The 57671-nt window shown below is 66.6% G+C and carries 44 protein-coding genes (1 of these 44 running past the window's edge); 23 read left to right on the top strand and 21 right to left on the bottom strand.

Annotation, left to right across the window (positions count from 1 at the left end; translation table 11 throughout):
- The first annotated feature begins 360 nt into the window (after window positions 1-360).
- The 9 genes from ilvC to gdhA all read left to right on the top strand — a co-directional run bounded on the left by ilvC (window position 361) and on the right by gdhA (window position 10653).
- The gene (gene ilvC / locus ORK51_RS08355; RefSeq protein ID WP_019183812.1) at window positions 361-1335 is read left to right on the top strand and encodes a ketol-acid reductoisomerase; all 975 of its coding nucleotides are present in this window, start codon (window positions 361-363) and stop codon (window positions 1333-1335) included.
- A gap of 39 nt (window positions 1336-1374) precedes the next feature.
- The gene (gene ilvG / locus ORK51_RS08350) at window positions 1375-3108 is read left to right on the top strand and encodes an acetolactate synthase 2 catalytic subunit (protein WP_266084714.1); all 1734 of its coding nucleotides are present in this window, start codon (window positions 1375-1377) and stop codon (window positions 3106-3108) included.
- Window positions 3092-3346 carry an ACT domain-containing protein gene (locus tag ORK51_RS08345; protein WP_019183810.1) on the top strand — a complete coding sequence of 85 codons (255 nt, stop codon included), beginning with the start codon at window positions 3092-3094 and terminating at the stop codon, window positions 3344-3346. Before ilvG ends, ORK51_RS08345 begins: the two co-directional genes overlap by 17 nt.
- 114 nt (window positions 3347-3460) lie before the next feature.
- The gene (locus tag ORK51_RS08340) at window positions 3461-4558 is read left to right on the top strand and encodes a threonine dehydratase (protein ID WP_070427460.1); all 1098 of its coding nucleotides are present in this window, start codon (window positions 3461-3463) and stop codon (window positions 4556-4558) included.
- A gap of 2 nt (window positions 4559-4560) precedes the next feature.
- Window positions 4561-6108 carry a 2-isopropylmalate synthase gene (locus ORK51_RS08335; protein WP_037553334.1) on the top strand — a complete coding sequence of 516 codons (1548 nt, stop codon included), beginning with the start codon at window positions 4561-4563 and terminating at the stop codon, window positions 6106-6108.
- A gap of 40 nt (window positions 6109-6148) precedes the next feature.
- Window positions 6149-7570 carry a 3-isopropylmalate dehydratase large subunit gene (gene leuC / locus ORK51_RS08330; protein ID WP_026069872.1) on the top strand — a complete coding sequence of 474 codons (1422 nt, stop codon included), beginning with the start codon at window positions 6149-6151 and terminating at the stop codon, window positions 7568-7570.
- Window positions 7570-8148, top strand: a complete 579-nt coding sequence (leuD, locus tag ORK51_RS08325) for a 3-isopropylmalate dehydratase small subunit (RefSeq protein WP_019183806.1) — start codon at window positions 7570-7572, stop codon at window positions 8146-8148. Before leuC ends, leuD begins: the two co-directional genes overlap by 1 nt.
- Window positions 8138-9199 (top strand): 3-isopropylmalate dehydrogenase, encoded by a 1062-nt coding sequence (gene leuB / locus ORK51_RS08320; protein ID WP_070425867.1) that lies wholly within the window; start codon window positions 8138-8140, stop codon window positions 9197-9199. Before leuD ends, leuB begins: the two co-directional genes overlap by 11 nt.
- Window positions 9200-9309: 110 nt before the next feature.
- On the top strand, window positions 9310-10653 hold the full coding sequence (gene gdhA, locus ORK51_RS08315) for an NADP-specific glutamate dehydrogenase (protein ID WP_070425868.1): 1344 nt from the start codon (window positions 9310-9312) through the stop codon (window positions 10651-10653).
- A gap of 65 nt (window positions 10654-10718) precedes the next feature.
- Here gdhA and ORK51_RS08310 read toward each other — a convergent pair whose 3' ends face one another.
- Both ORK51_RS08310 and ORK51_RS08305 read right to left on the bottom strand, forming a co-directional pair.
- Window positions 10719-13892 (bottom strand): efflux RND transporter permease subunit, encoded by a 3174-nt coding sequence (locus ORK51_RS08310; RefSeq protein ID WP_266084713.1) that lies wholly within the window; start codon window positions 13890-13892, stop codon window positions 10719-10721.
- A gap of 4 nt (window positions 13893-13896) precedes the next feature.
- Window positions 13897-15042, bottom strand: coding sequence for an efflux RND transporter periplasmic adaptor subunit (locus ORK51_RS08305; protein ID WP_070425871.1), 1146 nt, complete (start codon window positions 15040-15042; stop codon window positions 13897-13899).
- Window positions 15043-15163: 121 nt separating this feature from the next.
- On the opposite strand from ORK51_RS08305, the gene ORK51_RS08300 reads away from it, so the two are divergent.
- The 5 genes from ORK51_RS08300 to mgtE all read left to right on the top strand — a co-directional run bounded on the left by ORK51_RS08300 (window position 15164) and on the right by mgtE (window position 20671).
- Window positions 15164-15829 carry a TetR/AcrR family transcriptional regulator gene (locus ORK51_RS08300; protein WP_261997266.1) on the top strand — a complete coding sequence of 222 codons (666 nt, stop codon included), beginning with the start codon at window positions 15164-15166 and terminating at the stop codon, window positions 15827-15829.
- 131 nt (window positions 15830-15960) lie between these two features.
- Complete coding sequence (locus tag ORK51_RS08295) at window positions 15961-16608, top strand: protein-L-isoaspartate O-methyltransferase family protein (RefSeq protein WP_019183799.1); 648 nt, start codon at window positions 15961-15963, stop codon at window positions 16606-16608.
- Between the two features lie 16 nt (window positions 16609-16624).
- A complete protein-coding gene (locus ORK51_RS08290; protein WP_070425874.1) occupies window positions 16625-17986 on the top strand; it encodes a TolC family outer membrane protein in 1362 nt (453 codons plus the stop codon).
- A 458-nt stretch (window positions 17987-18444) separates the two neighbouring features.
- A complete protein-coding gene (locus ORK51_RS08285) occupies window positions 18445-19113 on the top strand; it encodes a PA4824 family protein (RefSeq protein WP_070425875.1) in 669 nt (222 codons plus the stop codon).
- A gap of 175 nt (window positions 19114-19288) precedes the next feature.
- On the top strand, window positions 19289-20671 hold the full coding sequence (gene mgtE, locus ORK51_RS08280; RefSeq protein WP_070425876.1) for a magnesium transporter: 1383 nt from the start codon (window positions 19289-19291) through the stop codon (window positions 20669-20671).
- 45 nt (window positions 20672-20716) lie between these two features.
- Here the strand turns inward: mgtE and waaA are convergent, their stop codons facing one another.
- On the bottom strand, window positions 20717-22015 hold the full coding sequence (gene waaA, locus ORK51_RS08275) for a lipid IV(A) 3-deoxy-D-manno-octulosonic acid transferase (RefSeq protein WP_070425877.1): 1299 nt from the start codon (window positions 22013-22015) through the stop codon (window positions 20717-20719).
- A gap of 95 nt (window positions 22016-22110) precedes the next feature.
- Between waaA and ORK51_RS08270 the strand changes: the two genes are divergently transcribed.
- Entirely contained in the window at window positions 22111-23034 is a 924-nt protein-coding gene (locus ORK51_RS08270) for an LpxL/LpxP family Kdo(2)-lipid IV(A) lauroyl/palmitoleoyl acyltransferase (protein ID WP_070425878.1), read from the top strand.
- Window positions 23035-23090: 56 nt separating this feature from the next.
- Here ORK51_RS08270 and ORK51_RS08265 read toward each other — a convergent pair whose 3' ends face one another.
- The 3 genes from ORK51_RS08265 to ORK51_RS08255 are packed head-to-tail and all read right to left on the bottom strand — an operon-like array spanning window position 23091 to window position 25719.
- Window positions 23091-24413, bottom strand: coding sequence for an O-antigen ligase family protein (locus tag ORK51_RS08265; RefSeq protein WP_266084712.1), 1323 nt, complete (start codon window positions 24411-24413; stop codon window positions 23091-23093).
- Window positions 24394-25506: a glycosyltransferase gene (locus ORK51_RS08260; RefSeq protein WP_070425880.1), complete on the bottom strand. Its 1113-nt coding sequence runs from the start codon at window positions 25504-25506 to the stop codon at window positions 24394-24396. The genes ORK51_RS08265 and ORK51_RS08260 overlap by 20 nt, the downstream gene beginning before the upstream one ends.
- Window positions 25507-25521: 15 nt before the next feature.
- Window positions 25522-25719 (bottom strand): zinc-finger domain-containing protein, encoded by a 198-nt coding sequence (locus ORK51_RS08255; protein WP_019183790.1) that lies wholly within the window; start codon window positions 25717-25719, stop codon window positions 25522-25524.
- A 387-nt stretch (window positions 25720-26106) separates the two neighbouring features.
- Between ORK51_RS08255 and ORK51_RS08250 the strand changes: the two genes are divergently transcribed.
- Both ORK51_RS08250 and ORK51_RS08245 read left to right on the top strand, forming a co-directional pair.
- Window positions 26107-29463 (top strand): GH92 family glycosyl hydrolase, encoded by a 3357-nt coding sequence (locus ORK51_RS08250; RefSeq protein ID WP_266084711.1) that lies wholly within the window; start codon window positions 26107-26109, stop codon window positions 29461-29463.
- 8 nt (window positions 29464-29471) lie between these two features.
- On the top strand, window positions 29472-30158 hold the full coding sequence (locus ORK51_RS08245; protein ID WP_266084710.1) for a basic secretory protein-like protein: 687 nt from the start codon (window positions 29472-29474) through the stop codon (window positions 30156-30158).
- A 373-nt stretch (window positions 30159-30531) separates the two neighbouring features.
- Here the strand turns inward: ORK51_RS08245 and ORK51_RS08240 are convergent, their stop codons facing one another.
- Both ORK51_RS08240 and ORK51_RS08235 read right to left on the bottom strand, forming a co-directional pair.
- Window positions 30532-32826, bottom strand: coding sequence for an NADP-dependent malic enzyme (locus ORK51_RS08240; protein WP_019183787.1), 2295 nt, complete (start codon window positions 32824-32826; stop codon window positions 30532-30534).
- 199 nt (window positions 32827-33025) lie between these two features.
- Entirely contained in the window at window positions 33026-34375 is a 1350-nt protein-coding gene (locus ORK51_RS08235) for a dicarboxylate/amino acid:cation symporter (protein ID WP_070425883.1), read from the bottom strand.
- Between the two features lie 264 nt (window positions 34376-34639).
- Between ORK51_RS08235 and ORK51_RS08230 the strand changes: the two genes are divergently transcribed.
- Together ORK51_RS08230 and ORK51_RS08225 are read left to right on the top strand one after the other, a co-directional pair.
- Window positions 34640-35806, top strand: coding sequence for an OprO/OprP family phosphate-selective porin (locus ORK51_RS08230; protein WP_266084709.1), 1167 nt, complete (start codon window positions 34640-34642; stop codon window positions 35804-35806).
- A 56-nt stretch (window positions 35807-35862) separates the two neighbouring features.
- Window positions 35863-38526 (top strand): hybrid sensor histidine kinase/response regulator, encoded by a 2664-nt coding sequence (locus ORK51_RS08225; protein WP_266084708.1) that lies wholly within the window; start codon window positions 35863-35865, stop codon window positions 38524-38526.
- Here the strand turns inward: ORK51_RS08225 and ORK51_RS08220 are convergent.
- Window positions 38523-39173 carry a LuxR C-terminal-related transcriptional regulator gene (locus tag ORK51_RS08220; RefSeq protein WP_070425885.1) on the bottom strand — a complete coding sequence of 217 codons (651 nt, stop codon included), beginning with the start codon at window positions 39171-39173 and terminating at the stop codon, window positions 38523-38525. The genes ORK51_RS08225 and ORK51_RS08220 overlap by 4 nt on opposite strands.
- A 111-nt stretch (window positions 39174-39284) precedes the next feature.
- Between ORK51_RS08220 and ORK51_RS08215 the strand changes: the two genes are divergently transcribed.
- Window positions 39285-40586, top strand: a complete 1302-nt coding sequence (locus ORK51_RS08215; RefSeq protein ID WP_070425886.1) for a CitMHS family transporter — start codon at window positions 39285-39287, stop codon at window positions 40584-40586.
- Here ORK51_RS08215 and ORK51_RS08210 read toward each other — a convergent pair.
- From ORK51_RS08210 to ORK51_RS08200, 3 genes are read right to left on the bottom strand one after another with little or no spacing between them, the layout of a single operon-like run.
- Window positions 40514-41653, bottom strand: coding sequence for an ABC transporter substrate-binding protein (locus ORK51_RS08210; protein ID WP_019183781.1), 1140 nt, complete (start codon window positions 41651-41653; stop codon window positions 40514-40516). The genes ORK51_RS08215 and ORK51_RS08210 overlap by 73 nt on opposite strands.
- Window positions 41650-43032: a sensor histidine kinase gene (locus ORK51_RS08205; RefSeq protein ID WP_156785803.1), complete on the bottom strand. Its 1383-nt coding sequence runs from the start codon at window positions 43030-43032 to the stop codon at window positions 41650-41652. Before ORK51_RS08205 ends, ORK51_RS08210 begins: the two co-directional genes overlap by 4 nt.
- Window positions 43022-43723, bottom strand: coding sequence for a response regulator transcription factor (locus tag ORK51_RS08200; RefSeq protein ID WP_261997271.1), 702 nt, complete (start codon window positions 43721-43723; stop codon window positions 43022-43024). Before ORK51_RS08200 ends, ORK51_RS08205 begins: the two co-directional genes overlap by 11 nt.
- A 156-nt stretch (window positions 43724-43879) precedes the next feature.
- Here ORK51_RS08200 and ORK51_RS08195 point away from each other — a divergent pair, with 156 nt between their 5' ends.
- From ORK51_RS08195 to phbB, 3 genes are read left to right on the top strand one after another with little or no spacing between them, the layout of a single operon-like run.
- Complete coding sequence (locus tag ORK51_RS08195) at window positions 43880-45061, top strand: OprO/OprP family phosphate-selective porin (RefSeq protein WP_070425889.1); 1182 nt, start codon at window positions 43880-43882, stop codon at window positions 45059-45061.
- Window positions 45062-45101: 40 nt separating this feature from the next.
- Window positions 45102-46430, top strand: a complete 1329-nt coding sequence (locus tag ORK51_RS08190) for a CitMHS family transporter (protein ID WP_046273531.1) — start codon at window positions 45102-45104, stop codon at window positions 46428-46430.
- A gap of 25 nt (window positions 46431-46455) precedes the next feature.
- Window positions 46456-47196 (top strand): acetoacetyl-CoA reductase, encoded by a 741-nt coding sequence (phbB, locus tag ORK51_RS08185; RefSeq protein WP_019183776.1) that lies wholly within the window; start codon window positions 46456-46458, stop codon window positions 47194-47196.
- Between the two features lie 221 nt (window positions 47197-47417).
- Here phbB and ORK51_RS08180 read toward each other — a convergent pair whose 3' ends face one another.
- The 9 genes from ORK51_RS08180 to ORK51_RS08140 all read right to left on the bottom strand — a co-directional run.
- Window positions 47418-49709, bottom strand: a complete 2292-nt coding sequence (locus tag ORK51_RS08180; protein WP_261997273.1) for a TonB-dependent receptor — start codon at window positions 49707-49709, stop codon at window positions 47418-47420.
- Window positions 49710-50029: 320 nt separating this feature from the next.
- Complete coding sequence (locus ORK51_RS08175) at window positions 50030-51115, bottom strand: sterol desaturase family protein (RefSeq protein ID WP_266084707.1); 1086 nt, start codon at window positions 51113-51115, stop codon at window positions 50030-50032.
- On the bottom strand, window positions 51112-51741 hold the full coding sequence (locus ORK51_RS08170) for a phosphatase PAP2 family protein (RefSeq protein ID WP_266084706.1): 630 nt from the start codon (window positions 51739-51741) through the stop codon (window positions 51112-51114). The genes ORK51_RS08175 and ORK51_RS08170 overlap by 4 nt, the downstream gene beginning before the upstream one ends.
- A complete protein-coding gene (locus ORK51_RS08165) occupies window positions 51731-52558 on the bottom strand; it encodes an MBL fold metallo-hydrolase (RefSeq protein ID WP_266084705.1) in 828 nt (275 codons plus the stop codon). The genes ORK51_RS08170 and ORK51_RS08165 overlap by 11 nt, the downstream gene beginning before the upstream one ends.
- Window positions 52536-53546: an NAD-dependent epimerase/dehydratase family protein gene (locus tag ORK51_RS08160; protein ID WP_266084704.1), complete on the bottom strand. Its 1011-nt coding sequence runs from the start codon at window positions 53544-53546 to the stop codon at window positions 52536-52538. The genes ORK51_RS08165 and ORK51_RS08160 overlap by 23 nt, the downstream gene beginning before the upstream one ends.
- On the bottom strand, window positions 53543-54352 hold the full coding sequence (locus tag ORK51_RS08155; RefSeq protein ID WP_216636709.1) for a 3-oxoacyl-ACP synthase III family protein: 810 nt from the start codon (window positions 54350-54352) through the stop codon (window positions 53543-53545). The genes ORK51_RS08160 and ORK51_RS08155 overlap by 4 nt, the downstream gene beginning before the upstream one ends.
- A gap of 140 nt (window positions 54353-54492) precedes the next feature.
- Window positions 54493-54627 (bottom strand): hypothetical protein, encoded by a 135-nt coding sequence (locus tag ORK51_RS08150; protein ID WP_257785239.1) that lies wholly within the window; start codon window positions 54625-54627, stop codon window positions 54493-54495.
- Between the two features lie 342 nt (window positions 54628-54969).
- Complete coding sequence (locus tag ORK51_RS08145; protein WP_266084703.1) at window positions 54970-56484, bottom strand: type VI lipase adapter Tla3 domain-containing protein; 1515 nt, start codon at window positions 56482-56484, stop codon at window positions 54970-54972.
- A gap of 23 nt (window positions 56485-56507) precedes the next feature.
- Window positions 56508-57671: the 3' portion of a T6SS effector phospholipase Tle3 domain-containing protein gene (locus ORK51_RS08140; protein ID WP_429000645.1), read on the bottom strand. Its footprint extends 459 nt past the window's final position; 1164 of the gene's 1623 nt are visible here — the last part of the coding sequence; its start codon lies beyond the right edge, outside the window; the stop codon is at window positions 56508-56510.

Here is a 57671-nt window from a genome sequence, read left to right as displayed (position 1 = left end):
TCCAGCACGCCGACCCCGGCGCGGCCGCGATCCATTCGCTTCTCGTCCTCGTACTTATTACCCAACCAACAGGTGCGGGACGGACCGGCGTGTAAGCAAGACTGCCAGGTATCCATCAAAACCCGCACCCGACCAGGTGCGGGTTTTTTCGTTTCAGAACCCTTTGTTTTCCATCCTCCCCTCCGAGTTGCCTTCCACCATGACCCGCCAGCCCGCCCCGAGCCAGCCGACGCCCACCGCCCCCACGGCGGGTGCGTTCGCGTGTGGTCGCGGCCAGGCCGGTGCCACCCCTTCCCCTGATGGGCCGACGCGTCGCTGACCGTCGGCCCTCTTTTTTCTTGCCTCCAAAGGACCTCCCCCATGAGCACCAACGACCTGCCCCAGATCAAGATCGCTGTTGTCGGCTACGGCAGCCAGGGCCGCGCGCACGCGCTGAATCTGCGTGAATCCGGTTTCGATGTCGTCGTCGGGCTGCGCCCGGGCGGTCCGACCGAGGTCAAGGCACAGGCCGACGGCTTCACCGTCAAAGCCCCGTCCGAAGCGGTGAAGGATGCCGATCTGGTCGCGGTGCTGACCCCGGACATGGTGCAGAAGAAGCTCTACGAAGACGTGCTCGCACCAAACATGAAACAGGGCGCGGTGCTGCTGTTCGCGCATGGCCTGAACGTGCACTTCGACATGATCACTCCGCGCGAGGATCTGGACGTGGTGCTGGTCGCACCGAAGGGCCCGGGTGCGCTGGTCCGTCGCGAGTATGAAATCGGCCGCGGCGTGCCGTGCATCTGGGCGGTCTACCAGGACAAGAGCGGCAAGGCCGCCGAGTTCGCGCTGGCTTACGCCGGTGGTCTGGGCGGCGCGCGCGCCAACCTGATCCAGACCACCTTCAAGGAAGAGACCGAGACCGATCTGTTCGGCGAACAGGCCGTGCTGTGCGGCGGTGCTTCGGCACTGGTCCAGGCCGGGTTCGAAACCCTGGTCGAAGCCGGCTATCAGCCGGAAATCGCCTACTACGAAGTACTGCACGAATTGAAACTGATCGTGGATCTGTTCTACGAAGGCGGCATCACCCGCATGCTGGAATTCATCTCCGAGACCGCGCAGTACGGCGACTACGTCAGCGGCCCGCGCGTCATCGATGCCGGTACCAAGGCGCGCATGAAGGACGTGCTGACCGACATCCAGAACGGCACCTTCACCAAGAACTGGGTGGCCGAGTACGAAGCGGGCCTGCCGAACTACAACAAGTTCAAGCAGGCCGACCTGGAGCACCCGATCGAGAAGGTAGGCAAGGAACTGCGCGCCAAGATGGTCTGGTTGCAAAGTCAAGCCGCGTAAACGCGCGGCTCCCCTACCCGCTTTCGTAAAGGTCACCGCATGAACACCTCCGCACACAGCACCGCGCCCCGCAACGGCGCACGCTGGTTGACGCAGGCCCTGGAAGCCGAGGGCGTGCATACGCTGTTCGGCTATCCGGGCGGCACCATCATGCCGTTCTACGACGCCCTGGTGGATTCCGGGCTGAAGCACATCTTGGTCCGCCACGAGCAGGGCGCCGCCCTGGCTGCCAACGGCTTCGCCCGCGCCAGTGGCCGGGTCGGCGTCTGCGTCGCCACCTCCGGCCCGGGCGCCTCCAACCTGGTCACCGGCATCGCCGATGCGATGCTGGATTCGGTGCCGATGGTCTGCATCACCGGCCAGGTCGCCACCCCGCTGCTGGGCACCGACGCGTTCCAGGAACTGGACGTGTTCGGGCTGACCCTGCCGATCGTCAAGCACAGCTGGCTGGTGCGCTCGGTCGATGACCTGCCGCAGGTGGTCGCCGATGCGTTCCGGATCGCCCGCGAGGGTCGCCCGGGTCCGGTGCTGATCGATCTGCCCAAGGACGTGCAGGTCGCCGATGCGTCGCATCTGCCCGACCACGTCCCCTCCACCGTGGTGGCACCGCCTGCGCCGCAGGACGAGGCCATCGCGCACGCCATCGCCGCCATCGCCGAGGCCGAGAAGCCGGTGATCTATGCCGGTGGTGGCGTGGCGCTGGGCGATGCGGTGGAGGACTTCCGTGCCTTCGTCGAGGCCACGGCGATCCCGACCGTGCTGACCCTGCGCGGGCTGGGTGCGCTGCCGCCGCAGCATCCTCACTACCTGGGCATGCTGGGCATGCACGGTACCCGCGCGGCGAACATGGCGGTGCAGGAAAGCGATCTGCTGGTGGTGGTCGGCGCCCGTTTCGATGACCGCGCCACCGGCAAGTTGAACGAGTTCGCTCCGTTTGCGCGCGTCGTGCATATCGATGCCGACGCGTACGAGATCTCCAAGCTGCGCAGCGCCGACATCGCGGTGCCGGGCAACGTGGGTACGGCGCTGCGCGCGCTGACCGCCGCGGCCACCGCCCCGGCCACGCAGGAGGCCTGGGCGAAGCGCTGCCAGGGCCATCGTGAACGCTTCGCGCCGCGCTACGACGCACCGGGCAAGCACATCTATGCACCGGCGCTGCTGAAGCGCCTGAGCGAACTGGCCCCGAGCGACGCGATCATCGCCTGCGATGTCGGCCAGCATCAGATGTGGGTCGCCCAGCACTGCCGCTTCAACCACCCACGCAACCACCTGACCAGCGGCGCGCTGGGCACCATGGGCTTCGGCCTGCCGGCAGCGATGGGCGCGCAGTTCGCCTGCCCCGACCGCACCGTGGTGCTGGTCTCCGGCGATGGCAGTTTCATGATGAACGTGCAGGAGCTGGTCACCATCGCCCGCTGCCGCCTACCGGTGAAGATCGTGCTGCTGGACAACAGCTCGCTGGGCATGGTCCGCCAGTGGCAGGAGCTGTTCTTCGCCGAGCGCTACAGCGAGATCGATCTGTCCGACAACCCGGACTTCGCTGCGCTGGCGCAGGTGTTCGGCATTCCGGCCACGCGCATCGAAGCGCGTGACGATGTCGAGGGTGGCCTGGCCGCGATGCTGGCCCAGCCCGGCCCGGCGCTGCTGCATGTGGCCATCGATGCCCGTGCCAACGTGTGGCCGCTGGTGCCGCCCAACAACGCCAACAGCACGATGCTGGAAAGCAACCCCGCCCATCAGTCCCAGGAGTTCCCCAATGCAATACCGGCTTGACCTGGTGCTGACCCCGGCCGAAGGCGCGCTGCTGCGCGTGATCGGCATGGCCGAACGCCGCGGCTTCGCACCGCGCGCGATCGCCGGCGCGCCCAATGCCGCCGACGATGGCCGCTGGCACCTGCAGCTGGTGGTGGACAGCACCCGTCCACCGGAAACGCTGCGCCGCCAGATCGAGAAGATCTACGACTGTGTTTCGGTGCGCATCAGCGCACTGGAACCCGGAGTATCTGCATGAACGCCCGCACCGCTGCATCGGTGCCGGTACGGAGGTGCCTTCTCGGTCGTGCGCCGCACCGTGCGCCGTCGCAGCGCGTACCGCATGGCGACGATCACCGTGGCCGGGTGCACGATGCCGGCTAGCCGCGCCCCGCAGGAACCGGATGTAGGCGACGTAAGCGTCGCCGACGTGCTGGCCGCGCAGGCGCGGCTGCGCCGCTTCCTGCCGCCCACGCCGCTGCATTACGCCGAACGTTTCGGCGTGTGGCTGAAGCTGGAGAACCTGCAGCGCACCGGGTCGTACAAGGTGCGCGGCGCCCTGAACGCACTGCTGGCCGGGCGTGAACGCGGCGATGACCGCCCGGTCATCTGCGCCTCGGCCGGCAACCACGCCCAGGGCGTGGCCTGGGCCGCCTACCGTCTGAACATCCCCGCGATCACCGTGATGCCCCACGGTGCGCCCGCCACCAAGATTGCCGGTGTCGCCCACTGGGGCGCCACGGTCCGCCAGCACGGCGAGAGCTACGACGAGGCCTATGCCTTCGCCCGCGCCCTGGCCGACCAGCACGGCTACCGGTTCCTGTCCGCCTTCGACGATCCCGATGTGATCGCCGGTCAGGGCACCCTGGGCATCGAACTGGCCCCGCATGCGCCCGACGTGGTGATCGTGCCGATCGGCGGCGGTGGCCTGGCCTCGGGCGTCGCGCTGGCGCTGAAATCGCAGGGCGTACGCATCGTCGGCGCGCAGGTCGAGGGCGTCGATTCGATGGCCCGTGCGATCCGCGGCGACGTGCGTGAGATCGCCCCGGTCGCCACCCTGGCCGACGGCGTCAAGGTGAAGATCCCCGGTTTCCTGACCCGCAGGCTGTGCAGCGCGTTGCTGGATGATGTCGTCATCGTCCGCGAAGCCGAGTTGCGCGAAACCCTGGTGCGGCTGGCGCTGGAAGAACACGTCATCGCCGAAGGCGCCGGCGCGCTGGCGCTGGCGGCCGGCCGCCGCGTGGCCGGCAAGCGCAAGTGCGCGGTGGTCTCCGGCGGCAACATCGATGCGCTGGTCCTGGCCCAGCTGCTGGCCGACATCCGTCCCCGCCCCCCGCGCAAACCGCGCCGCCGCGCCAGCGAGCGAACACGCCCGCCCCTACCAACCGTGCTCGCGACACCCCCGATTTCCGTTTCGATTCCTACCTCTGCCATCCCATCCGACATTGCCGTCGAGGAGACCTCCTGGTGACCATGCCCAACTCCCCCCGAATCAGAATTTTCGACACCACCCTGCGCGACGGCGAGCAATCGCCCGGCTGCAGCATGAGCCCGCAGCAGAAGCTGGTGATGGCCCGCGCGCTGGACGAGCTGGGCGTGGATGTCATGGAAACCGGCTTCCCGGCCAGTTCCCAGTCCGACCGCGAAGCGATGGCGATGATCGCCCGTGAGGTCCGTCGCCCGACCCTGGCCGTGCTGTCGCGCTGCCTGGCCGCCGATATCGAAACCTCGGCCAAGGCGCTGGAAGCCGCCGCGAACCCGCGCCTGCATGTGTTCCTGTCGACCAGCCCGCTGCATCGCGAGCACAAACTGCGCATGAGCCGCGAGCAGGTGCTGGAGTCGGTGCACAAGCACGTCAGCCTGGCCCGCAGCTACGTGGGCGATGTGGAGTTCTCCGCTGAAGATGCCACGCGCACCGAGGAAGATTTCCTGATCGAGGTTGCCCGCGTGGCCGTGGCCGCCGGCGCCACCACCATCAACCTGCCCGACACCGTGGGGTTCACCACGCCCGAAGAGATCCGCGGCATGTTCCAGCGGGTGATCGCCGGCGTGCCCGACAGCGACCGCATCATCTTCAGCGCGCACTGCCACAACGATCTGGGCCTGGCCGTGGCCAACTCGCTGGCCGCCATCGAAGGTGGCGCACGCCAGGTCGAGTGCACGATCAACGGCATCGGGGAGCGCGCGGGCAACTGCTCGCTGGAAGAGATCGCGATGGTGCTGAAGGTACGCAACGCCTTCTACGACGAAGACACGCGCATCAACACCCAGCGCATCGTGGCCACCTCCCAGCTGCTGCAGCGCCTGGTCGGCATGCCGGTCCAGCGCAACAAGGCGATCGTCGGCGCCAACGCCTTCGCGCACGAGTCGGGCATCCACCAGCACGGCATGCTGCGCCACCGCGGCACCTACGAAATCATGCGACCGGAAGACGTGGGCTGGGAGTCCTCGCAGATGGTGCTGGGCCGCCACAGTGGCCGCGCCGCGGTCGACCAGCGCCTGCGTGCGTTGGGCTTCTGGCTGGAAGAAGAAGAGCTGAAGCTGGTCTTCGAGCAGTTCAAGGCGCTGTGCGAGCAGCAGCGCGTGGTCACCGATGCCGACCTGCAGACCCTGATGCAGGGCAGTGCCACCCAGAACGGCTACCGCCTGGCGTCGATGACGATCAGCGATGTCGGCAGCCGCGCCAATGCGCTGGTGGAGCTGTCCGATCCTGAAGGCAACCGGGTTGCCGAGACCGCCCAGGGCGATGGCCCGGTGGATGCGTTGTTCGGCGCGCTGTCGGCCGCCACCGGCGTGCAGTTGATGCTGGACAGCTACCACGTGCACAGTGTGGGCATCGGCGCCGATGCGCGCGGCGAAGCCAACCTGAGCGTGCGCCACGAAGGCGTGGAGTACGAAGGCACCGGCACCAGCCGCGACATCATCGAAGCCTCCGCATTGGCGTGGCTGGAGGTGGCCAACCGTCTGCTGCGCCAGCGCAGCGCGACGACCGAGCAGCCCACGGCCACCGCCGCGGCCTGAGCACCCCATGACGTACCCCGAACCGCAGCAAGGCCAGTCCATGACCCCAGCTCCCCGCACCCTGTACGACAAACTGTGGGACGCCCACGTCGTCGTGCCCGAAACCGACAGCGCCCCCGCCGTGCTGTACATCGACCTGCACCTGATCCACGAAGTGACCTCGCCGCAGGCCTTCACCGAACTGCGCGAGCGCGGCCTCTCCCCGCGCCGGCCGGACCGGACCAAGGCGACGATGGACCACTCCACCCCCACCCTGCCGGCCGCTGCCGACGGCAAGCTGCCGTATGCCAGCGCCGCCTCCGAAGCCCAGGTGGCGATGCTGGCCGACAACTGCGCCACGCACGGCATCGAGCTGTTCGACCTGCAATCGGCCAGCCGCGGCATCGTGCACGTGATCGCCCCCGAGCAGGGCTTTACCCAGCCGGGGATGACCATCGTCTGCGGTGACAGCCACACCTCCACCCACGGCGCGTTCGGCGCGCTGGCCTTCGGCATCGGCACCAGCGAGGTCGGCCACGTGCTGGCCACCCAGTGCCTGCTGCAGCGCAAGGCCAAAACGATGGCGATCACCGTGGATGGCACGCTGGCGCAGGGCGTCGGCGCCAAGGACGTGGTGCTGCATATCATCGGTGTGATCGGCGTCAACGGTGGCACCGGCCATGTGCTGGAGTTCCGTGGCAGCGCGATCGAAGCGATGGACATGGAGCAGCGCATGACCTTGTGCAACATGTCCATCGAAGCCGGGGCACGTGCCGGCATGGTCGCCCCCGACCAGGTCACCTTCGACTGGGTGGCCGCCACCCCGCGTGGCCCCAAGGGCACCGACTTCGATGCCGCGGTCAGCGCGTGGTCGCAGCTGCGCAGCGATCCCGGTGCGCGCTTCGACGTGGAGGTCCACATCGACGCCGCCGACATCCGGCCGACCCTGACCTGGGGCACCCACCCCGGCACCGCCATCGCCGTGGACCAGCCGATTCCGGCGGCCAACGATGCGGCCGACCAGAAGGGGCTGGATTACATGCACTTCCACGCCGGGCAGACGCTGGCCGGTACCCCGGTGGATGTGGTCTTCGTCGGCTCCTGCACCAACGGCCGGCTGAGCGACATGCGCGAAGTGGCGCAGGTACTCCAGGGCCGCCGCGTCGCCCCGAGCGTGCGCATGCTGGTGGTGCCGGGCTCGGAAATCGTCAAGCGCCAGGCCGAAGCCGAAGGCATCGATGTGGTGGTGCGCGCTGCCGGTGCCGAATGGCGCGAGCCCGGCTGTTCGATGTGCATCGCCATGAACGGCGACCTGGTTGCCCCGGGGCAGCTGGCGGTCAGCACCAGCAACCGCAACTTCGAAGGCCGCCAGGGCCCCGGCTCGCGCACCCTGCTGGCCTCGCCGATGACGGCCGCCTGGGCGGCGGTGAACGGCCGCGTTGCCGACCCACGTGAACTGTATGCCACGCTGGAGGTGGCCTGATGAGCGGCTTCCGTACCCTGACCTCGACCAGCGTGGTGCTGCGCGAGACCAACATCGATACCGACCAGATCATCCCCGCGCGCTTCCTGTCCACCACCGAGCGTGTCGGCCTGGGCAAGCATGCGTTCAATGATTGGCGCTGGCAGAGCGAAGGCGTGCCGAACCCGGCGTTCGCCTTCAACCAGCCGCACAACGCCGGCCGCAGCATCCTGCTGGCCGGCCGCAACTTCGGCTGCGGCTCTTCGCGCGAGCATGCGCCGTGGGCGCTGACCGACCTGGGCCTGCGTGCCATCGTCAGCAGCGAGATCGCCGATATCTTCCGCGGCAATTCGCTGAAGAACGGCCTGCTGCCGATCGTGCTGGACGAAGCCGACGTGCAGACGCTGATGCAGCGGCCGGATGACGCACTGACCATCGACGTGGCCGCACGCGAACTGCGCACGCCCGATGGGCGTGTGTATACCTTCCCGCTGGACGGCTTCTCGCAGACCTGCCTGCTGGAAGGCGTGGACCAATTGGGGTATCTGTTGGGCCGTACCCCTGATATCGAACGTTACGAGAGTGAACATGCACGCTGAGATTGTCGTATTGCCGGGTGACGGCATCGGTCCGGAAGTCGCCACCGCCGCCGTGGCGGTGCTGGAGGCCGTCGCCACCCGTTTCGGGCACACCTTCGGGTTCCAGGAGCACGACATCGGTGGTATCGCCATCGATCGCCACGGCGAACCACTGCCGGCCAGCACGCTGGAGGCCTGCCGGAAGGCGGACGCCATCCTGCTCGGTGCGGTGGGCGGGCCGAAGTGGTCCGATCCCAACGCCAAGGTGCGCCCGGAACAGGGCCTGCTGGCGATCCGCAAGGCACTGGGGCTGTATGCCAACCTGCGCCCGGTGCGCACGCATGCCGCCGCGCTCGGCGCTTCGCCGATCAAGGCCGAACTGCTGGAGGGCGTGGACTTCGTCGTCGTGCGCGAACTGACCGGCGGCATCTACTTCGGTGAGAAGACCCGCACCGCCGACACCGCCAGCGACCTGTGCAGTTACAGCGTGGGCGAGATCGAGCGCGTCATGCGCACCGCGTTCCGGCTCGCGCAGACCCGCCGCGGCAAGGTCACCTCGGTGGACAAGGCCAACGTCCTGGAGACCTCGCGCCTGTGGCGCGACGTCGCCGCACGGATCGGCCGCGAGGAATTCCCGGAGATTGCCCTGGAGCACCAGCTGGTCGATTCGATGGCCATGCATCTGCTGGCCAAGCCACGCGAGTACGACGTGATCGTGACCGAGAACATGTTCGGCGACATCCTCACCGACGAAGCCTCGATGCTGGCCGGCTCGCTCGGCCTGCTGCCCTCGGCCTCGCTGGGCGAGCCCGGCGCGGTCGGCATCTACGAGCCGATCCACGGCTCGGCGCCGGACATCGCCGGCAAAGGCATCGCCAATCCCTACGCCACGATCTTCAGCGCTGCGATGCTGCTGCGGCATTCACTGGGGCTGGACGAAGAGGCTGCTACGGTCGAGGCAGCGGTGTACGCCGTGCTCGATGACGGCGTGTTCACCGCCGACCTCGCCGCCAAGGGTTTCGCGGTGAGTACTGCCGCCGCAACCGACGCGGTCCTTGCCAAGCTGCAATGATCGCAACGAGCGCGGCCTGAGGGCCGCGTTCGTGTTTCTACATCCCGCACGGCCTCCCTGTCCCGTCGGCCACGTCGCAGTCAGCGGCCGGCCCCCAACAAGGAAAGCCCTTGAACCATCGTTCCTCTGACGACTTTCTCAACCACGTGGCCCAGCGTGATCCGCACCAGCCGGAATTCCTGCAGGCCGTCAAAGAAGTGATCCAGAGCCTGTGGCCGTTCCTGCAGCGCCACCCCCGCTACCTGGAACAGGGCCTGCTGGAGCGGCTGGTGGAGCCGGAGCGGGTGATCCAGTTCCGCGTTGCCTGGGCCGATGATGCCGGCAAGACCCATGTCAACCGTGGCTGGCGCGTGCAGCACAGCTCAGCGATCGGCCCGTTCAAGGGCGGCATGCGCTTTCATCCCTCGGTGAACCAGTCGATCCTGAAGTTCCTGGCGTTCGAGCAGACACTGAAGAACGCGCTGACCACCCTGCCGATGGGCGGTGGCAAGGGCGGTTCGGATTTCAATCCCAAGGGCCGCAGCGACAGCGAGGTGATGCGCTTCTGCCAGGCGCTGATGCTGGAACTGCATCGCCACCTGGGGGCAGACACCGATGTACCGGCTGGCGATATCGGCGTGGGCGCCCGCGAGGTCGGCTACATGGCCGGCATGATGAAGAAGCTCACCAACAATGCCGCCTGCGTGTTCACCGGCAAAGGCCTCTCCTATGGTGGCAGCCTGATGCGCCCGGAAGCGACGGGCTTCGGCACGGTCTACTTCGTCGAGCAGATGCTGCACCATGCGCGGCGCGATACCGATGGCGCGAAAGTGCTGATTTCCGGCGCTGGCAACGTGGCCCAGCATGCGGCGATCAAAGCCATCGAACTCGGCGCGAAAGTCCTCACGCTTTCCGATTCCGGCGGCACGCTGTACGCCCGGGAGGGCTTCGACGAAGCGGGCCTGCAGGAGGTGATGGAACTGCGCAACGAACGTCGCGGCTGCCTGTCCGAACTGGCCGACGACACACGCTTCGAGTACCTGGACGGCAAGCGCCCCTGGCACATCCCGGCTGAGATCGCCCTGCCCTGCGCCACCCAGAACGAACTGGACGAGAACGACGCCCGCGCCCTGGTGGACAACGATGTGCTGTGCGTGGCTGAAGGCGCCAACATGCCGTCGACACTGGAGGCCATGGAGGTCTTCCTCAAGGCAGGCACCCTGTATGCGCCGGGCAAAGCCAGCAACGCCGGTGGCGTGGCCACCTCGGGGCTGGAAATGAGCCAGAACGCGCAGCGCCTGTCGTGGCACCACGCCGATGTCGATGAGCGCCTGCACGGCATCATGAAGGATATCCACGCCAACTGCGTGCGCCATGGCAAGCGGGCCGATGGCAGCGTGAACTACGTGGATGGTGCCAATATCGCCGGCTTCGTCAAAGTGGCCGATGCGATGCTGGCGCAGGGCGTTTACTGACACGGATCAGTAAAGGCGCAGCGGAAAGCATCCGCTGCGCCTATGGGCGTCACCTGACGCGTCAGTCAGTGCGGCGTGCCAGCGCCCGCCTCATCCGGCTTCACCCGGAACCACGCCGCATACAGTGCGGGCAGGAATACCAGGGTCAGCACGGTGCCGACGATCAGGCCACCCATGATCGAGATCGCCATCGAACCGTAGAACGCACTGCGCGACAGCGGGATCATCGCCAGCACCGCGGCCAGCGCGGTCAGCACGATCGGTCGGAAGCGGCGCACGGTGGCATCGATGATCGCGTGCCAGCGGTCGTGTCCGGCATCGATGTCCTGCTGGATCTGGTCGATCAGGATCACGGAGTTGCGCATGATCATGCCAGCCAGCGCGATCGTGCCCAGCAGGGCCACGAAGCCGAACGGTGCACGGAACAGCAACAGGAACAGGGTCGCGCCGATGATGCCCAGCGGCGCGGTGACCAGCACCATCGCCGCACGCGAGAAGCTGCGCAGCTGCAGCATCAGCAACGTGGCCACCACGATCAGGAACAGCGGCATGCCGGCCTTGATCGAATCCTGGCCACGCGTGGAATCCTCCACGGTGCCGCCGGTTTCAAGCAGGTAACCGGACGGCAGCCCGGCACGGATTTCCTCCAGTGTCGGCAGGATCTGCTGCACCACGTCCAGCGGCTGCTTCGCATCGGCGATGTCGGCGCGCACCGTCACCGTCGGCAGGCGGTTGCGGTGCCAGATGATGCCGTCCTCGAACACGTACTCCAGGCGCGCCACCTGCGACAGCGTCACCGAGGTGCCGCTGCTGGTCGGGATCGCCAGGCTGCCCAGCATGTCCAGCCGCACGCGTTCGTTGTCCGGCCCACGCAGCAGCATTTCGATCAGGCGGTTGCCTTCCCGGTAGGTGCTCACACTCATGCCCGACAACGAGGTGCCCAGCAGCTGGCTCACCTGCGCGCTGCTCACACCCAGTGCGCGTGCCCGGTCCTGGTCGATCACCAGCCGTACCACTTTGCTCGGCTCGCTCCAGTCCAGGTTGACGTTCATCACGTGCGGGTTCGCACGCACCTTGGCTTCCACCTGCCGGGCGATGGCCTGCACCTGCTCGATATGCTCGCCGGAGATGCGCATCTGCACCGGGTAGCCGACCGGCGGGCCGTTTTCCAGGCGGGTCACGCGCATCTGCACGTCCGGGAACTGCGGAATCACGTCCTTGAGCAGCCAGTCGCGGGTCGCCTCACGTGCCTTGGTGTTCTCGGTCAGCACCACGAACTGCGAGAAGTTGGTGGCGGGCAGCTGCTGGTCCAACGGCAGGTAGAAGCGCGGCGAGCCGGTGCCCACGTAAGCGACATAGTTGCTGATGCCCTCGCGGTCCTTGAGCAGTTTTTCCAGCTTGGCCGCCTGGGCCTGGGTCGCCTGCAGCGAGGCCCCCTCGGCCAGTTCGATGTCCACCATCAGTTCCGGGCGGGTCGAATCCGGGAAGAACTGCTGGGGCACGAAGCGGAAGATCAGCAGCGAGAACACGAACAGCGCGGCGGTGGCGGCGATCACCCACCAGCGGTGGCGCAGGCAGACATCGAGGAAGCTGCGGAAGCGCACGTAGAACGGACGCTGGTACGGATCGTGGTCGTGCGCATGCACCTTCGGTGCGATCCAGCGCGCGAACGCGGGATGGCGGTCGGCCCACTGCAGGCGACGCGCGTGCCAGCGCCCGGCCAGGCTCTCCGGCCTGGGCGGCTGCGGGTTGAACAGGTCCGGCAACATCTTGTCGCCCAGGTACGGAATGAACAGCACCGCGGCGATCCACGACACCACCAGTGCGATGGTCACCACCTGGAACAACGAGCGGGTGTACTCGCCCGTGCTGGAGGCGGCCGTAGCGATCGGCAGGAAGCCGGCCGCGGTGATCAGCGTGCCCGTCAGCATCGGGAACGCGGTCGACTCCCAGGCGAAGCTGGCCGCGCGCAGGCGGTCGTACCCCTGCTCCATCTTGGTGGCCATCATCTCCACGGCGATGATCGCATCGTCCACCAGCAGGCCCAGCGCCAGCACCAGCGCGCCCAGGGAAATCTTGTGCAGGCCGATGCCGAAGTAATGCATGACGAAGAACGTCATCGCCAGCACCAGCGGAATGGTCACACCCACCACCAGGCCGGTGCGCAGGCCAAGCGAGAAGAAGCTCACCAGCAGCACGATCACCACCGCTTCAGTCAGCACCTGCACGAACTCGCCGACCGACTCTTCCACCGCATGCGGCTGGTCGGAGACCTTGCGCAGCTGCATGCCGGCGGGCAGTGTCTTCTGCAGCCGTTCGAACTCGGCGTCCAGCGTGCTGCCCAGCTTGAGGATGTCGCCGCCGTCTTTCATCGCCACGGCGATGCCGATCGCGTCTTCCCCCATGAAGCGCATCTTCGGCGAGGCCGGATCGGCAAAACCGCGTTTGATCTCGGCGATGTCGCCCAGGTGGACGGTGCGGTCGCCAGCCTGGATCGGGAAGCTGCGGATGTCCTCCACGCTCTGGAACTGGCCGGTGACGCGCAGCTGCACGCGATCGGTCGGGGTTTCAAAGAAGCTGGTGGCGGCAATCGCGTTCTGGTCGGCCAAGGCCTGCTGCACCTGCTGCAGCGATACGCCCAGCGTGGCCAGCTTGGTGTTGGACAGCTCGATCCAGACCTTTTCGTCCTGCAGGCCTTCCAGCTCGATCTTGCCCACATCGGGCACGCGCTGCAGTTCCAGCTGGATGCGGTCGGCGTAGTCGCGCATCACGGCGTAGTCGAAGCCCTGCCCGGTCAACGCGTAGATGTTGCCGAAGGTGTCGCCGAATTCGTCGTTGAAGAACGGCCCGACGATCTCGCGCGGCAGGGTCGGCTTGATGTCGCCCACGCGCTTGCGCACCTGGTACCACAGGTCGGGAATCGCCTTGGAGCGCAGGCTGTCGCGCGCCACGAAGATCACCTGCGACTCGCCCGGGCGCGAGTAGGAGCGGATGAACTCGTACTGCCCGGTGTTCAGCAGGGCTTTCTCGATCGGCTCGGTGACCTGGCGGGAGACCTGTTCGGCGGTCGCGCCGGGCCAGTTCGTGCGCACCACCATCACCTTGAAGGTGAACGGGGGATCTTCGGACTGGCCCAGGTGCTTGTACGACCACGCGCCGATGATCGCGAAGGCCAGCATCGCAAACAGCACCAGGGGCCGGTTGCCCAGCGCCCATTCGGAAAGATTGAAGCGGCGCACGGGATCAGTTCCCCTTGCCGGCAGCAGGCGCGTCGGCCGCGGCAGGCTTGGCCGCCGGTGCCAGCACCGGGCGGTTCTGGCGGTCCACCGCCGTCACCGGCTGGCCCTCGCGCAGCAGATGGCCGCCGGCGGCGACCACCCAGTCGTTCGCGTTCACCCCGCTCAGCACCGGAACCGATTCAACGGCGTACGCCCCGACCGTCACCGGCGTGGCCTTCAACGTGTGCTTGGCCGGATCGACCACCCACACGCTGCTGCGGCCGTCGGCGCCGCGCTGTACGGCGGCCAGCGGCAACTGCAGCGTGCCCTGGCGTCCTGCGGCGGCGAACACGCGCGCGCTCTGGCCCAGTTCCACTTCGGTCAACGCTTCCGGTGCCAGGCTGACGCGGGTGGCATAGGTGCGCCCCTGTGCATCGGCGGCCGGGGCGATCTCACGGATCGTGCCCGGCAGCATCTGGCCGGGGCGGTTCCACAGTTCCACCTGCACCGGCTGGCCGACCTGGTAATCGCGGATGTTGCTCTCCGGCAGGGCGATCACGACTTCGCGGCCACCGTCGGCGGCCAGGGTGAACACGGTCTGCCCAGCGCTGACCACCTGCCCGGCTTCGGCCTGGCGACTGGCGATCACGCCATCGGCCGGCGCGCGCAGCTGCGCGTACTCGGCCTGGTTGCGCGCCACGGCCAGATTGGCGCGGGCAGCATTGGCCTGGCCCTGCGCGGCCTTGAAGGCAGCAGTCTGGCTGTCCAGCGCGGACTGGCTGACCAGTTGCTGCTCGGCCAGGGTGGCGTAGCGCTTCTGGTCATCACGGGCACGGATCAGGTCGGCTTCGGCAGCGGCCAGCTGCGCCTGTGAGGCGCTGGCCTGGGAGGCGTAGTCGGCGGCGTCCAGCTCGGCCAGCAACTGGCCCTTGCGCACGCGCTGGCCGGCATCGACATGGCGCTTGATCAGATTGCCGCCGACGCGGAAGGAGAGCGGGCTTTCCTCGCGGGCCCGGATCTCACCGGGGTAGGCGGCCACTTCCTGGCCGGCCACGGTGCCCGGGTGGACAACCAGCACCGGCATCGGCGCGGCCGGTTCGGCATCCTGCTTGCCACATGCTGCCAACGCCAGCGCCAGCAACCCACCACCCATCCATCGCATGTTTTTCATGAGGTCCTGGACCTGAAAGTAACCCGGGGAAAGCCACTGGAAACGCTCTGTTCCAATCGCTTCAATATTGAACCAGCCGGTATAGTATAAATATCGAACCGATTGGTCTAGTATTGATTGGATGACTGATCCGACCTCCTCCAAATCGCCCTCCAAGCCGGTCGCCAAGGCCGCCGGGCCGGGGCGCCCGAAGGATCTGGGCAAGCGCGCGGCCATCCTGGAAGCGGCCAAGTCGCTGTTCGTCGACCAAGGCTACAACGGGGTGAGCATGGACAGCATCGCCGCCCAGGCGGGCGTATCGAAGCTGACCGTTTACAGCCATTTCGGCGACAAAGAGACGCTTTTCACCGAAGCAGTGCAGTCCAAATGCGTCGAGATGCTGCCTGACGAACTGTTCGTCACCGACGTCGAAGGCCCGCTGCGCGACCAGCTGATGGGCATCGGCCACGCCTTCTTCACCCTGATCACCTCCGATGCGGCCGTCGCCGTGCAGCGGGTGATGATGTCGCCGGATACCGATGACCGGATACGCGAGATGTTCTGGCTGGCCGGCCCGCAGCGGACCACCGATGCGCTGGCCGACTTCCTGCGTTCCCGTACGGCCCGCGGCGAGCTGGAGATCACCGATTTCCCGACCGCCGCCATCCAGTTCCTTACCTTGATCAAGGGCGAGCTGCATACGCATATGATGTGCGGGCTGCGGCCGGCCCCGGCCGAGTGCGATGCCAACGCTCATGTGAGCGCCAGCGTCGACTTTTTCCTGCGGGCGTATGCCCGGCGGCACTAAACTGAATGGACCGGAGGTCGCGGTGACTTCCGGCACTGCGACCCCGGCGCGACGGCAGCGATGCTCTCAGCGCGCCGCCGGCTCCCGGCACCGGTAAAATGGCCGGCCCACTGCGCTGGATATAGAACCTCATGACGATCGATTACTCCCACGCCCGCGAACTGATGGTCGAACAGCAGATCCGCCCCTGGGATGTGCTGGAAATCCGCGTGCTCGATGTACTGGCACGCTTGCCGCGGGAGGCGTTCGTCGCTGAATCGCACCGGGCCCTGGCCTATGCCGACATCGAGCTGCCGCTGGGCAACGGGCAGAAGATGATGAAGCCGGTCATCGAAGGCCGCACCCTGCAGGCGCTGGATCTGCAGCCGGGCGATGAAGTGCTGGAAATCGGCACCGGCAGCGGCTACCTGAGCGCGTGCATGGGCGAGCTGGCCCGCGAAGTGCTGAGCCTGGAGATCGATGCCGAGCTGGCCACCACCGCGCGCGCGCGTCTGGACGCCGCCGGCCTGGGCAACAACGTCCGCATCGAAACCGCCGACGCGCTGAGCTGGGATACCGAGCGCCGCTTCGATGCGATCTGCGTCACCGGCGCGGTGGATGTCATCCCGTCACGTTTCGCCCAGTGGCTGCGTCCGGGCGGTCGACTGTTCGTGATCCGTGGCCGGTCCCCGGTCATGGAAGCGGTGCTGGTCAAGGCGGACGGCACCACTGAATCGCTGTTCGAAACCGATATCGACTACCTGCGCGGTGCCGCCCCGGCACCCCAGTTCCAACTCTGAGTCCAAGGAAGCCGCAATGATCCGCCGATCCCTCGCCCTTGCGCTGGCCGCCGCCCTGCTGCCGATGACCGCCTCTGCCGCCGACCTGCTGCAGGTCTACGAAATGGCGCGCAATGGCGATCCGCAGCTCTCGGCTGCCGAGTCGACCCGCCTGTATGACAAGGAAGGCGCCGTGCAGGCGCGTGCCGCATTGCTGCCGCAGCTCAACGGCGAGGCCTCGCTCAACCGCAGCCGCACCAACCCGAACCATGATCTGACCTCCAGCTCGTTCACCACCAAGAGCCGGAACTACACGATCAACGGCAGCCAGACGGTCTTCAACTTCACCCAGTTCGCCAACCTGCGTTCGCAGCGCGAACTGAGCCGCGCAGCGGATTTCACCCTGGATTCGGCCAACGACGACCTGATCGTGCGCACCTCGGCGGCGTACTTCAACGTGCTGGTGGGCATTGAATCGCTGTCGGCCGCGCAGACCAACGAAGCCGCTGCCAAGAAGCAGTTCGACTTCGCCGACAAGCGCCTGGAAGTGGGCCTGGCCCCGATCACCGACGTGCACGAAGCCCGCGCCCAGTACGACCAGGCGCGCGCCAACACGATCATCGCGCAGAACACCCTGGCCGACGCCTACCAGGCGCTGACCGAACTGACCGGCCAGCCGGTCACCGACCTGCGCGCCCTGCCGGCCGATTTCCGTCCGGAGCTGCCGGCCAAGTACGCCACCATCGATACGCTGGTGAACGAGGCCGTTGCGCAGAATCCGGCGCTGAAGGCGCAGGAACTGAAGGTCAACGCCGCCGAAGCCGGCGTCTCGGCCGCCCGCGGCGCGCACTACCCGACCCTGTCGATCGGTGCCACGGCCGGCAAGTCGGCCAGCTGGGGGGATGTGGTCGGCGACAGCGGCAGCTTCAGCCCGGACCGCCGCACCAACAGCGTCGGCCTGACCCTGAACGTGCCGATCTTCTCCGGCGGCGCCACCCAGTCCGGCGTGCGCCAGGCGCTGGCCCAGCGTGACATCGCCCAGGACGGTTACGAGCAGCAGAAGCGCGCCCTGGACCGCAACACCCGCAACGCCTACCAGACCCTGGTGGCGGGCATCAGCGAAGTGGAAGCGCGTCGCCTGGCGGTCGTGTCGGCACAGAGTGCCTATGACGCCTCGCAGGTCGGCCTGGAAGTCGGCACGCGTACCGTGCTGGACGTGATCCAGAACCAGCGCATCCTGTTCTCCGCGCAGCTGGACTACGCCAACGCCCGCTACACCTTCCTGCAGAACCGTCTGCAGCTGGGCCAGGCCGTCGGCACGCTGGACATCGCCGAACTGCAGGACATCAACCGCCTGCTGACCCAGAAGGCGGCCACGCCGAGCACCACCGTCAACTGATCGACGGCGCACGGCGAGAGAAAAAACCACCCGCCTGCGGGTGGTTTTTTTTTGCGTGCAAGGTGGTGATCGCGACATGCCACAGGTGCTGCCCATGTGGCGGCCGCGATCGCGACCGCTTCGTGCGATGCCTACCCGCGCACACTCTCCACCGTGAAGCGGTCCACAGTCCGGCACGTGCCGTGAAAAAGGGCTTGACCCTCCGGCAGCGGCCGACTAAGGTCCGCCCCGCACCACCTTCCCTTTCCCTCCAGAGGCCCCCTCCTTGGACAGTCATAGTCGATCTCGTTGCTGCTCCTGAGCCGACGGACCCACTGACCCCAAGGTCGGTTCCGTCCGCACAGGACGGGGCCCACCGGCGCAGCTGACACGCTCGCCCGCCTCGCAACATCCGTATCGCCGTTCCACCGACCCCAAGAAGGGTGCCGCTGGCGTTTCCGTTTGCCTGGAGATTGCCCATGCACGTTTCCCGTGTGTTCGCCCTGCCCCTCGTGGCCGTGGCGATGCTTCCGCTCGACACCCGCGCCGCCGCCAGCCTGATGGTGGACGACGCCTCCATCACCGATGCCGGTCGCTGCCAGTTGGAAAGCTGGGGCCGCCATACCGATGCCGGCAATGACTGGACGGCCGTACCGGCCTGCACGTTCGCCGATACCGAATGGTCGCTCGGCGCCAGCCATCAACACGCCACCTCGACGACGCAGTGGGCCGTGGGCGCCAAGCGGGTACTGCGTGATCTGGATCAGCGCCGCTGGGGCGTGGCGATCAGTGCCGGCCTCGGCAGCGACTGGCACCGCCCGCGCGCCGACGACTGGAGCCTCAATGCACCGCTGACGGTGGTGCTCGGCGCGTCGGATCGCACCCTGCTGCACCTCAACCTGGGCTGGGCACGCACGGGCGATGCACGTGGCCGCACCGATGGCATCGGCGTGGAAGTCGTGGCTGCACCGCAGTGGTCACTGCTGGCCGAAACCGCCCGCGATGCGGCGCGCCAGCGCAGCAGCCAGTTCGGCGTGCGCCACGAACTCTGGCGGGGCGCCAGCGTGGATCTGCTCGCGGGACGTGCCCACCACCGGCGCGACGGGCAGTGGATCACGCTCGGCCTCAATCTCGCCGCCGCGCCGTAATGCCCCGCGTGCCGACTGACCGCACCGACTGATCCTGCCGGCCGCCTGCGCTGCGTACGCGGCGCACACACACACCCTTTCCTGCCTCGCCCGGGCGCACGCCGATGCGCCCCACGCCTGCACCTCATCACTGCGCGTTGCCACCCCACGCGCCGCTTTCTGCTGGAGAACCACCATGAACCGCGAAGACCTCCTGTTCTCGATCCGCACCCTCTCGCTCTCCCTCGACGCCGCTGGCTTTGCCAGCATCGCCGCGACCACCCATCCGTCCGATCTGGTCGATGCGCTCGACGCGCTGAGCGTGGACAGGTCGCTGCCGTTGCTGATGACGCTCGCGCCACCGGCGCGCGCGGATCTGTTCGCGCACTTCGCCGAGCTCCGCCAGGATCAACTGCTGGCCGCGATGCCGCGCGAGGCGGTAGTGCAGCTGTTCGAACACATGCCATCGGATGATCGTGCCGATCTGTTCAACCGCCTTGGCGATGACGCCAAGCAGACACTGCTGCCGGCGCTGACCAAGGTGGAACGCGACGACATCCTCAAGATGGCGTCCTATCCCGAGGGCACGGTCGGTTCGGCGACGACGTCCGACTATGTCTGGGTCTCGCCGGAAATGACGGTCGCGCAGGCGCTTTCACACATCCGCGCCACCGCGCTGCACAGCGAGACGGTGAACATCCTGTTCGTGCTCGACCACACCCTGCGCCTGCGCGGCACCGTGGCGCTGCGCGATCTGGTCCTGGCCAACGAGAACCGCACGGTCGCCTCGATCATGCATGAGCAGCCGATCGCCGCGAAGGCACATTGGCCGCGACTGCAGGCCGCCGAGCTGATCCGTCGCTACGATCTGCTCGCGCTGCCAGTCACCAACGGCGGAGACCGCATGATCGGCATCGTCACCGTCGACGATGCGATGGACATCGACAAGGAACAGGACGCCTCGCAGCTGGCGCGCTTCGGCGGTACGGTGAGCGCGCACGGCAACGACCTGGACGTTCGCAGCACGCCACTGAAGCAGATGTTCCGCGTGCGGGTGTTCTGGCTGGCGATCCTGACCTGCTTCGGCATCGTCACCAGCACCTTCGTGGCCGCGCAGGAAGAGCTGCTGTCGCAGGTGATCGTGCTGGCCGCCTTCATCGCCCCGATCGTGGACATGGGCGGCAACACCGGCAGCCAGTCGGCCACGCTGGTGATCCGCAGCATGGCACTGGGCGAATTGAAACTGAGCTGGCGCGATGTGGCGTTCGTGATCAAACGCGAACTGCCGGTGGCCGCCGCGCTGGGCATCAGCATCGCCGTGCTGGAAGCGGTCCTGGCCTATTTCAGCAAGGGCGTTGGCATGGACGTGCTGCTGGTGGTGGGCTCGAGCATGCTGGTGTGCACCGCGCTGGGCGGCATCATCGGCGCGTTGCTGCCGTTCGCCGCACGCCGCATCGGGGCGGATCCGGCCACGCTGTCGGCCCCGATGATCACCTCGGTGATGGACCTGGTCGGCGTGTTCATCTACTTCGGCTTTGCCTACGCCTTCCTGGGCGACCTGCTGGTCGCCGCTGCCTGACGCAGGCGCGGGCCTGGTCGTCGCATCGCGCGATCAGGCCTGCAATCAGGCCACCGGCGGCGGCAACTGCGGGGCGATCAGGGCCACGGTGCGCTTCAGTGCGCCGCGCCCGTTGCTCACCAGCGCGCAGCCCGCCCGGGCCATGTCCTCGCGGGCCTGCGGATCACGCAGCAGGGTCAGCAGTGCATCGCCGACCCCGTTGGCATCCTCGGCAATGACCACCGCACCGGCCTCGCGCATGCGCCGGGAAATCTCGGCGAAGTTGTGCAGGTGCGGGCCAGTGACCGCTGCGGTGCCCATTGCCGCCGGCTCCAGCAGGTTGTGCCCCCCGATGGCCTGCAGGCTGCCACCGACGAAGGCCACCTGGGCGCACCCGTAGAACGACATCAACTCGCCAAGCGTATCGATCACGAACACATCGGTATCGGCCTGCGGCCACTGCTGCTGGCGGCGCGTGGCCACCTTCCAGCCCTGCTCGCGGGCCAGCGCTTCCACCCTTGGGAAGCGCTCGGGATGCCGCGGCGCCCACAACAGCAGCAGGCCCGGCACCGCCTCGCGCAGGCGGCGGTGCAGATCGATGGTGGCCTGCTCTTCGCCCTCGTGCGTACTGGCGGCGATCCAGACCGGATGCTGGGCGGGCACCAGCTCATGGAAGCGCGCGATGAAGTCCTGCACGTTCGGCGTGGCGATATCGAATTTCAGATTGCCCAGCGGCTGCACCTGGTCCGGGCGGGCGCCGAGCTGGATGAAGCGCTCGGCATCGTCGGCCGATTGCGCCGCCACACAGGTCACGGTACGCAGCGCGCGGCCGATCAGCGGCCGCAGCAGGCGGTAGCCGCGCAGCGAGCGCGCCGACAACCGCGCGTTGAGGATGTAGACCGGGATGCTGCGGTCGCGGCACCCGAACAGCAGGTTCGGCCACAGCTCGGTTTCCAGGATCAGCGCCAGGCTCGGCTTGAAGTGGCCGAGGAAGCGACCGACGCTGCCCGGCACGTCGTAGGGCAGGTACACGTGGTCGACCGCATCGCCCCACAACGCGCGGACCCGTTCGGAGCCGGTCGGGGTGATGGTGGTGATCACCCAGCGGATGTCCGGACGCAGCGCACGCAAGGCGTTCACCAGTGGCGCTGCGGCGTTCACCTCACCCACCGAGACCGCGTGCAGCCAGACCCGCGGCTGGCCGCTGGAGTGCGGATAGGAGGCATAGCGCTCATCCCAGCGCTGGAAGTACTCGCGCACCCGGAAGCCCCGCCACACCAGGTGGTACACGGTGATCGGCAACAGCAGGTAGAGCACGGCCGAGTACAGGCCGCGCAGGATCCATTCGACAGGGCTTTTACGCATGGGCAAAGGATACGGGAGCGGCGCGGGGAAGACACGCCGCGCCGCCGTGATGGCCCTGCCGGGACGCATCCGGGCGCATCCATTAGAATCGAGGCATGTCCGATAACGCTTCCACCGCCACCCGGCCGTCCCTGCGCAATCCGCGCCACTGGCCGACCTTCGCTTTCATGCTGGTCGCCTTCGCGATCGCCCGCCTGCCGTGGATGCTGCAGCGTGCGCTTGGCCGCGGTGTCGGCACGGTCGCCTACCGGCTGGCCAGCAGCCGCCGGCGCGCCGCCGAGGTCAACCTGAAGCTGTGCTTCCCCGAGAAGGACGACGCCTGGCGCCAGCGCCTGCTGCGCGACAGCTTCGACGCGCTGGGCGTGGGCATCTTTGAATTCGCCCGGGCCTGGTGGGGCAGCATCGACAGCATCCGCCCGCAGGTGCAGATCGAGGGGCTGGAGCACCTGCACCGCATGCAGGCCGAGGGCCGTGGGGTGCTGCTGGTGTCCGGCCACTTCATGACGCTGGAGATGTGCGGCCGCCTGCTGTGCGACCACGTCGAGCTCTCCGGCATGTACCGCAAGCATCGCAACCCGGTGTACGAGTGGGCGGTGAAGTTCGGCCGCCTGCGCTACGCCAAGGCGATGTACGCCAATGAGGACATCCGCGCCACGGTGCGGCATCTGAAGAAGGGCGGCTTCCTCTGGTACGCGCCGGACCAGGACATGCGTGGCAAGGACACGGTGTTCGTGCCGTTCTTCGGCCACACCGCTTCGACCATCACCGCCACGCACCAGCTGGCCCGGATGACCGGCTGCGCGGTGATCCCGTATTTCCACCGTCGCGAAGGCGGCAAGTACTTCCTGAAGATCGGCGCGCCGCTGGAGAATTTCCCCAGCGAGGATGTCGAGGCCGATACCGCGCGCGTCAACCAGGCCATCGAAGCGATGGTGCGCGAGGCCCCTGACCAGTACCTGTGGATCCACCGCCGCTTCAAGCGCCAGCCCGGCGGCCGCAGCGATTATTACCGGTCGTAGCGCCACCCCGGCATGTCCCCATACCCGGGCCACAAGCAGCCACGCATGGCGTGGCCCTACCCGTCCTCGCGTGCCAACAGACTGCCGGCATACAGCGCGGCCAACAACAGCGTGAGGCCCCCCCAGAAGGTGGAATAGAACGCCAGATGCGTGTTGAGCGGGAACACGGTCACCGCCAGCGCCAGCATCGCCGGGCGTGCGCGCTCACGGGCCTGGGCCGGCGCGAAGCGCCACGCGCGCCACGCCTGTGCGACCGCCGCCAGCCACAGCAGCAGGCCGAGGATGCCGGTTTCAGACAGGATCTCGAGCACGATCTGGTGCGCGTGCAGTGCCGGACCCGCGCCCCAGACTTCCTGGGCGGCAGGGTCCGGGTTGCAGGCCGGGTAGGCGTCGCGGAAGCCGCGCGCGCCGACGCCGTTGATGGGGTGCGCTTCGATCATGCAGGCAGCTGCCGCCCAGATCTGCGCGCGGCCGGACAGGGCTTGGTTGACGCCATCGCTCTCACCCTCCCAGGCCATGGCGGTACGCGCAACGCGGTCACCGACCTGGGGCACGGTCACGGTCAGGACGACCGCTGCCACCGCACCGAAGGCGACGCAGGCCAGCAGCCCGCGCACGCCGATCAGGCGCCAGCCGGAGAACACCAGCACCAGCGCATAGGTCAGCCAGGCCGCGCGCGAACCGGCCAGCACCAGCACCACCCCCACCGCAGCCGCCGCCAGCGACCAGCCGAGAATGCCGGCGCGGCGGGAGGCAGCGAACAGCAGGAACGGCGAGAGGCTGGCCAGCACCTGGCCGAACTTGAGATTGCAGGGGCCGAGCACCCCGCTGAGCCGGTCCACCAGCGCCATCTCTTCAGGCGAGCACAGGCCGTGACCACTGACGGCCCACTTGAGCTGGTCCATCGACCAGAACAACGGACTGCTGCCGAGGAGGGCCTGGGCCAATGCATCGGCGGTCCACAGGCCGGTGATCGCGGCCAGGCCGCCCAGGGTCAGCGCGCGCCGCTGCGGGGTGGCCACGGCTATCGCCACCAGCCACATGAAGGGCAGGTAGCGCAGGCCGGCGGCGGTTTTGCGCCACGCGGTGCCGGGGTCGATCGCATCGAAGGCGGACACTGCCTGTGGCAGCCAATAGCCCAGGAACAGGATGCTGGTCAGCGCCCACGCCGGGCTGCTGAGCAGCCGCTGATTGCCCTGCAGCCGCAGCTGCACCATGCGCACTGCCGCATACAGCGCGCCGAGCACCAGCACGCCTTCGGCGATGCCCGGCAACGGCCACAGCGCAACGAACGCGATGACCCACCACGGCGCCCAGCGGCCAGCGCGGGAGGCCGGCGACCCGGGCACGAGGGTCGTCTCAGCCGACGAGGGAGGCATAGAGCTGGAGCGTGTCACGCTGCATCGCCTGCAAGGTAAACGGGATCCGCGACGGCAAGGCCGGCGGCTGCAGCAACAGCTGCTGCGCGCGCGCCAACAGCGCATCGGCGTCGCCCAAGGGTACCGCGCCGGAGGGTTGCAGCTGAGTCAACAACTCGCCCACGCCGCCGTGGTTCCAGCCCAGCACGGGGCGCCCCACCGACAGCGCTTCGACCACGGTGCGGCCGAACGCTTCGGCCTTGTCCGAGAGCTGAAGCACCAGATCGCTGGCCGCATAGGCCTGCGCGATGCGCGAGGTCGGCGCGGTCATCAGCACCGCATCGAACACACCCAGGCTGCGTGCCTGGGCGTCCAGTTCGGCGACATAGGATTCGCGGCCCGGCTCGCGCGTGCCCGGCATCCACAGTCTGGCCGGCACGCCGGCAGCATGCAGCCCGGCCAGCAGGGTCAGGGCGTGGCGATGCCCTTTCAGGCGGGTGCCGCGGCCCGGCAGCAACAGCAGCGGCGCATCGCCGGCCAGCGCCGGATGCTGCCCGGCCACGGCCAGGCGCGCGCGCCTGTCCTGGCGGCCCACGCGCGGGAACTGCGCGACATCGACACCGCGGGGGATCACCTGCAGCCGCTCGGCCGGGACACTGGGGTAATGCGTCTGCACGAACTCGCGCACGCTGTTGGACACGCAGATCACGCGCTCGCCGCTGGTCATCACCGCGCTGTAGCGGCCCGGGGAATTGAGGCCGTGCACGGTGGTGACCCAATGTGGGCGGGTCGCCGCCGGCAGATTGCGCACCGCGTACAGGCCCAGCCACGCCGGCAGCCGCGAGCGCGCGTGCACGATGTCCGCGCCCACCTCATTGAAGAGATTGCGCAGGGTCAGCACGTGACGCAGCGTCAGCAGCGATTTGCGGCCGATATCCAGGGTCAGGTGTTCGGCGCCACTGGCCAGCAGCGGCTCGACCAGGCGCCCACCGGCGGACACGACGATGGCCCGGTGGCCGGCGGCAACCAGGGCGGAGGCGATCTCAAGGGTGGAGCGTTCGACCCCGCCGGAGTGCAGCGCCGGCAGCAGCTGCACCACGGTCAGTCGGCGCACAGTGTGGTCCGCGGATCAGTCGGCGAGCACGAACACGGCGCCGCAGTACGGGCACGCGGCCTCGCAGTTGGGCTCGTCTTCGATCGGCAGGTACACGCGCGGGTGCGAGTTCCACAGCGCCATTTCCGGCGTCGGGCAGCTCAGCGGCAGGTCGCTGCGGTGCACGGTGTAACGCTTCTCGGCGTTGGCGGGCGCAGTGGCGGTATGGCTCATGGCGTGGACACACAAAGGGGGTTGCGAGACCGTGGATTCTAGCATCTGGTGGCCGCGTCAGGCCGCAGGCGCCCTGCGCGTGCCTGGCGCCGCCGCGGGTGGCCCGGCGACGCATCATCGGTCCTTTTAAATCGATCCAAATTGATTGTCAACAATTCGATATGAAACGGATTTGCCGGATTTAGATCGAACTAATTTCACTTGTCAGGGCCAGTTGCGGTGATGCAGGATCGACCGGTACCGATCATCGACCCGATCGCCTGCCCGCCCCCACCGGACATGCATCGCCTCTTTACCTGCCGTCTGCCGATGGCTGGGGCGACGCCGTCCGCCGTGGCCATCGATGCGGGTCCTGCCTGCCGCCTGCCCTTCCCGGGAGACCCTTGCATGACCCTGTCCGACCTGCGCCCCGCCCGCCGCGCCCTTCCCCTCGCCCTGGCCCTGGCCTGCGCATCCATCGCGTTGCCGGCAGCCGCGCAGGGCCTGCAGACCTCGTTCGAGCCGGGCCAGCCAGCCCCGGCCGCGGCGGCCGGCGACGGTGCCCTGCAGGTCCGGATCGGCAATGGCCCCGCCGCGCCCTACGCGGCCAAGCCCGGCGTCGGGTACACCGGCCTGCATGCGCTGCATTACGCCAGCACCGGCGGCCAGGCGCGCCGCCCGCTCTTCAACACCGATCTGACCATCGACGCCGACACCACCCTGTCCTGGCTGGTGCTGCCCGAGATCGTCGGCAAGGACACCGTGGCCTCGACCTACGTCTCGCTTGACCTGGTCCTGGACGACGGCACGCGCGTTTCGGCCAGTGCCGCGCGCGATCACCATGGCGTGGCGCTGGGCGCGCGTGCGCAGGGCGATTCGAAGACGCTGTACCCGCAGCAGTGGGCGCGCAAAGCCGTGCGCCTGGGCGACACCCCTGCCCTGCGCGGGCGGCGCGTGGTCGCACTGGAGCTGGAGGTGGCCAGCGCCGAGGGCGCCCCAGTCGCCGGTTGGATCGACGACGTCCGCCTGCAGGCGCAGCCGCGCAGCACGCCGCAGCGTCCCTCGGACTGGGTGCTGACCACCCGCGGCACGCAGGCCAACGGCACCTTCTCGCGCGGCAACAATTTCCCGGCCACCGCCGTGCCGCATGGCTTCAACTTCTGGACGCCGGTGACCGATGCCGGCTCGCTGACCTGGCTGTACCGCTGGAACGAACAGAACGACGCGGCCAACCGGCCGCGCCTGCAGGCGCTGGCACTGAGCCACCAGCCCAGCCCCTGGATGGGCGACCGCCAGACCTTCCAGGTGATGCCGTCGGCCACGCGCGGAGTGCCCGACGCCGATCGCAGCAAGCGCGCGCTCACCTTCTCGCGCGAGAACGAACAGGCCCGTCCGTACCGCTACGACGTGCGCTTCGACAACGGCATCGCGGCATCGATCGCGCCAACCGACCACGCCGCGGTGTTCCGCTTCGCGTTCCCGGAAGGGGGCGATGCCAACCTGCTGTTCGACAATGTCGATGCCCGCGGCGGGCTGACCCTGGATGCGGCGACCCAGACGCTCTCCGGCTACACCGACACCCGCAGCGGCCTGTCCACCGGCGCCACCCGCATGTACGTGGTGGCCAGCTTCGACCGGCCGTGGCGCAGCAGCGGCACCGTGGAGACCGGCCGCCCGACCGGCTACATCAAGTTCGATGCCGGTGCCGACCGCCGCGTCTCGATGCGCATCGCCACCTCACTGATCTCGGTCGAGCAGGCGCGCCACAACCTCGCGCTGGAGCTGTCGGCCGCTGACGATGTCGACCGCGTGGCCGCACGCGCGCAGGATGCCTGGGACCAGCGCCTGGGCCGCTTCGACGTGGGCGACGCCACCGACGACCAGAAGACCACGCTGTATTCCAATCTGTACCGCCTTTACCTCTATCCCAACTCCGGGCACGAGAACGCCGGTACCGCGGCGGCACCTGACTGGCGCTACGCCAGCCAGGCCAGTGCCTCGGATGAGAACACCGACGGCAGCGCCACGCGCAGCTTCGCGCCGGTGCGCGACGGCAAGGTCTACGTCAACAACGGCTTCTGGGACACCTTCCGCACCACCTGGCCGGCGTATGCGCTGTTCACCAAGGACGATGCCGGTGCGCTGGTGCAGGGCTTCCTGGAGCAGTACCGCGCCGGCGGCTGGGTCGCCCGCTGGTCCTCGCCCGGCTATGCCGACCTGATGGTGGGCACCAGTTCGGACGTGGCTTTCGCCGATGCATGGCTGAAGGGGATCGGCGGTTTCGACGCGCAGGAGGCCTATGCCGCCGCGCTGAAGAATGCGACCGTGGTTCCGCCGGACCGCCATGTCGGGCGCAAGGGCATGGACCGTTCCACCTTCCGCGGCTACGCCACTGCCGATGTGCATGAAGGCATGTCGTGGACGATGGAAGGCGCGCTCAACGATTTCGGCGTGGCCAACATGGCAGAGGCGCTGGCCAGACAGGCCGATACACCGGCCGCCCGCGAACGCTATGCCACTGAAGCCGATTATTTCCGTCACCGCGCTGGCACCTACGCCACGCTGTTCGATCCGGCCGCGGGCTTCTTCCAGGGGCGCAAACCGGATGGCAGCTGGCGGCTGGATGCCAAGGACTACGACCCGCGCGTGTGGGGCCATGACTACACCGAATCCAACGGCTGGACCTTCGCCTTCACCGCCGCGCACGACGGCGAAGGGCTGGCCGCGCTGTACGGTGGCCGCGAGCAGCTGGCGGCCAAGCTGGACACGTTCTTCGCCACCCCGGAAACCGCCGATGCCGCGTTTTCCGGTTCCTACGGCGGTACCATCCATGAAATGACCGAGGCGCGCGATGTGCGCATGGGCATGTACGCGCACAGCAACCAGCCGGCGCACCACATCCCGTGGATGTACCTGTATGCCGGGCAGCCGTGGAAGACCCAGCAGCATGTGCGCGAGATCCTGTCGCGCCTGTACCTGGGCAGTGAGATCGGCCAGGGCTACCCGGGCGATGAGGACAACGGCGAGACCTCGGCGTGGTACCTGTTCGCGTCGCTGGGCATCTATCCGCTGCGCATGGGCGCGCCGGAGTACGTGATCGGTTCGCCGCTGTTCCGCCACGCCCGTGTCGAGCTGCAGGGCGGCGCGGTGCTGACCGTCAACGCGCCGGAGAACTCGGCCACCAACATCTACGTGCAGTCGTTGAAGGTGAACGGCACGCCGTGGACCAGGACCTGGCTGCCGCACGAGCTGCTCGCCAAGGGCGCCACGCTGGACTTCGTCATGGGCCCGGAACCTTCGCGCTGGGGCACCGGCCCGGATGATGCACCGCGCTCGCTCACCGCGCGCGGCCAGCAGCCGGCCCTGCTGCACGACCTGCTTGGCAGCGGCGCCACCGCCCAGCTCGGCGACGGGCGGGCGGCCACGGCGCTTATCGATGACGACGCGGCCACGGCGCTGCCGCTGGGCGGCTCCAGCACGATCACCTTCAGCAACGTCGCCGCGGGTACACCCTCGATGTACACCCTGACCAGCGGTAATGGCCCGATCCGCGGCGGCGAATGGACGCTGGAGGCACGCACCACCGGGGGCCGCTGGGTGCAGGTCGACCAGCGCCGGGGCGAAGCCTTCGCCTGGGCCATGCAGACCCGTCCGTTCCGCATCGCCCAGCCGGGCCGCTATGCCGAGTACCGCCTGCGCATTGCGGCACCCGGCCGCCTGCAGCTGGCCGAAGTCGAACTGCTCGCCCCGGCCACCACCCGATGAGGCCCCGCATGCCGATCTCCCGTTGCCTGTTGGCCGCCCTGCTGGTCGGCGCCGGGCTGGCCGATGCCCACGCGTTCGAGACCACACAGACCCGCGAGGATGTGACCCTGCACTACCGCGACCCCAGCGATGCGCTGGCCGCGCCGGTGCGCGAGCGCATCATCGAGACGTTTTTCGGCGCCTACCTGCGCGAGCGCGCCGATTTCCATCCTGCCGCGCCGACGCAGGTCGGCATCGTGATCGACCCCGGTTACGACGGCATCGCCTTTGTCGGTGAGAAGGCGCAGGCGGCGACGATCACGATCAACCCGGCCTGGCTGGCCAAGCACCCGGGCGACATCGACCTGGTTACCCATGAGGCCATGCACATCGTGCAGGGCTACCCGGAGTACGCCAACGCGCGCGTGCCGGGCTGGCTGGTGGAAGGCATCGCCGATTACGCCCGCGACCGCTACGGCAAGGACAATGCCGGGGCCGGCTGGGCGTTGCCCACGCAGGTCAAGCCGGAGCACAACTTCGATACCGGCTACCGGGTGACCGGCGCGTTTCTCGCCTGGAGCGAGGCGCAGCATCCCGGGCTGGTGAAGGCGCTTGATGGCGCCCTGCGCGAGGGGCGCTACACGCCGGCGTTGTGGGAAACGCTCAGCGGCGTGGCGTTGCCGGCGTTGTGGGAACAGTACGTGCGGGCACGCTGATTGCTCCAAGTGCCCGATCGGCGTCTGCGGGGCGCCGGCCAGCGGCCGGCACTACCGGTGCCGTCTTCAGCGCGCGCCCACCAACCCGGCGTACAGCGCGAACAACTGCTGGAAATACCGCTTCGTGCGTGGATCGCGCATGACACCGTTCCCGTGGCTGGCCGTGGAGGATATGGTCGGGCCCAGGGTGGCGGCGCCCCCACCGGAGCGCCACCACGGCCGGGCCGCGTGGTGCTATTGGGCGCCTGGGAGGTTGCAGGGCGGTGACGTCTGTGCGGCGCGCGTGTGGCAGAGCCACCGGTTTCGATGCCTGAAACGAGAACGCGCCCCGAAGGGCGCGTTCTGGCAGCTGGGGGTCAAAAAGACCGGCGGATTACGCGCCGTTCTTTTCCGCCTCCAGTTGTTTCCGGATCTGCGCATCCACGGCCGCGATCGCGGTCATGTTGAGCACGCGGCGCGAGGTCGCGCTGGTGGTCAGGATGTGCACCGGCTTGGCCACGCCCATCAGGATCGGGCCGATCGCCACGCCGTCGGTGAACACGCGCACCAGGTTGTAGGCGATGTTGGCCGCTTCCAGGTTGGGCAGCACGAACAGGTTGGCGCGGCCCTTCAGCGTGCTGTTGGGCAGCAGCTTCTGGCGCAGGGCTTCATCCCATGCAGTGTCGCCCTGCATTTCGCCATCCACGTTCAAGCGCGGGTTGCGCTTGAGCAGCATCTCGCGGACCGCACGCATCTTCAGCGCGTCCCTGGAATCGTGGCTGCCGAAGTTGGAGTGCGACAGCAACGCCACCTTCGGCTCGATGCCGAACAGCTTCATGCGGTACGCCGCCTGCAGCGTGGCTTCGGTGATCTGCTCGGCGGTCGGGTCTTCCTGGACGTGGGTATCCACGAAGAAGAACACGCCCTGCTGGTTGATCACGCCGGTCATCGCCGAGGTGGAGGTCACCTTGGCTTCCAGCGGCAGCACGCTGCGCACGTAGCCCAGCTTCTTGTGGAAGCGGCCGACCACGCCGGTCAGCATCGCGTCGGCTTCGCCGCGCGCCACCATCACGGCCGCGATCAGGGTCGGGCGCGAGCGCATCAGGTTCTTGGCCGCGGCCACGGTCACACCGCGGCGGCCGGTGAGGTTGTGGTAGTACTGCCAGTAATCGTTAAAGCGCGGGTCGTCGTTGATGTTGGTGATGTCGAAGTCGACACCGGCCTTCATGCGCAGGCCCAGGCGCTCGATACGCGATTCGATCACGTCCGGGCGGCCGATCAGGATCGGCTGCGCCAGGCCTTCATCGACCACGTTCTGCACCGCGCGCAGCACCACTTCTTCTTCGCCTTCGGCGTACACCACGCGCTGCTTGTCCGAGCGGGCGCGGTCGTAGACCGGCTTCATCATCAGGCTGGTGCGGTAAACGAACTGGGCCAGCTTCTCGCGGTAGGCGCCCATGTCGGCGACCGGACGGGTGGCCACGCCCGAATCCATCGCGGCCTGGGCCACGGCGGCCGACAGCTCCACCAGCAGGCGACGGTCGAACGGACGCGGAATCAGGTAGTCACGGCCGAAGCTCGGGGTCTCATCGCCATAGGCCGAGCCCAGGTCGCTGGCCTCGCGGCGTGCCATCGCGGCGATCGCGTGCACGCAGGCGATCTTCATTTCCTCGTTGATCGCGGTCGCGCCGACGTCCAGCGCACCACGGAACAGGTACGGGAAGCACAGCACGTTGTTGATCTGGTTCGGGTAATCCGAACGACCGGTGCCGATCAGCGCGTCCGGGCGCACCGAACGGGCCACTTCCGGCATGATTTCCGGGGTCGGGTTGGCCAGCGCGAAGATCACCGGATCCTTGGCCATGGTCTTGACCATGTCCGCGGTCAGGATGCCCGGGGCCGACAGGCCCAGGAAGATGTCCGCCCCATCGACGATCTCGGCCAGCGTGCGCTTGTCGGTATCACGCGCGTAACGCGCCTTCTCCGGGTCCAGATCGCTGCGGCCGGTGTGGATCACGCCGTCGCGGTCGAAGGCGAGGATGTTCTCTTTCTTCAGGCCCAGCGAGACCAGCATGTTGACGCAGGAGATGCCCGCCGCACCCATGCCGGTGGTGGCCAGCTTCACCTCTTCGATCTTCTTGCCGGTCACCAGCATGGCGTTGAGCACGGCCGCACCGACGATGATCGCAGTGCCGTGCTGATCGTCGTGGAACACCGGGATGTTCATGCGCTCGCGCAGCTTGCGCTCGACGATGAAGCACTCCGGTGCCTTGATGTCTTCCAGGTTGATGCCACCGAAGGTCGGTTCCAGCGAGGCGATGATGTCGACCAGCTTGTCCGGGTCGTTTTCATCGATCTCGATGTCGAACACATCGATGCCGGCGAACTTCTGGAACAGCACGCCCTTGCCTTCCATGACCGGCTTGCCGGCCAGCGGGCCGATGTTGCCCAGGCCCAGCACGGCGGTGCCATTGGAGATCACGGCGACCAGGTTGCCGCGCGCGGTGAGCTCGCTGGCCTGCTGCGGGTCGGCCATGATCGCCTCGCAGGCGTGTGCCACGCCCGGGGAGTACGCCAACGACAGATCGCGCTGGGTCAACATCGGCTTGGTCGCGGTGACCTTGATCTTGCCGGGCGGCGAGAGCCGGTGATAGTCGAGGGCTGCCTGTTTGAAATCTTCGTTGGACATCGCTTTCTGCAGATGAATGGGCGAGAGGAACAGGGGATCATACCCCCGTTGGCGTGGACGGACCTGTCGCTACGCTGTCGCGGTCATGCTGCAACCGCACATAATCCAGCAGCGCGCACCGGGCCTTCAAAACAAAACATGGCCGTGCCGCCCCGGCAGGAACGGCACGACCATGCACCACACAATCAGCTCATCGGGCTCAATGCGCCGGGGCCGGGAGCGTCGCCGGCAGGTCATCGACCACCAGCGGCGGCAGCTCGGCTTCACGGCCATCGAGCACCATCGCCAGGCGGTCACGATCCAGCGCGTTTTCCCAGCGCGAGACCACCACCGTGGCCACGGCATTGCCGATGAAGTTGGTCAGCGAGCGGCATTCGCTCATGAAGCGGTCCACGCCCAGGATCAGCGCCATGCCGGCCACCGGCACTTCCGGCACCACGGCCAGGGTGGCGGCCAGGGTGATGAAGCCGGCGCCGGTGACGCCGGCGGCGCCCTTGGAGCTGAGCATCGCCACCAGCAGCAGGGCGATCTGGTGGCCCAGGGTCAGCTCGGTGTTGGTGGCCTGGGCGATGAACAGCGCCGCCAGGGTCATGTAGATGTTGGTGCCGTCCAGGTTGAACGAGTAACCGGTCGGGACCACTAGGCCCACCACGGACTTGCTGCAGCCAGCCTTTTCCATCTTCTCCATCAGCGAGGGCAGCGCCGATTCCGAGGATGAGGTGCCCAGCACCAGCAGCAGCTCGGCCTTGAGGTAACGGGCCAGCTTGAACACCGAGAACCCGCACAGGCGGCAGACCACGCCCAGGATCACCGCCACGAACAGGAAGGCGGTCAGGTAGAACGAGCCGACCAGCCAGGCCAGGTTGACCAGCGAGCCGACCCCGTACTTGCCGATGGTGAAGGCGATCGCGCCGAACGCGCCGATCGGGGCGGCCTTCATCAGGATGTGGACCAGGCGGAACACCGGCGCGGTCAGCGCCTCCAGGAAGGTCAGCACCGGGCGGCCCTTCTCGCCGGTCAGGGCCAGCGCGATGCCGAACAGCACCGCCACGAACAGCACCTGCAGGATGTTGCCCTCGACGAAGGCACTGACCAGGGTGGCCGGGATGATGTCCATCGCGAAGCCGACCAGGGTCAGCTCATGGGATTTCTGCACATAGCCGTTGACCGCGGTCTGGTCCAGGTCGGCCGGGTTGATGTTCATCCCCGCGCCCGGCTGCACCACGTGCGCCACCACCATGCCGACCACCAGGGCCAGCGTGGAGAAGAACAGGAAGTAGGCCATCGATTTGGCGAACACCCGGCCCACAGTGCGCAGGTGGGTCATGCCGGCGATGCCGGTGACGATGGTCAGGAAGATCACCGGGGCGATGATCATCTTCACCAGCTTGATGAAGGCGTCGCCCAGCGGCTTGAGCGATTCGGCGAAGGCCGGCTCGTAATGGCCGAGGATGGCACCGAGGACGATCGCCACCACCACCTGGAAATACAGTTGGCGGTAGAACGGCAGCGGCTTGGCCGCCAGCGGGGCGGTGGTGGGAACGTGCATGGGAAAGCTCCGGCAGTGTCACGAAGGATGCCGGCCGCGCTGGGCGGCATCTGGCGTGGCCTTTTTACGCCCGCATCTCGCCAACGCAGATAACCTATTGGTACTAGCCCCCCGGTTCAGCTGGCCGGACTGCCTACACTGCCCCGGCACCGCGCCCCCACGGCGGCGGGTGGCCCGGCAGCGGATCAAGGGGGACGCACCCACAGATTTGCCGTCCGCGGCCGTTGTTGTTCTGCCCCACCCTTATTCAAGCAGCTACCGCCCATGCGCCCTACGCCCCTGTTCATCGCCCTGGCCCTGACCACCGCCCCGCTCGCCGCCACCGCGGCCGACTGGGACAACTGGCCGACCAAGACCACTTTCAGTGACGGTACCGAGCTGGCAGCGACTGCCAACATCGCCTATGACCTCAACGACTTCTCCGGCGGCAGCGGCATCGAAGACGCCGACGCCGTGCGCCGCAAGGAATTCGGCGCGACCCTGAAGAAGAAGGGCGTGTACGACGCCATGGTCTATTACGACTTCCAGGCCGACACCTGGCTGGACGTGTTCGTCCGCTTCGAGAGCAAGGCCTTCTTCGGCAGCGACATCGGCCGCTTCCGCTTCGGCTACATGAAGACCCCGGTCGGCCTGGACGCCGGCACCTCCTCGCGCGCCGGCAGCTTCCTGGAAACCGCCCTGCCCGTGCAGGCGTTCTACGAAGGCCGCCGCACCGGTGCCGAATGGGTGCTGGAGCGCCCGCAGTACCTGCTGCAGGCTGGCGCCTACGGCGGCAAGGACCTGCAGGGCGACAACCCCGGCACCACCCAGGCCGTGCGCGGCGTGTGGACCCCGGTCAAGGCCGCAGGCGACGTGGTCCACCTGGGCCTGGCCTATTCGCAGGAAAACCCGCGCGGCTACCGCGATGGCCGCGATGTCTCGCACCCGGCCAGCGCCCGCCTGCGCGCGCGCCCGGAAGCCGGCCTGACCGACATCCGCCTGGTCGACTCCGGTGCCCTGACCACCGCCGACAAGATCGTGCGCACCGGGCTGGAAGGCATCTGGATCCGCGGCCCGTTCTCGCTGCAGGGCGAAGCGCTGCAGACCACGGTCAGCCGTGACGGCAAGCCGGATTACACCGGCAGCGGCCAGTACGCGATGGCGAGCTGGATCCTGACCAGCGAATCGCGCCCGTACAGCGCCGGCGCGGTGGCCAACGTCAAGCCGGCCCACGGCTACGGCGCGGTCGAGCTGGTCACCCGCTACAGCCGCATCGATCTGGACGATGCCGACGTGTTCGGCGGCCGCCAGCACGATTGGACCCTCGGCGCCAACTGGTACCTGACCTCGCACTTCAAGTTCCAGGCGAACTACGTCAAGGTCGACGCCAGCCGTCGCGGCGTGCGCAGCCAGCCGGAGATCTTCGAACTGCGCGCGCAGATGCATTTCTGAGCCCGCCCGGCGGACGCGTTGACGCGCGTCCGCCCTGCCCTGCCTAGACTGGCGCCATGTACCGCGTCTCCCGCTATCGCCCCTGGTGGCTGCTCATCGTCCTGATGCTCGGCGGCACGGCGCTGTGTGCGCTGCTGGCCGGGCGCTATGCGCAACAGCGGGCGCTGGATGACGAAAGCCTGCAGGTGCGGCGTCAGCTCGGCCTGTATGCGCAGACCCTGCAGCAGCGCATCGATCGCTTCGGCACGCTGCCGCAGGTGCTGGCGCTGGACCCGGACCTGCACCAGGCGGTGTCCCATCCGCTCACCGCCGCCGAGCGGCAGCGGCTGAACCTCAAGCTGGCCCAGGCCAACAGCGTCACCCGTGCCTCGACCCTGACCCTGATTGACCGGCACGGCATCGCCGTGGCCGCCAGCAACTGGGACCAGCCGACCAGCAATGTCGGCGAGGACTACAGCTACCGCCCCTACTACCAGCAGGCGATGGCGCGCGGCAGCGGGCATTTCTACGGCATCGGCATGACCACGGCCGTGCCGGGCTACTTCCTCTCGCAGGCGATCTACGACGATCGCGGCACCGTGCTGGGCGTGGTGGCGATCAAGATCGAGCTGCGCGCACTCGAACAGGAATGGCTGCAGAGCCCGGACATCGTGCTGGCCACCGACGCGCATGACGTGGTGTTCCTGGCCAACGGCGATGCCTGGCGTTACCGCCTGCTGCGCCCGCTCGGCCCGCAGGAGCGCAGCGAGATGCTGGCAACCCGCCAGTACGCAGACCGCTCGCTGCAGCCGCTGCAGGCCCGCACCGCGGAGGTGCTCGCCGATGGCGGGCGCATGGTGCGTGTGGAGCAGCCCGCCCTGCCACGGCCGGTGCTGTGGCAGACCCTGGCCCTGAACGAACCGCAGTGGAAGCTGCACCTGCTGCATGACGCCAGCGCCAGCACGGCCGTCGGCCGCAGCGCCGCGCTGGCTGCTGGCGGGATCTGGTTGGCGCTGTGTTTCCTGGGCCTGTTCGTGCAGCAGCGCCGACGCCTGGCCGCGCACCGCCAGCGCAGCCGGCGCGAGCTGGAAAGCGTGCTCAAGCAGCATGCACAGGAGCTGCGCACCGCCCAGGACGGCGTGCTGCAGGCCGCGCAGCAGGCCGACAGCGGTCTCAGCCGCAGCCTGGCCCACCTGCCACAGGGCGTGGTGGTGATCGACAACGAGCAGAAGCTGGTGGCGTGGAACGCGCGCTACCTGGAGCTGTTCCGCTTTCCGACCGGGCTGATCCGGGTCGGACGCCCGATCGAGGAGATCTTCCGCTACAACGCGCGCCGTGGCCTGCTTGGCCCCGGGCCGATCGATGAAGCCATCGAACGCCGGTTGAACCATCTGCGCAGCGGGCGCCCGCACATGCGCGAGAGCGAGAAAGACGACGGCACGGTGCTGGAGATCCGCGGCAACCCGCTGCCCGACGGTGGCTTCGTCACCAGCTACGCCGACATCACCGCCTACAAGAACACCGCGCGCGAACTGCGCTCGCTCGCCGATGCGCTGGAGCACCGCGTCGCCGAGCGCACCCGGGATCTGGATGAAGCGCGCCGCGAAGCCGAACGGGCCAACCGCTACAAGTCGCGCTTCGTGGCCTCGGCCGTACACGATCTGCTGCAGCCGCTGAACGCCGCGCGGATGTTCGTTTCGGTGCTGCGCGGCAAGCTGCAGGGCGACGCGCGCGAGCTCAGCGAGCACGTGGATGCCGCGCTCGCGGCGCAGGACGCCATCCTCAACAGCCTGCTCGATATCTCGCGGCTGGAATCGGGGGCGCTGCAGACCCATGTGCGCGCCTTCGCGCTGTCGCCGCTGCTGGAAACGCTGGCGCGCGAGTTCGGCCTGGCTGCCGAAAGCCGCGGCCTGCAGCTGCGCTGGGTGGATACGCGGGCGGTGGTGGTCAGCGACGAGGCGTTGCTGCGCCGGATCCTGCAGAACTTCCTGTCCAATGCGCTGCGCTACACCCCGCGGGGCCGGGTACTGATCGGCTGCCGCCGCGACGGTGCCCAGCTGCGCATCGAAGTGCATGACCAGGGGCCGGGCATTCCCGACAGCCTGCAGGGCGAGATCTTCGAAGAGTTCCGGCGGCTGGACGATGGCGTGGACCAGGAACGCGGGGCCGGGCTGGGCCTGGCGATCGTGGAGCGCATCGGCCGCCTGCTCGGCCACCCGATCCGCCTGCGCTCGACGCTGGGGCGTGGCAGTGTGTTTTCGGTAAGCCTGCCCATGGGCGAGGCGGCAGACGTGGTGCCCGCATCGGCGCCCGCGGCTGCCCCGGTGGTGGACACCGGCGATGACAGCCCGCTACGCCATTGCCGGGTCTGGAGCATCGATGATGATCCGCGGGTCTGCGCCGCCACCCGCGCGCTGTTGGAACGCTGGGGCTGTGCGGTGGAACTGGCCGATGGCCCGCAGGCCGCGCTGGACCTGGCCGCGCCCGCCACGGTGCCGCAGCTGCTGCTGCTCGATGTGCGCATGGGCGAGTTCCATGGCCCCGATCTTTACGAGGCGCTGTGCGTGCAATGGCAGGCGCGGCCCCCGGTGATCCTGGTCACGGCCGAACGCGACGATGCACTGCGCGCGCAGGCGGCCGAAAACGGGTGGGGATTTCTGTCCAAACCGGTGCGTCCGCCGGCCTTGCGCGCGCTGATGACGCAGGTGCTGCTGCGCCATCGCGGTGATGCCACGCGCTAGATGCCGGCGCCTGCGTCCCCTTCCGGCTCCAGCGCCTTCACCAGCACCGCCGCCTGCGTGCGGCTGTGGCACTCGAGCTTCTTCAGGATCGCGGTCACGTGCACCTTGACCGTATTTTCGGCCAAGCCCAGTTCATAGGCGATCTGCTTGTTGAGCAGGCCGTCGGCCAGGCACAACAGCACCCGGAACTGCTGCGGGGTCAGTTGCGCCAGCCGCGTGGCCAGCAGCGCATCGGATTCGGACCGCTCTGCCGCCATCGCCGGGAACCACACGCCGCCATCGAGCACCGCCGCCACCGCCTGGCCGAGCGTTTCGGCCGGCGCTGATTTGGGAATGAACCCCGCCGCGCCGAACTGCTGCGCCCGCCGGATCACGCGCGGGTGGTCGTTGGAGGACACGATCACCACCGGTATGTCCGGATGCGCACCGCGTACGTGCAGCAGCGAGGAGAATCCGCGCGCACCGGGCATGGTCAGGTCGAGCAGGACCAGTTCGATTTCGGCGTGCTGATCGAGCGCGCTTTCCAGCGTGGCGGCACTGGCCACTTCGATCACGTGGACCTGGGGCAGCGCCTGACGCAGGGAATGCACGACCGCAGCGCGGAGCAGCGGGTGGTCATCGGCGACCAGGACGGTGATGTCACTCATGCACGAAGTGTGGCATGCCACCCGGCGCACTGTCGCATTCGGCCGCTGACAGCTGGATGACAGCTCACCGGTGACAGGGTCGGATCGACATTTCCTTGTACTGGAGGCTGCATGCTGACACTCATCGGGCTATTGACCATTGCTGCACTGGTGGCTCTGCTGATCACCGGGCGAACGACGGCCATCATCGCCCTCGTGTTGGTCCCGCTGGTGGCTGCGCTGATTGTCGGAACCGGCACGGATGCGCTTGCTGGCTACTTCAATGACGGCCTGAGGCGGGTCGCCCCGATCGCTGCGATGTTCATGTTCGCGATCACCTTCTTCGGGGTGCTGCAGGATGCGGGGCTGTTCCGCCCCCTGGTTGACGGGCTGGTGCGGATGACTGCGGGCAATGTCGTCGCGGTCGCCATGATGACCGCACTGCTGGGGATGGTGGCGCATCTGGACGGTGCCGGTGCCACCACCTTCCTGCTCACCGTGCCGGCGCTGCTGCCGCTGTACCGGCGCCTGCACATGAGTCCGTACCTGATGCTGCTCCTGCTGGCGACCGGTGCAGGCATCTTCAACATGCTTCCGTGGGCGGGTCCGCTCGGGCGCGCTGCCGCCGTGACCGGCATCGACGTCGGCGTGCTGTGGCAGCCGCTGCTGCCGGTGCAGGTGGTCGGTGCGGTGTTGCTGCTGGCGATGGCGGCCGTGCTGGGGCTGCGCGAACGCGGGCGTGCTGCCCGCCTTGCCGCCAGCGGTGGCGACCTGGCGCCTGCCGGGACCGCTGCGCCGCTGCCCCGCGCAGCGGCGCCGGTGCCCGTGCGCCATGCGGGGCTGAACGCGCTGCTGTTCGTCGCGGTCCTGGGTGCGCTGGTCGGTAGTCTGTTGCCCTCGGCCTACATCTTCATGATCGGCCTGGCGCTGGCCCTGCTGATCAACTACCGGCGCCCCGCGCAGCAGATGGAGGCGATCGCCGCGCATGCGCCGGCGGCGCTGAAGATGGGTGCGATCATCCTGGCCGCGGGCTCGTTCCTGGGGGTGATGGACGGCAGCGGGATGCTGCGCTCCATCGCGGCGGACCTGGCCCATGTGCTTCCCGATTCCATGCTGCCATGGCTGCATGTGCTGCTCGGCGTGGTCGGCTTGCCGATGGAACTGCTGCTCAGTACCGATGCCTACTATTTCGGACTGCTGCCGGTGGTACTGGAGATCACTACGCCGCTCGGCGTGGACCCCGCACACAGCGTGTATGCGCTGACCATCGGGAACATCGTGGGGACCTTCATCAGCCCGTTCTCACCGGCGCTATGGCTGGCGCTGGGGCTGGCCGGAGCGGACATCGGGCGCCACATCCGCTACTCGCTGGGGTGGATGTGGGGCTTCTCTCTGCTTCTGTTGGGGGCTGCCTGGTTGCTGGGCGTGTTCTGATCTTCGCGCGGCGTGCTGTCACTGCCTGCGGGCAGCACGCTGGCGCGCCAGGCTTCCAGGAACTGGCGACGCTTGAGTGCGTCCAGATACACCAGCAGGCCGGGGCCGAGCTGGATCGGGCGAAGGTTGCTGGATGGCCCGCCGCCAGTAGTAGCCGCGGGCAGGATCGAGGTCAGGCGTGCCTCCCGTGAGAGGACCTGCTGCCCGCGCGGAGACAGCAGGTAATCCAGGAATCGGCCCGCTTCCTCGGGATGCCGGCTGCTGCGCGGTATGACCGCCGTACGCAGCACCACCAGGGTGTAGTCCTCCGGCTCGACGATGGCCAACGGCGCGCCGGCCTCGATCCGTGCGCGTGCATACGACCCCAGCACGTTGTAGACAAGCGCCAGTTCGCCCCGGCTGACCCGGTCCAGCAGCACGCCGGTCCGTTCCTCCAACTGCACCGCGTTGTCGCCCAGTGCACCCAGCAGCGCGCCGGCAATGCTGCCGCGCTGGCTGTCCTGGGTGGCCATGAGGTAACCCACGTTGCTGCGCTCGATATCGTACGTGCCCACCCGCCCTTTCAACGGTGCATCGGCAGCGTGCAGCAGATCGAGCAGTTGCCGGCGCGTGCGCGGCACCCGGTTCGCCGCCAGGCGGCGGGTGTTGTAGACCATGACCACCGGCTCGTAGCTGATCCCGAACGCCTCGTGCCGCCACTGCGCCCAGGAGGGCAAAGCATCGGTCTGCGCCGAGCGGTGCGGCAGCGCGTGTCCATCGTTGACGAGCTTGGTCTGCAGGTCCATGCCGCTGCTGATGAGCAGATCCGGTGCCGCACCAGGCCCCGGCACGTGCAGGTAACGGCTGTAGATATCCTGGGTGATGATGTCTTCGTAGATCACCTCCGTCCCCGGATGCAGCCGCTGGTAGTCGGCGATCACCGTGGCGAACACCTCGATGTCGGTCGAGCCATGGATGCGCAGCTGCGCGGTGGGCGTGCCCTGCGCGGGAAAGCGCTGCACGTCGCCGGGGTCGGCCGCTGCAGTGAAAGCCACCAGCATCAACCACAGACCAGACAGAACCTTCATGCGTGCCTCCTCGGCAGCCGGATCGTGGCGATCAGGCCGCCGCCCACCCGGTTGGACAGATCGATATGGCCGCCATGGCTGTCAACCACGCGCTTGACGATCGCCAGCCCGAGCCCGGCGCCACCGGCGGCCGCACCTTCGCCACGCGCGAAACGCTCGAAGACCCGCTCCGCATCGGCCGGCGCGATGCCCGGGCCGTGATCGGCGATGGTCAGTACGCAGTGGGTGTCATCGGTGGTCAACGCGAGCTGCAACGCGCCGTCCCCACCGTACTTGAGCGCGTTGTCGATCAGGTTCTTGATCGCTTCGCGCAGCAGCAGTGCATCGCCGTTGACCCAGGCCGGCTCGCGGGTCACCGCCAACTGCACGCGGGGTGCGGGCAATGCCTGCGGGAGCGCCTCATGCAGGGCCTGGTGCACGGTCTCGGCCAGGTCCACCGGCGCGAACCGCTGCAGGTTCGCGCGATGGATCACGCTGGCATCGCTGAGCAGCTGGTTGAGCAGGCGGCTCATGTGGGTGGCGTTGCGCTCGATCGCCTGCAGGCTGCGGCGCATGTCCTCCGGATCATCATCATCCAGTGCCAGCTGCGCCTGCGCGCGCAGCGCAGCCAGCGGCGTACGCATCTGGTGCGCGGCCTCGGCCATGAACGCGCGCAGGGTTTCATTGCTGGTCGACAGCCGCCCCATGAAGCGGTTCAGCGCACCGACCATCTGGTCCATCTCCTGCGGCGTGGCCGCATCCAGTGGCCGCAGATCGGAGGGCTCGCGCCGGGACAGCTCGCGTTCGACCCGCACCAGCGGCCGCAGCGCCCGGTGCACGCCGAGCGCGACCAGGGCCAGCGACAACAGCGAGAGCACCACGATCGCGACCAGGGCGCGGGTCACCATGTCCTGGGCCAGCGCCTCGCGTGCGCGCCGGGTCTGCCCGACCTGCACACGGACTTCCGCCTGCGCGGACGGGGAGGAGACCCGCCGCGACACCACGACGAAGCGCACGGTCTCGCCGCTGTACGGCGCATCGAACAACTGCGGACGATCGGTCGGCGGGCGCGGCGGTGCCGGCAGGTCGTCGTAGCCGGTCACGGTCTGGTTGCGTGCATCGGAGACGCGATAGAACACGCGGTCTTCCGGCGCCATCGCCAGCAGGTCGAGCGCGGCGTAGGGCAGATCGACCTGCCACTGCGCCTCCACCAGCGCCACCGAATCGATGATCGACAGTGCCGAGGACACCAGCAGGTGATCGTAGGAACGATTGGCGGCGCGCTGGCCATAGTCGCGTGCACCGAAGAACAGCGCCACGGCGAACAGCGCCATCAAGCCGCCGAGATAGAGCCACAGCGTGCGCCGGATCGAGCTCGGCGCGCGGGCATCACCCGCCATCGGGACGGCTGCCATCGGGCGTGGCGTCGTGTGCTTCGAGCAGATAGCCGCTGCCGCGTACGGTGACGATGCGCAGCGGTGCATCGGCCAGCTTGCGCCGCAGGCGACCGACGTAGAGTTCGATCGCGTTCGGGCCGGCCTCGTCATCGAAGCCGAACAGGCCGTTGCCGATCTCGTCCTTGCCCACCACCTGCCCCAGCCGCCCCATCAGGATCTCAAGCAGGCGGTACTCGCGGTTGGGCAGCTCGATCGGCTGGCCCTCCAGGCTGACCCGGTGCGCGGCGTTGTCGAACTGGAAGCCACCAATCTGCACCACCTCGCTGGCCTGCCCGCGGGTGCGGCGCAGCAGCACGCGGCAGCGCGCCTCGAACTCGCGGAAATCGAACGGTTTGCCGAGGTAATCATCCGCGCCGACATCCAGCGCCTGCACGCGATCTTCGATCCCGTCACGCGCGGTGAGCATCAGCACCGGCGTGCTGTCGCCGCGCTCGCGCATGCCGGCCAGCACGCGCAGACCGTCCAGCTTGGGCAGGCCGATATCGAGCACGACCAGATCGAAGCTCTGGTAGCGCAGCACGCTCGCCGCGGCCAGCCCGTCGCTCTGCCAGTCCACGGCATGCCCACTGCGGCGCATGCGGCGGACGATCGCGTCGGCCAGGTCCGGGTTGTCTTCCACCAGCAGGATGCGCATCGGTCGGGATCGGGAAAGGTGCGGGAATGCTAGCGCGTGCGGCCGCCTCCGTGCGCTTCGCTGCGCTGCAGCAATGACTGACAGGTGGATGACAGCATCCCGGCACTAGGCTGCGCCCTCGCGTCACCACCGAACATCCGGCACCTGGGAGGGTCCATGGAACTGAACGCATTGCGCTGCTGTCTGCCGGCTGCCTGCACGCTGTTGTTGGCCGCGCCGGCCTGGGCCGCCGACGACCGTGATGACGAGCGCCCGGTCACCGCCAGCCTCGGCGGCCGCCTGCACCTGGATTTCGCCGATTTCCACAACGACCGCCGCGGTACCCCGAACAAGGACGACACCGAGATCCGCCGCGCGTGGCTTGACGTATCCGGCAAGTTCTTCGTGGTCGACTACAAGATGGAAGCGGATTTCTCCGGCGACCGGGTCGAGGCCAAGGACGTGTTCGTCAGCCGCAGCTTCGGCGAAGCGGGCAAGCTGACCGTGGGCCAGTTCAAGCAGTTCTTCTCGCTGGATGACCGCACCAGCTCCAACTACGGCTCCTTCCTGGAGCGCGGCAACGCCGGCACCACGCTGGCCCCGCTGTATCGCCTCGGCGCGTCCTGGCAGGCCGCACGCGGCGACATGACGTGGGCGGCCAGCGCCTACAGCCTGGAGAGCATCGACGCATGGCAGGTCAAAGGCCGTGCCGCCGGTGGCCGCGCTACCTGGGCGCCGGGCGCCACCGCCGGCGACGTGCTGCACCTGGGCCTCTCGCTGGCCCATGAGCGCTACGACAACCCCGGCACGGACGGCGTGCCTGCCCTGCGCATCCGCCCGCGCCCGGCCGGCCACCTCTCCGATAACAGCCGCCTGACGCTGGTCGATTTCTCGGCCGGGCGCGATACCGACGTCAACAAGTGGTCGCTGGAATACGCACAGGTGAACGGGCCGCTGTCCTGGCAGGGCGAGTTCAGCGGCGCCACCTTCGACGATGGCAGCCAGCGCGGCAAGGTGCTGGCCGGCTACGGCCTGGTCAGCTGGTTCGTCACCGGCGAATCGCGCGTGTACGACCGCAAGACCGGGCGCTTTGGGCGGGTCAAGGATTTCCAGCACCGGGCCGGCGCGTTCGAACTGGCCCTGCGCTACGACCAGATGCGCGGCGACCAGCACCTGATCGGCCAGCCCGACCTGCGCGACGGCCAGACCGAAGCCTGGACGCTGGGCGGCAACTGGTACATGCGCCCGAACCTGCGCTTCATGCTCAACCTGATCGAAAGCCGCAACCGCGACCGTCTGGCCGACGCCACCGTGGACCGCACCCGTGCCGTGACCGGCCGCCTGCAGTACGACTTCTGATCCCCTCCTTCCCCTCTGTTGCTTCTGGAGAATGCAGATGATGCTGAGCATCCTCGGCTTTGGCATGGTCATTACATTCATGTACTTGATCATGAGCAAGCGGCTCTCGCCGCTGGTTGCCCTCATCACCATTCCGATCCTGTTCGCGCTGATCGGCGGCTTCGCAGCCGGTATCGACGACATGATGCTGGAAGGCATCAAGAAGATCGCGCCGACCGGCGTGATGTTGATGTTCGCCATCCTGTACTTCGGGGTGATGATCGATGCCGGGCTGTTCGATCCGCTGGTGCGGATCATCCTGCGCTTCGTCAAGGGCGACCCGATGAAGATCGTGCTCGGCACCGCCATCCTGGCGATGCTGATCTCGCTCGACGGCGATGGCTCGACCACCTACATGATCACCGTGTCGGCGATGCTTCCGCTGTATCAGCGGCTGGGCATGAACGCGTTGAACATGACCTGCGTGACCATCCTCGCCGGCGGCGTGATGAACCTCACCCCGTGGGGTGGCCCGACCGCGCGTGCCGCCACCGCGCTGCACGTGGACCCGGCCGACGTGTTCGTGCCGCTGATCCCCTCGATGGTGATTGCCTGCGCCGGCGTGCTGGTCCTGGCCTGGTACCTGGGCATGAAGGAGCGCCGCCGCCTGGGCGTGGTCACCCTGCCGCAGGGCGGCAGCTGGATGGACAACAGCGTCTCCGATGATGGCAACACCCTGCCGACCGTGGAAGATGCCGAAGACATCAAGCGGCCGAAGCTGCTGTGGGTCAACCTGGCCCTGACGCTTGCCCTGATGACCGCACTGATCATGGGCGTGCTGCCGATGCCGGTGCTGTTCATGGTCGGCTTCGCCATCGCCCTGGTCATCAACTACCCGAACCTGGCCGAGCAGCGCCGCCGCGTGGTCAACCACGCCGGCAACGTGCTGTCGGTGGTGTCGCTGATCTTCGCGGCCGGCATCTTCACCGGCATCCTCAACAACACCGGCATGGTCGAGGCGATGTCGCACAGCTTCCTGGCGGTCATTCCCGACAGCTGGGGTCCGTACCTGGCGGTGATCACCGCGTTGGCCTCGATGCCCTTCACCTTCTTCATGTCCAACGACGCCTTCTATTTCGGCGTGCTGCCGATCCTGTCCGAGGCGGCCGGCAACTACGGCATCACCCCGGTGGAAATGGCGCGTGCCTCGCTGGCCGGCCAACCGGTGCATCTGCTCAGCCCGCTGGTGCCCTCGACCTATCTGCTGGTCGGCCTGGCCAAGGTGGAGTTCGCCGATCACCAGAAGTTCACCCTGAAATGGGCCATCGGCATTTCGCTGCTGCTGATGTTCGGTGGGCTGCTGTTCGGTCTGTATCCGCTTGCGTCCTGACCCGTTTACCAAGGAGCGTTCCGCCATGACTCTTCGCATCGCCTACGTCACCAGCGCCATGGGCAGTGTCGGCACTGCCATCTGCCAGAAGCTGGCCCGCAACGGCCACACCGTGGTGGCCGGCTGCGCACCCAATTCGCCGCGCAAGGCTGCCTGGCTGCGCGAACAGCGCGAGCTCGGGTTCGATTTCATCGCCTCGGAGGGCAACGCAGCGGACTGGGCCTCCACGGTGGCGGCGTTTGCGAAAGTGAAAGCCGAGGTGGGCGAGATCGACGTGCTGGTCAACAATGCCGGGGGCAGCCGCGATGTGTTGTTCCGCCAGATGAGCCCGGACGACTGGAATGCAGTGATGGGGTCCAACCTGCACGCGCTGTTCAACATCACCAAGCAGGTGATCGATGGCATGAGCACGCGCGGCTGGGGCCGGATCGTGAACATCGGCTCGGTCAGTGCGCACAAGGGCCAGATCGGCCAGGTGAACTTCGCGACGGCAAAGGCGGCGATGCATGGTTTCAGCCGGGCGCTGGCCAATGAGGTGGCGACGCGCGGGGTGACGGTGAATACGATTTCGCCCGGGTACATCGCGAGCCAGTCGATCAGCAGTTTCCCGCCGGATGTACTGGATCGCCTGGCGGGGTCGGTGCCGATCCGTCGTCTGGGCAAGCCGGAGGAGGTGGCCAGTCTGTGCGCGTGGTTGGCGTCGGATGACGCGGCGTATGTGACGGGTGCGGATTATGCGGTGAATGGTGGTCTGCACATGTTCTGAGGATTTTGCGCGTCCTGCTTGATGCGTGACCTCCCCCACGAGGTGAGCCGCGATGCTGATAGGCGTCGCGGCTTTTTTTTGGCTGGTTTGCGATGTGTGGGCGTGGTTTCGGCAGTGTCGGCCGCTGGCCGGCACCTCGCGATGGCGGGTTCATGGGGTTGCCGGCCAGCGGCCGGCACTACCGGCACCACCGACCGACGGTCGGTGGCCACCCCACCGGATCAGAACTCCGCAGCGACCGTCATGAACAGCTGGCGCGGCGCGCTGGCGTGGATCGCGTAGCGGGTGCCGGTCGGGTCGGTCGGGGCGAACGAACTGAGCTGGCCGGCGTAGCGCTTGTTGGTCAGGTTGGTTGCGTTGAGCGAGACCTTGATGTCGCGCAGGCCCATGCCCGGCCCGAACGAGTACCCCATGCCCGCATCGAAGGTGGTCACACCCGGCACCGACTGGTCGTTGGTGTAGGTGTAGTACCGCTTGCCCGTGTACTTCGCGCGCAGGCTGGCGAAGAAGCCATCGCGGTTCCAGCTGATTTCACTGGAGGCCATACGCTCGGGCGTATCGACCGTGATCTTCCCGGCCACCGGCACGATCGCACCGCCCGAGGTGTAGTTGTCCTCGTAGGTGGTCTTGTTCCACGAGAGCGCGTTGTACCACTGCAGGCCGTCCATCGGCTTGAGGATGAAGGTCAGTTCCGCACCGCGGCTTTTCACCGAACCGACGTTGATGAAGCGCGTGATGCACTCCGGTCGCGTGCCCACTTCGATGCTGGTGCAGGGGTTGAGCGAGAGCAGGCGGTTGTCGAACGTCACGTGGTAGGCCGCGATCGAGGCCTGGTACTTCTCGCCGAAGGTGCGGAAGCCCGCTTCCAGCGTCTTGGACTTTTCCGGCTCCAGCCCGGCGCTGGCGGCGAAGGATTCCGGCGAGACCTGCAGCGGGCCACCGCTGCCGCCACCGACGAACGCGGCGATGTTCTCCGAGTACGAGGCAAATACTTCCTGGTTCGGGCTCAGCTTGAAGCCGATACCGGCCTGCGGCAGCACCGATTCCTTGGCGGTCAGGGTGCCGGAGGCGTAGCTGGCTTCGGTGCCCGGCTTCGCGTTGGCGGTCATGCGGGTGTTCGGGCTCTTGATGCCCACATCCACGGTCAAGCGGTCGTCCAGGAAGCGCATGCGGTCCTGCACGTAGAACTGGCGCGTGCGGATGTCGAAGTCCTGGTCGAACAGGCGGCGGTCCGGGTGGTTGAGGTAGCCGTCATCCAGGAACGGGCCGGTGATGTAGTAGAAGTTGCGCTCCACGTTGTGGTCGTTGCGCTCGTACCACAGCCCTGCTTCCAGCGAATGGATGCCCCACTGCCAGCTCAGCGCGGCGGTGATGCCCTGGCGGTTGATGGTGTAGTTGGTGCTGCGGATGGAGATCGGCAGCATCTCCGGCGTGCCCGGGTTGGACGGCTGGCCCGGTGCCCACCAGTGGCCCTGGCCGCGGTTCTCGTGGTGATAGCCGAGCAGCTTCAGGCGGGCGCTGTCGCCCAGGGCGAGGTCGGCATCGAGCGAATACAGGTTGTCATCACGCAGGGCGCGGCTCTGGTAGTACGCATCATCGATGCTGTTGACGCCACCGGTGAACGCACACTTCTGGGCGTTGTAGGTGCCTGGTGCGCAATAGGCGGCGGCGACGGCGCGATCCCAGTCCGGCGCGTAGATGTTCCAGTCCCAGCCCAGGCCACGTGCCAACATGCTCTTGGAGAGGTAGGCGTAGTTGGCCTGGCTCACGCGCGAGGTCGCGGCGAACGCGCCGAAGCGGTTGTCACCCACGTTCCAGATCGCCTTGGCATTGAACTGGCGGGTGGTCTGGTTCTGGTTCGGCTCGGCCCACATATCCGCGTCCTGGTGCACGCCGGAGACGTAGGCAGAGAAGCCATTGATATCGCCGGTGTCCACGCGCAGGTAGCCACGGCGCTGGTTGTCATCGCCCACGGTGACACTGGCCTTGCCGCCGAACTCGGTGGACGGGTCCTGCGAGAAGTACTGGATGGTGCCACCGAGGTTGCTGGTGGAGGCCACGCCCAGCGAGCCGATGCCCTGCGACAGCTCGGCGCCGGCCAGGTTCTCGGCGATCAGCGCACGCGCGATGCTCAGGCCGTTGTAGTTGCCGTAGCTGTTGTCACCCAGCGGGATGCCGTCCAGCGTGTAGCCCAGGCGGCTCTTGTCGAAGCCACGCAGGCTGATCGTCTGCGATTCTTCATTGGCGCCGAAGGCATCGTTGGACTGCACGGAGACGCCCGGCAGGCGGTCGAGGATCTTCTGGCCGCTGGTACCCGGCGGCAGCACTTCCTTGTCCACGGCGGTGATGCGCTGCACCTGGCGGGTCTCGCCCTGGCCGATCACCGAAACGGTGTCCAGGGTCTGCGCGCTGAGCGCGACGTTGGCAGCGGCGGTGGCGTCTACATCGGCAGCGTGGGCGTTGGCGGCGCACAGCGCGAGCGCCACCGCGATCGTCAGGGGTCGGGTAAGCATGGTCGTCCGTTACATGGGGGAAGATGACCTGCGCAATGCAGGTGCATGACCAGCATGCGAGCGGAACATGAAAGGATTCTTACGGAGCGGTGGGCAGGCAAAAAGTGCGACGGCGCTCATGAACCTGATGATTCAACGGTTACCCAGTCACTGACCAACATGCGGTTTCGGGGGCAGCCGTCAAAATTCCCTTATTGACTCATGATTTTGCCAATCCCTTGGGCGCCATGGTGTCATCTCTCACGCCACCTGCCTCACTTCCAGGCCGCAGTCAGCTCCTGGTAAAACTCCGGGATCCGGCCAAGCCGCGCCACGCCGCGCTACCGTTTGACACGATGGAATCCGAGCAGGACGTGGCCGATGAAAGCCAGCAGCAAGAGCCGAACCGCCGCCTCCTTGACCGGCAAGAGGAATATGAATATGCATGGCATTGCTAACGCAAGGACACGCCACATCCGCAGTCCCCAGCGCCGGCCGTCGGACATGCCACCTATCGCCAAGGTCATAGCGAAGCTGCCGACCAGCCAAATCGTGCCCGCAGGCTGAGACCACGTGTTCTCGTGAAACACGTAATAGATCGCAGAAGCAAAAACCAGCACGCCACCGGACGCGATGTAGATGTCGGACACCTTGCCCGTCACCGGAAGACCTTCTACGCGAGGCTCCCGCAATCCCAACCACCGAATGAAAGGCAGATTACTGGCCCAGAAAGGATTGAGGCTGCGCTGTGCGCCCTGCACCCCAAGAACGATCGGCACGTCCTTCAGCTCCTTCTGGAAGGTTCCGAACAGGCGATCCCAGAGCAGCAAGGTTCCGCCGAAGTTTTTATCTCGGTAGTCCGCATTACACCCATGATGCACGCGATGGTGCGTCGGCGTCACCAACCATTGCTCCAACACGCCTAGGCGTGGCGTCACACCGTTGTGATTGAAGAACTGAACCGAGTAGTGAAACGTCGAAACCACAAGGAACACCTCAGCAGGTACACCTATCACCGCCAGCGGAAGAAAGAATGGAATTGACGCCAACGATGAGTACCACGAATTCCGCACGCCCAGCGAAGTGTTGAAGTATTCGCCCTGGTGGTGTACCTCGTGGATCGCCCACATGAACGCCCAGCGATGGTGCATACGGTGCAACCAATAGAAGCAAAAGTCCCAACCAAAGAAACAGAACGCCACAACGCCCCACATTGGCCAGCCTTCGAGCCAGTGGAAACTCGCGTTTCTGGACACCCACACAAAAATTCCAACCTCCAGCCCTCGAAACAGCCACATCAGTAGATGGCCGGAGTTGAGGTTGAAGATAGTGTCGCGCCAGCAATAGGGGCCACGACCGCGCAACCATAGCCCTTCAAGCAACACGGCCACGAGCATGGCGAGCAGTGGGACGAAAAGCAGGCTCATACAGGACGCCTCCACCTGCACCGGGCCGCGAGACACCCGGCCAGCAGGGCGACAATCACTCCTGCAATAGCGTCGATCGCGAGGTGGCGCCGCGTCTGGATGACGGAGTAGATGATCGCAAGACACCAAAACCACATCACTGCCGAGACCATTGGACGTCTTCGGTCATTCACCGCCAATGCGCCGATAAAGGTAAGCGCCACGTGCAGGGATGGAAAGCAGTTTCCATCTGTGTCGAAAGATTGCAACCAGCCCAGCAGCAATGAACCATACCCTGACCCAGGCAACTCCTGGACCGGCAAGGAGGTCGGAAACAGCATGAAGACAATTCCGCTCAATATCGCGCACCACTGCGTCGCCAATCGGAGGCGGCGCAGATTCCTCGCCGCCACTAAGCCATAGGCCGTCGGGACGAACGCGAAGAACGACATGTACCACCATATGCCTACGGGATCGAAGGTGACCCACCGGTCAAGCACACTCTCCGACAGGACGAACCTCGTCCTTTCAATACTCGCGCACAGGGCATACACCACACCCACAGTGCCCCAGCCCAGCAGTAATTCACCCACTCGTTGCAGCGCTCCTGAAACGGGTTGCGCTGAATTACCACTCTTATACGACATAGCCACCATCCGGATGCCCAAGCTCATGGGCCAGGTGAATAGCAACACGGCCACGCTTGTCCAATTCATGAAGCTTCATCAGCGTCTGGAAGTACGCGGCACGATCGTGAAGAAGGCCGTAGGTGAGAAATGATGGGGCGCGCAGCTCGCGATAGTTGGCCTGCGTCCATGCTGCGTCACCAGCGAGCAACTCCCAGCCAGAAGCAGTAAGCACGAAGGCTCCAATATGCCCAACAGCATGCCCGGGCAGTTCTACGACAAGGATCTCGGCATTGCCACCAGGCAACACGAAACCGAACTGGAATGGCCAGAGGTCGTCCGGTAGCCGGACGCGGGGGCATCTTTCGATCCACTGCGCACGCCGCTCAAAATCCGCAGGCATCAGTGCCGGCACGAATCCACGTAGTAGAGCAGATAGCCCACGTAGTGATCGCAATGATTCCCAGCCGGTGATCGAGCACAGAAATGGCACCTGCGGAAAGTCCTTCAACCCCGCGATATGGTCACCATGGAAGTGTGATATCACAACGCCAGTAAGATCCTCCGGCACATAGCCATGCCGTGCCAGCTGCCTCACTGCCGATTGCTCTGCGTCGAAATGGACGGGCGTTGCTCGCCGATAAAGCGACATGACACCGGTGCGCGTATGTGCCTGGAAGTGGGTCGCGTATCCCGTATCCCACAGCCACCGACCTGCCTCGGTTTCGATGAGGTATGAGCGCGCAGGAAACGCCCGCTTTTTCCATCCGTCTCCGCGCGCCGCCAAACAGGCCAGATGCGTGCAGTGCCCCACCTCAAATACTTTTATCGTGGCCATTGCAAAGAAACCAGTCAGCGGCCAGTGCTACGCCCGCATCCAACGAAATGGGCGGAAGGTAGCCAAGCTCTTGCTGCGCAAGCCTGGCACTTAGTGTCATATCGAAGTTAAGTACCCCAGCGCCGTATCGAGTCAACAGGGGCTCACGACCGGTCATAGCGCTCGTCAGCTCCATCGCGGATGCTAATCCTCGCAAGAGCGCATAGGGAACCGGGCGGATATCGATTCGTTCCTGCAGGCCATTGAATAGCCCAACGATGAGATCACAAAGGCGGATTGGCTGTTGATTGGTGATGTTGTACACCCGCCCGGATGCAACGTCAGCCGTGCCCGCCAACCGCATAGCGTGTACGACGTTCCCGGTATACGTTACATCCTGCAACGCTGCACCGCCTCGCGGCAGCCAGAGTACACCGTGACCACGTCGCACCAGATGCATCAATCGAGGTAGAACGGCTCGATCATGGGGACCGAAAAGCGCGCGTGGACGCAGTATCACGAAGCGTGTATGCGGATACCGCAGCGTGGAAGCCTGCACAGCGTCTTCAGCCAGAGCCTTCGTGTAGACGTAATCATTGGCGAATCGGGTGGCCCGCCAGCTCTCCTCCACATCGAGGTGATGGCGACGATCGAAGTACAGGCCCGGCGTGGATACATGAACGAAGCGGGCGACTCCACATTCGCCTGCGGCATCGAGCAATTTCTGTGTGGCAACAACATTGATTGCGTGGAAGTCAGCGGAACTACCCCACGGGGACGAAAGCGCGGCACAGTGCCACACAACATCCGTGCCGGAGAGCAGGCGATGCCATGCCTCGCGCGGCAGCGTCGGCAGATCAGCGGCGATGAACTCCGCGCCCATGCTCCGCAAAGCCGCTCCGGCAACAGGATCCCGGCCCATCGCCCGCACCTCAATGCCTTCGGCGAGCATCGTTTCGGCCGCCACCCGGCCGAGTCCGCTAGTCGCGCCTGTGATCAATAGCCTCACGTGGTGAGAACCATGCCGGCTATCGTGAAGCCGGCCGCAGTGCCCAACATGAGCACGCGCTTGCCCGGTTTCAGCAACCCTTCTTCGTGCGCCTCATGCAGCGCGGTGGGCAGCGATGCGGCCACTTGATTGCCGTACTTATCGTAGACATCGATCACGTGGGCCTGCGGACGAAGCGGGATACGTCGCAGCATATGCTGCATGCCCAGCCTACTTGCTTGGTGCGGAATCAGGATATCGACGTCGCGTGGCTTCATGCCCGCAGCGGGTAGCAGCTGATTCAGGAACGACGGGACTGTCTTCGAAGCCAAACGGAACACTCGTTTTCCATCCATGCGGAACAGCGAGTCGGCGGGGGTGGCCCCCGTACGTGGAGTGAGACGGGTGCCGCCAGCGCGGATCTCGCAATATTCGTTTCCCTCTGGCCACGTTTCAAGGCGATAGCTGAGAATTCCTGTACTGCCATCGCCGCGTTCCACGATTGTTGCCGCAGCGCCATCACCGAATAGCGAGCGCGTTTCAGGGTCGTCCCAATCGATGCCGCGTGAAGCGAGCTCAGATGAGACGATCGCGACCCGGCGAAATGATCCGCCTCCCAACAGCGTTGCAGCCAGGTGCAGCGCGACGACGAAACTTACGCAGCTTGCGTTCACATCGAAGGATGCGACGCTGGCCATATCCATAGCGCCGGCAATCCGACTGGCCGTATAAGGTAACGCCTGCTCAGGAATTGCGCTTGCGGAAATAAGCAGGTCGATATCGGCCACAGCCAGGTTCGCGCGCGAGAGCGCGATCTGCAGGGCCATTGCCCCCAACGCGGACTGGCTGTCCTGTGGCCCGGCGTGATGTCGTTTTTGCCCTCGGGCGGGTAGATTGACACAGGCAGGTGTCGCGAGGTCCGATCCGTTCGGCAGTGCCACGCCTGTGGCGACGATTTTGAGTGGGATCATTCGACTGTCGCAACCGGCACTACCGGCGGTGCTACTGGAAAATAGGATGCATCGATGGAGACCTTTTTCAATCGCATTGATTTTGCGCCGCAAGCGATTGGGGCGCTTGGCGCTTCCGTCTGTTCTTTCATGGACTAACTCCTCGCCCGTATGGAAAGGCTCTGGATCGAGACATCAAGCTGTCAGTCTGCTGATAGCTCCCAGCTGTCCGAATTGTTGAGCGAATTGCGCCTGGGGAATATCAGACAACTCTGAAAGTTTGGGCGACCTTCTCACGCTGAGTTGCAGTTCGCTGACGGACCCGCTGCGGACCGCTATCCAGATGAGCATCACCGCGGATGATTGCGACAGCGCGGAGCTGTAACCAGGGGTGTCCGATTCGCCCCCCAACATCGTCGTCAGCGCGGCCCAAACGAAGGATCGTGCCGGCAGCCAAGGTGGATGAACGCAGGCGGCGAAGTACGTCACGGCTCTTAGCCTTCATGTGGCGAACCAGGCAGACCGTCCAGCAACGCATTCAAGGCGCGGCCGTCGTCCGCCACCTGTGTGGGGCTGTTGTAAACGGGCGCTGCTCGATTCTGCTCAGGCTCTGGCGGGGCTTGCCGTGGCATGTCCTGGCCTTCGGAAAGCTGCGGCATGAGCTTTACGTCGAAGGCATCAGCGCCAGGCTTCTCTTCAGGCTGTGTCAGCAGCATGAACGTGGCCTGGTCCTTGCGCCGCAGCGGCACCACCATGCTGGGCGTGCCCGATTCGGACGTTGCCATGGTCGCCAGCACCAGCCCCACGAAGGGCGAGGCTGCGCTCATCTCACCCAAGCGTGCGCTCAGGTCGATGCCCTCTTGAGGATCGATCAGATCCAGTTCCGACTGCGTGGCGGTGAGCACCGGGCTCAGCGTGGCAAGGCCGCTCCCTGGCTTGCCTGCATCAAAGAACACACGGGCAGGTGCTGCAACCTGCGCTGCTGCTTTCCAGCCAGCTGCCAGGGAGGCCTCCTGCTGCTTGCGCTTCAACGTAGCACCCTCATCGTCGACGAGTGCAGCGACCACGGGCCGATGAAGGCGTGCGAGTGTTGGCAAGCTGTCCCACTGTTCGAAGTGCCCTTTGGTCCAAGGGGTAGGGAAGAAAGGCGTTGGCTTGAATTCATGCGGTGGCTGCGCTGCCCACTTCCAGAAACCAGGGTAAATCGTGTCCTCGCCCATTCGCGTGTACGGCGCCCATGGCCGCAGCCATTCGACACGCTCGCGGCGGGCAAAGACCATGGCTGCATAGGTTGCGATCGGCGCGTTGCTTACCCGTTTGCCGTCTTCATACTGGCCCGAGGGACCTTTCACGTATACAAGCATCGCCGGAAGATCGGGATACCGCTCGAATGTGCGAAAGAGGGCCTCGACCACATCTTCAGGGGTGTCGTTGTAAACCACGTCCAACTGATTGATCTGGGTCCAATGCAGGCCAGCCGGCATGCGCATGTTGTCGATGGAGTTCCAGTGTATTTCTTTTAGCCTCGGACTCAGCTCTTCGGTCCGAGCTCGGTAAACCGTCACGGTCGGTATTGGCCATGCTTCAACCATCGACTTGAGCACCAGCTCCAACGTGTCGTCCTGACGCTTCTCCCAAACTCCAGGATCGTCAGCGTTTTGATAGTGCTCCGATTCCGGCGCAGGCAAGACATTACTGTGGAAATCAGGTGCCTTTTGTACTTCTTTCCACACGTTGCCCTGGCGGAACATCTCCACCGACAGGCCAACACTGATGATATCGAGGGTTTGCAGACGGTTGCTTGGCTCCATGACGGGCGGCTCCGGGAGGGCGATGGGCGCCGGTGCGCCGGGATGATTGAAGCGGCTCAGGCCCGCAAAATCATTGGGAAGCTGGCTGCGGTCATAGGTGGCCGGAGGCGGTGGAGCACGATCAAACGCGGTCGGATCGGGTCGCCCGGCGCCACACGCGGGAGTGATACCTACCAGAGCAACTACGAACAAAGCCATCCAGTGGTTCCGATTACCCCGCCTCATCGGCCCGTGCCCGGATCGTTCGGGATCTTGTTCGCTTCCCGATCGGCAAGCGTCTGCGACACGACCAGTTGTGGACGTTCACAAAACGCGCAGGCCGGCAACTTGCCGGTCTTCCTGTACTTGATGGTCTGATCGATAAGTTCTCGAGCCGATCCGACTTCCTTCTGGCGCAGAGCAAAAGCCGCGCTGTGCAACATTCTTTCAGCTTTCGTCAGTTCCAGGCTTTCATCAATCCCCTCTTCCGCTCGATCCCAATCAGTCCGCCAATCAGCCACCAGGCACAGATACAGGTAATAGACCGGATCATCGATGCACTTCGCCTGCCCAATGCCCAGGTCATAGGCCGTGACCTCGCGGCTGTGCTGAGCCTCGGCGACGATGCTGGAGTGGAAGGACTTCTTGTTGTCCTCGCTCTTCTGGATGTCCATCCAGCGGCGGCGCGCCTCGTTTGGCGTCTCGCGGCGCCTTATCTCGACCCCACCGCGCCCAGTGTGACGGGCATAGCTGATTTCGGTTTGATCTGTCACATCCTTACCTGCGTTCCACTGCTTCTCCAGCAGCCTGATCTCTTCACCGGGGAGCGCATTTTGGGGACGCCGAGCCACGCGCTCCACCACACCCGGAAACGTTTCCCAATCCAGAATCATCCGCTTGTCGCGAGTAATTGCGATGGATGCATCGATAGGAGAGATATCGTCCCAGTCACTGCCCAACCGGGGGCGGGCCGCAGGGCTCAGCACTTCGCTCGTGATACGTACCTTCTGGCCTGAACTGAAACCCGCGCGTGCCATCCTGTCGGTGAACGTACCCAGCGTTGTGCCGGACCAGGCGAACTCATGCCATTTCTCCAGCTCATACTCCCCCGGCGCGGCGCCAATCATCAGGGGTTTTCCATCGCGCAGGCGCTTGGTAAAGCATCGCTGCTTGAACCGTGGCCCCAGGGCGTCCAGCGCTGGGCGCACAACCATGTAGTCTTTCGCCTCGCTGCCACGCAGCATTACCCGACTTTTCCTCCACCGCTGGTAGCTGTCGGTGGTGAACATCGACACGGTGTCGGGCACGCCCTGCCAGCCGATGCCCTGCACGCTCAGCAACGCGACCGTCTGGTCGTCGGGGCAAAAGTACAGATAGACCTTGCCGCGATTGTCGCGTTCGTCAAA

This window comes from Stenotrophomonas sp. RIT-551, from assembly GCF_026241915.1.
Classification (GTDB): domain Bacteria; phylum Pseudomonadota; class Gammaproteobacteria; order Xanthomonadales; family Xanthomonadaceae; genus Stenotrophomonas; species Stenotrophomonas bentonitica_A.
The sequence above is the reverse complement of the archived record's forward strand: the minus strand, read 5'-3'. Positions and strand labels throughout refer to the sequence as shown.

Bases quoted from the DNA above. Each gene is read 5' to 3' on its own strand.
- ilvC (WP_019183812.1), top strand. From the start codon at position 361: ATGAGCACCAACGACCTGCCCCAGATCAAGATCGCTGTTGTCGGCTAC.
- ilvG (WP_266084714.1), top strand. From the start codon at position 1,375: ATGAACACCTCCGCACACAGCACCGCGCCCCGCAACGGCGCACGCTGG.
- ORK51_RS08345 (WP_019183810.1), top strand. From the start codon at position 3,092: ATGCAATACCGGCTTGACCTGGTGCTGACCCCGGCCGAAGGCGCGCTG.
- ORK51_RS08340 (WP_070427460.1), top strand. From the start codon at position 3,461: ATGCCGGCTAGCCGCGCCCCGCAGGAACCGGATGTAGGCGACGTAAGC.
- ORK51_RS08335 (WP_037553334.1), top strand. From the start codon at position 4,561: ATGCCCAACTCCCCCCGAATCAGAATTTTCGACACCACCCTGCGCGAC.
- leuC (WP_026069872.1), top strand. From the start codon at position 6,149: ATGACCCCAGCTCCCCGCACCCTGTACGACAAACTGTGGGACGCCCAC.
- leuD (WP_019183806.1), top strand. From the start codon at position 7,570: ATGAGCGGCTTCCGTACCCTGACCTCGACCAGCGTGGTGCTGCGCGAG.
- leuB (WP_070425867.1), top strand. From the start codon at position 8,138: ATGCACGCTGAGATTGTCGTATTGCCGGGTGACGGCATCGGTCCGGAA.
- ORK51_RS08305 (WP_070425871.1), bottom strand. From the start codon at position 15,042: ATGAAAAACATGCGATGGATGGGTGGTGGGTTGCTGGCGCTGGCGTTG.
- ORK51_RS08300 (WP_261997266.1), top strand. From the start codon at position 15,164: ATGACTGATCCGACCTCCTCCAAATCGCCCTCCAAGCCGGTCGCCAAG.
- ORK51_RS08295 (WP_019183799.1), top strand. From the start codon at position 15,961: ATGACGATCGATTACTCCCACGCCCGCGAACTGATGGTCGAACAGCAG.
- ORK51_RS08290 (WP_070425874.1), top strand. From the start codon at position 16,625: ATGATCCGCCGATCCCTCGCCCTTGCGCTGGCCGCCGCCCTGCTGCCG.
- ORK51_RS08285 (WP_070425875.1), top strand. From the start codon at position 18,445: ATGCACGTTTCCCGTGTGTTCGCCCTGCCCCTCGTGGCCGTGGCGATG.
- mgtE (WP_070425876.1), top strand. From the start codon at position 19,289: ATGAACCGCGAAGACCTCCTGTTCTCGATCCGCACCCTCTCGCTCTCC.
- waaA (WP_070425877.1), bottom strand. From the start codon at position 22,015: ATGCGTAAAAGCCCTGTCGAATGGATCCTGCGCGGCCTGTACTCGGCC.
- ORK51_RS08270 (WP_070425878.1), top strand. From the start codon at position 22,111: ATGTCCGATAACGCTTCCACCGCCACCCGGCCGTCCCTGCGCAATCCG.
- ORK51_RS08265 (WP_266084712.1), bottom strand. From the start codon at position 24,413: ATGCCTCCCTCGTCGGCTGAGACGACCCTCGTGCCCGGGTCGCCGGCC.
- ORK51_RS08255 (WP_019183790.1), bottom strand. From the start codon at position 25,719: ATGAGCCATACCGCCACTGCGCCCGCCAACGCCGAGAAGCGTTACACC.
- ORK51_RS08250 (WP_266084711.1), top strand. From the start codon at position 26,107: ATGACCCTGTCCGACCTGCGCCCCGCCCGCCGCGCCCTTCCCCTCGCC.
- ORK51_RS08245 (WP_266084710.1), top strand. From the start codon at position 29,472: ATGCCGATCTCCCGTTGCCTGTTGGCCGCCCTGCTGGTCGGCGCCGGG.
- ORK51_RS08240 (WP_019183787.1), bottom strand. From the start codon at position 32,826: ATGTCCAACGAAGATTTCAAACAGGCAGCCCTCGACTATCACCGGCTC.
- ORK51_RS08235 (WP_070425883.1), bottom strand. From the start codon at position 34,375: ATGCACGTTCCCACCACCGCCCCGCTGGCGGCCAAGCCGCTGCCGTTC.
- ORK51_RS08230 (WP_266084709.1), top strand. From the start codon at position 34,640: ATGCGCCCTACGCCCCTGTTCATCGCCCTGGCCCTGACCACCGCCCCG.
- ORK51_RS08225 (WP_266084708.1), top strand. From the start codon at position 35,863: ATGTACCGCGTCTCCCGCTATCGCCCCTGGTGGCTGCTCATCGTCCTG.
- ORK51_RS08220 (WP_070425885.1), bottom strand. From the start codon at position 39,173: ATGAGTGACATCACCGTCCTGGTCGCCGATGACCACCCGCTGCTCCGC.
- ORK51_RS08215 (WP_070425886.1), top strand. From the start codon at position 39,285: ATGCTGACACTCATCGGGCTATTGACCATTGCTGCACTGGTGGCTCTG.
- ORK51_RS08210 (WP_019183781.1), bottom strand. From the start codon at position 41,653: ATGAAGGTTCTGTCTGGTCTGTGGTTGATGCTGGTGGCTTTCACTGCA.
- ORK51_RS08205 (WP_156785803.1), bottom strand. From the start codon at position 43,032: ATGGCGGGTGATGCCCGCGCGCCGAGCTCGATCCGGCGCACGCTGTGG.
- ORK51_RS08200 (WP_261997271.1), bottom strand. From the start codon at position 43,723: ATGCGCATCCTGCTGGTGGAAGACAACCCGGACCTGGCCGACGCGATC.
- ORK51_RS08195 (WP_070425889.1), top strand. From the start codon at position 43,880: ATGGAACTGAACGCATTGCGCTGCTGTCTGCCGGCTGCCTGCACGCTG.
- ORK51_RS08190 (WP_046273531.1), top strand. From the start codon at position 45,102: ATGCTGAGCATCCTCGGCTTTGGCATGGTCATTACATTCATGTACTTG.
- phbB (WP_019183776.1), top strand. From the start codon at position 46,456: ATGACTCTTCGCATCGCCTACGTCACCAGCGCCATGGGCAGTGTCGGC.
- ORK51_RS08180 (WP_261997273.1), bottom strand. From the start codon at position 49,709: ATGCTTACCCGACCCCTGACGATCGCGGTGGCGCTCGCGCTGTGCGCC.
- ORK51_RS08175 (WP_266084707.1), bottom strand. From the start codon at position 51,115: ATGAGCCTGCTTTTCGTCCCACTGCTCGCCATGCTCGTGGCCGTGTTG.
- ORK51_RS08170 (WP_266084706.1), bottom strand. From the start codon at position 51,741: ATGTCGTATAAGAGTGGTAATTCAGCGCAACCCGTTTCAGGAGCGCTG.
- ORK51_RS08165 (WP_266084705.1), bottom strand. From the start codon at position 52,558: ATGGCCACGATAAAAGTATTTGAGGTGGGGCACTGCACGCATCTGGCC.
- ORK51_RS08155 (WP_216636709.1), bottom strand. From the start codon at position 54,352: ATGGCCCTGCAGATCGCGCTCTCGCGCGCGAACCTGGCTGTGGCCGAT.
- ORK51_RS08150 (WP_257785239.1), bottom strand. From the start codon at position 54,627: ATGAAAGAACAGACGGAAGCGCCAAGCGCCCCAATCGCTTGCGGCGCA.
- ORK51_RS08145 (WP_266084703.1), bottom strand. From the start codon at position 56,484: ATGGCTTTGTTCGTAGTTGCTCTGGTAGGTATCACTCCCGCGTGTGGC.